Source organism: Ruminococcus sp. Marseille-P328 (assembly GCF_964249465.1).
Classification (GTDB): domain Bacteria; phylum Bacillota; class Clostridia; order Lachnospirales; family Lachnospiraceae; genus Blautia_A; species Blautia_A faecis.
This window is the reverse complement of sequence record NZ_CAXUBQ010000015.1, coordinates 57,672-115,342: the sequence shown is the minus strand read 5'-3', so window position 1 is coordinate 115,342 and position 57,671 is coordinate 57,672. Positions and strand designations below refer to the sequence as shown.

The window sequence follows — 57,671 nt, the reverse complement described above, 5'->3', positions numbered from 1 at the left end:
AAAACCTTCAATTTTATAATCTGTCTTGTAACTCATTTTTAATGTGTATGCAACAGCATATAAAACACTAATCGCTTGTTGATATGCACCGCCTTCTTCGTTTGGATTGCCTTTACCTCTGACTGCAATGTAATTAGCCTTCGGGACATTTACAATCTCTGGTTTTTTCTTCGGCATATAAAATTCTTTATATTCTTTCTTAAAATCAAAAGCCATAACTACCTCCGTCAAATTTCCAAAATCTATTAAATATTTTCTTAAAATCATATCAAATCTCACATGTTTTCGCAATCTATCTTCAATATCAAATATTTCATATGTTTAAATTCCTTCAATTTGACTATATACTTTTTCTTACCCATTATATATATAATAAAATTACATAGTGCATAACATTTGTATTTACATTTAGAAAGGAACAATTATGAATGCAGGATATGTCCGTCTCTCCAGAGATGATGAAAAGAAAAATTACGTTTCCATAGAAAATCAGAAGCTGATCATCAGTCAATATGCCGATGATCATGGTGTAAAAATTGACCGCTGGTATGAAGATGATGGAATTTCCGGTTATATCTTTGACAGACCGGGATTTCGTCAAATGATGGCAGATCTGGATAAAGAGATTGATACCGTATACGTCAAAGACTTCTCCCGTCTTGGCAGACATAACGCAAAGGTGCTTCTGCTTCTGGATGAGTTTCAGGAACGTGGCAAACACCTGATCGTCATTGATGATAATTATGATTCTATGGATTCCAGTGATGACACCATTGGTATCAAAACCTGGTTTAATGAAAGGTATGTGAAAGATACCAGTAAAAAGATCAAACGAGCCATCGGAGCAAGGCAAAAAGAAGGAACTTTGATCACCAGACCGCCTTTTGGATACCGGCGCAATGAAAAAGATAAGACGATTCTGGAAATCGTACCAAAAGAAGCAGAATATATTAAGCAAATTTACGACTTATATCTTTCCGGTTCCGGCTATCGAAAAATCGCCACGTATCTGACAGAACATGGTGCACCTACACCTTCTATGATCCAGCGGGAACGCGAAATCGAAGAGGGAAGATTATCCAAAAGGCTGGTCGCTTCCAAATGGTCGGATGCCATGATAAAAGAAATCCTGGACAATGATTTTTATATTGGAACGTTCCGGCTGAAAAAGCGTGCAAGGAATACCGTTCATGGAAAGGACAAACGTGTCCCAAAGGAAGAACAATGTATTTTTGAAAATCATCATCCGGCGATTATTGATAAAGCAACCTTTTCACTGATGCAGGAATTAAAAGAAAAGCGTAACTGCACGAATTATCGTGGAAGCCGGGGACAATGGCTTGGTTCAGAGATTCCCCATCCCTTCGGAAGCTGTCTGTATTGTAAGGACTGCGGAAGTCGTCTTACACCAATTAAGCGCCAGACATCCAGCAGGGAACGGAAATATTATATCTGTACGACATATAATACCAAAGGCAGACGTTATTGCTCCAAGGCTCATCTGATTGAAGAAGATAATTTGATGGAGGATGTTCTGACTTATATCAAAATGTGCAGAAATGCACTCTGTGAAGTCATTGCTACCTACGATTTAAAAGATTTTGAAGCTGAAAAGAAAACAGTAGAGGAAAAACGAAAGGAACTGCATGGAGAAATATCTGACCGAAAAAATCAGTTAAAAGTTTTACTCACACAAAAAGTAAAAGACCTGGCTACCTCTTCCGGAAATGAGGATTTGATTCATGAGACTTATGATTCCATGCAAAAAGATTTACTGGCTCAGATTCATGGTCTTGAAATGCAGTTAAAAGAGCTAGCCGAAACTGCAATCGAAACACCGGATGTAAAAGATACATTACGGAATGCTCTTGATGTCGTAGATAAGATTATTGACGGGGGAACACTTGACCGCAGGGATATTGAACTACTCATAGAAAAAATTGTGGTAGACGAAGATGGAATGCCGGAAATAACTTTAAAATATGGATTATCTAATCTGATCAGCTACAGCCCTGCCAATGAAATGAACCGCAGGGAAAATACGATCATTGCCATTGTGCTGATGTTGATTGCCGAAGATACGCGTGGCTACACATCCGCCAAATATCTGTCCGAACATATCACAGACCTGGGATTCAAAAAGACAAAGCAGAGTATTCTGCCATATATTGAACTGGCGAAAAGCCTTGGCATTCTGGAGCCTACCGAAAACTCGCTGAAACCATACAGAATCGTAAAAGCAAAAAAAGAAATCACATTGCTTGCCAGTGACTATCTGCCAGAAACGTTTAATTTATCTGCAGAAATGACTGCAAAACAGCTATCGAACGGATATTTACATTGTGTTACAGACGACAGGTGGCATGCCGGAAATGGTATTTGAGTATATTTTAAAGAATCATAATATTGATCCGGCGTCGGATCTGGAAATCGACCAGAGTATTGATTTTGGTTCCACTGCAGCTGCATTTACCGGTGACATGTCGGCAGATTTTACTGTTGAATTTGAGCCTTCTGCAACCGCCCTGGAAAAAGAAGGAAAAGGCTATGTAGTGGCTTCTCTGGGCGTGGATTCCGGCTATGTCCCCTATACCTCTTACAGTGCAAAGACCAGCTTTCTTAACGAAAACCCACAGATTATCCAGAGCTTCACAAACGCCCTTCAAAAAGGCATGGACTATGTACAAAGCCATTCCCCTGAGGAAATTGCGCAGGTGATTTCCCCTCAATTCCCGGAAACAGATATGGATACCCTTACCAAAATTGTCAAGCGTTATTATGAGCAGGATACCTGGAAAGAGAATCTGATATTCGAAAAAGATAGTTTTGAACTTTTGCAGGATATTCTGGAGAGTGCAGGAGAATTATCTGACAGGGCAGATTGTGAAAACCTGGTTACAACTGCATTCGCTGAAGCTGCGATTTCTTAAAAAAGTTGCTATTTAATGTGCTGGTCGTTATTCCGGACGCATTTGGACAATGCGTCCCTCCTGAAGAATTTTTCAACACATTAAATAGCAAATACCGTTCTCTATGCCTCCACCGCATTCACCGACTCCCGAATACAAGGAATACACTCCACAAAGCAATTTCCATTATCCAACTCCACTTCTTCTTTTGTCAGAATCCCAATAATGATCTGACAGGCTTTATAGCCAATATCATGAAGAGGAAGAGCCATGGTAGTAAGCGGCGGCTTTTCATAGCATGCCATTTCACGGTTATCATAGCCAGCCACAGCCACATCTTTCCCAGCATGAAGCCCAAGCTCTTCCAAACGGTCATAGGTTCCACCAGCCATGAAATCATTCATACAGAAAATAGCTGTTGCACCCTTTTCCAAAAGAATATCCGTGTTCTCATAGCCACTCTGCCGATCCCAGTCCCCATAAGTAACCATATCCGGATCATAGAGAATCCCTCCTTCGAACAAAGCCTTCTGGTAGCCCTCCAGACGGGACTGGGTATGAATACTCTCCTTCTTACCTGCGATAACACCAATTTTCCTGTGTCCTCTGGAAACAATATAACTGACCAGATCATGGGCACCTTTGATATCCTTCACCACTACAGATGGGATTTTCCCACTGCCAGTAAAGCCATAAGCAACTACCGTTGGAATGGGCAGATCCTCTGGGATAATATCGATCAGGCGCTCATGGGCAGCCACATAAATAATTCCTTCGACCTGCTTTGCCAGAAGCTTCTGGAACTCCTGACGTACAATTTCTTTGTGACGGTTATCACGGTAATAATTATCCTGGAATTTCTTATAAAGACGGAGATTTACAAGAAGAATCTGGTAATCAGCTTCCTCACAGTATTCCGTAATGCCGTCGATAATATCAGGAAGAGCAAAAACTGTCATATCTTCTGCAATAACACCGATACTTCTGGTGTTTTTGGTTTTCAGATTTTTGGCAACATAATTAGGCGTATAATTCATCTCGCGAATCACCTTCTCTACACGCTCCCTGGTGGCATCACCAACGCTGCCTTTATGATTTATAATATTGGAAACAGTCGCAACTGATACGTTACAGGCTTTTGCAATTTCTTTTATGGTCGGCATGGAACTTCTCCCTCCGGTTTTTTTATTAATTCTTTCTATCACAATCTTATCATATTTTATTCACAGCCACAATCGCCATCTCTACTCCCCTGCTCTTCTACTTTGTAATTTTTCAAAGGGCTGCAGCACCCTTCGCTCCACGGCCCTGTCCACACAGGCATATATCACCATCTGCGGAAAAGAAACGCCGATCGTAAGCAGCAGAAACAGAGAATATGGTGCCAGTGCCAGCAAAATTCCGCCGGCAATTACCACAGTGATTACGATCACCATACTCAGCTTCCATTCCAATACCATAATGAGAAATGTATTTTTCAGCAATACCCCCACGCCAAGGTCTAACATAGCGGACATTACAAAATAATATCCACCAATAAGTATGGCAAAGATCATTACACCAATCCCACACCCAATCAGCACATCATGGGTAGTTCCCTTGCCGAAATTTCCAGCAAGACTGAGCAGATAACAGGAATAGAATCCCAGAGCGCCGGTGAGCACTCCCGCCGGAAGATTTTTCAGAATATCAGACTTAAATTCTTTCCAGTAATCCTCCAGGGAAAAACCATATCCTACCCGGTAAATCGCCGAAAGATAACGGTTCAGTGCTGACAGAGCTGCCGGAATCGTCACGATTGGAATACAGCACAAAAGGAACAGCACATTTGCCCCAACCAGTCTGCCGGCGTAATTCCAGAGTACATAACCAACTCTCTTCACACCGCCCTTTGGCGTCTCTTTCTCCTTATCATTATTTCCCTGATACCAGTCCATGAATCTTTTTGTCAGTCTCATATGCTTTTCCTCAAAATTACTGCCTGATTACAGCCTCTTCATACACCCCACAAAGCATTGTCTTAGAGCGTGTTTGAAAAAGAGGCTTTTTACATCCTCATTTTAAATTTCGTACAGGCAGGACCACCGCCCTGCCTGAAAATGTTAATATTGTTATAATTTAATTTTTCATACCAGTCAGCACAATTCCTTCCACAAAGCTCTTCTGCCCGAAGATATAAATCACAATACCAGGAAGGATTGTCATAAACGTGGCTGCCAGTGCCACCGGCCAGTTAGTTCCGAATGAGCCGGTAAAGTTGGTCAGCGCAATGGCAAAGGTAAATTTGCTCATGCTGTTAATGTAAATGATCTGCTGAAGCAGGTCGTTCCATATCTGGATGAACAGCATCATTCCAACTACAACTACCGCCGGTTTAATTGAAGGAACAAGAATTGTCCATAGGATTCTCATTCTTCCAGCCCCGTCAATGGAAGCCGCCTCATCAAGTTCCTTTGGAATCGTCATCAGAAACTGCCGGATCAGGAAAATGTTGAAAAAGCCACCACCTGTTAAGAACGGCAAGATCAACGGCCAATATGTATCACCCAGTCCCATTCCCTTTGTCCAGAAAATATACAGAGGAATCAAGGTTACCATTCCCGGAAGAAGAATCGTGCCAACACAGATGTTGAAGATCAGCTTTTTCCCGCGGAAACGAAGTCTTGCAAAGGCATATCCGCAAAAAATCGCAGTGATGGTACCAAAGGTAACTGCCGGAATGATAATGGTGAATGTGTTCTTAAAATAAGTCCAGTACTCAAAAGTCTCCAGCGCTTTGGAATAGTTTGACCAGAGCCACTCATGAGGAATAAAGGAAGGCGGATATTCATTCAATGCTGCCGTGCTCATCAGGGAAGAACGGAAAATCCACCAGATGGGAAGAAGTACCAATGCAGCCAGAATCAGTACAATGAAAAACGCCAGAACATTAAAGGCTTTTTCTTTTTTCTTTCTGCTTGCCATTTTTCCAGCCATTTCTCATTCCCCCTCTCCGAAAATCTGTTCTTTCTGCGTCTTAAAGAGTACTGCCGTAAAAATTCCAACCAGGATAAAGAAGATCACAGAATAAGCAGCTGCATATCCCAGTTTGTTTTTCTTAAATGCATAAAGATAAATAACATAGGACATAAACATGGACTTTTTTCCTGGGCCGCCATCTGTAAGAGCCAGCGCCGGGTTAATAACCTGCAGGTGTGTGATCAGGGCAGTCAGCACGTTGTAAAAAATAATCGGGGAAATGCTTGGAATGGTAACGTTCCAGAAGCGCTGCCATGCATTTGCACCATCAATTTCCGCTGCTTCCATGTAAACCCGCGGTACATTCTGAAGTCCTGCAAGGAAAACCACGATCAGGTTGCCGCTTGTCCAGATTGCAATTACTACCAGGGAAGGTACTACCTGACTCGGACTGTCCAGGAATCTCTGAGGTTTCAGTCCCACCATTCGAAGGACAAAGTTAAAAAGTCCGAAGTTACCTTCATATAACCATTGCCATCCTTTGTAAACACCGATTGCAGGCAAAAGGTATGGAATGAAGAAAACAGAACGGAATAATGTCCGTCCCCATATTTTCATATTCAAAAGCAGGGCTACCAGAAGAGAATAGATAATAGCGCCTACCACAGCCAGAAGAGCGTACAAAATTGTCGCTTTTATAGAATCTGCGAAATAAATATCTTTTGTAAAAATACGCTGGAAGTTCTCCAGACCTACAAACTCCGGTGAGGAAAGACCATTCCACTTAAATACGCTTAAAACAAATACTGCCAGTGTCGGCAGATAACTGATCAGACTTACTCCAAGGAATGCCGGTATCAGACAGAGATAAGCGGTCCTTTCTTCTTTTCTACCGGCCCTTGATGTCACTTTTATTTTGTTTTTCTTATTTGCTTTCATGCCCGCACCTCTTAAAAGGGAGCTGACCGGTATCTGTCAGTAATATGAAATAATATCCTTGGACAGTAACCGGTCAGTCCAGTTGCTTTTCCTATTTTTCAGCAGATTTTCACTGCTGCTTCATGTTACCTATTATCAGTAACTGTTTCGTTCACTATTTTGCTATAAAATAACCAGCTCTAGAGCCTGTATGAACAGCTCCGATCAGCCATTGTTCTCAGCAAAGATATCCTGAAGCTCTTCCAGGTTCTCGTTAATCGCTTCTTCCATGGTCTCCTCACCAGCCCATACGCTGGAGAATACAGAATCAAGTGTGGCGTTGAACTCTTCAGTTCCGTTTACATAATACCAGGAGGTAGATTGTGCGTTGTTCATAGCATAATCCACAACTGCGCTCTTGTACATGTCTTTATCCGGATAGTTCGGGTTGTTGATCCATTTATCTGTTTTCTCAGGATCTGTGTACCAGGAATCCAGGATCGGCATCCATGTTCCAGCCTCGATCAGGGACCAGGAATTCTCTTCCTGATAATACCATTTCAGCCATTCCATAGCTTCTTCCGGGTGCTCTGTTGTGGAGAATACCACGTTTGGTCCACCAGTACAGATAGTAACTTTTTCTTTCATGTAAGGCAGAACACCTACACCGTAATCAAAATCAGCGCTTGGTCCAAGGAAGGTGCCGACGTTCCATGCACCGTCTGTTGCCATAACCACCTTTTTGCTTCCAAGGGAGGATTCCAGAGCATTAGCAGCACTTGTTACAGGAGGTGCGCAGTGGTAAACGTCTGACAGATCTGCGATTCTCTGAAGTGCTTCTACCGTTTCCGGAGAGTCAATGGTGCATTCAGAGCCATCTTCGCTGTAATATCCGCCGCCATTGGATTTTGCCCATACTTCCAGCTGCCATGGCAGTGTGTTAATGGTACATCCGTAAATATCTACATTGTCCGGATCAAAATCAGGATCCAAAGCATTCTTTCCATTGATATCCAGAGTCAGCTTCTGTGCTGTCTGGACAAAAGTATCCCAATCCCATGCATCCTCAGCATCTGCCGGAGGAGTCACCTCTGAAGGATCGATTCCCTGCTTCTCACAAACCTCTTTCAGAAGATCGTTGTTGTACCAAAGGTTCAGAACTTCGTTTGCTGCAGAATATGCAACTGGTGTGCCGTCGTAACGGAATGTCAGACAATCCAGAGGTTTGGCATCGCCTTCACCATACATAGAGCTGATGTCTGCAAGAAGTCCGTTCTCTGCAAATTTCAGCACGCCGGCCTCACTCATAATACCGGTATCCGGAAGCTCACCAGCTGTAGCCATGGCATTCAGCTTGGTAACGTAGGTATCGTGATCGATCTTCACTACTTCTACTTCGATCTTGTCCTGTTCGCTGTTGAACTTATCAGCAACTGCCTGTGTAGCTGCTGTCTCAGTTTCATTTCCCCACTGTGCATATGTGATCTTTACTCTGTCACCATCTGCTGCAAAAACCGGAACTGCTGCTCCAACCATCATTGTACCTGCAAGTAAAATCCCCAATAACTGTTTTTTCTTCATACTACTTCTCCTTTTCTTAATCTTATTATAACGGCTTTGCCTGGCCGCTGTAAACATTTACTGTTTTAAAGTTAATCTGTAATACTGTCATATCCGCAGCTTGTGCCATACAAGCATTTCCCCCTGTCCCCGGTTGTTCCACATACAATACGGAACGGCCCGCAGAGAAACTTCTTCTTTTTCCAGCTCTACACTTCCGTACAACTGATTTTCGCCGTCTGCACCTTTGTTTCTTACACGTATTCCTTTATAGGAAAGAGTTGGAACATTTCCTACCAGTTCTTCTGCGGGAGCGTTTTCTTCTATCGAAGTGTTCTCTTCTACAAAAATCTCTGAAAGGAATCTGCCGTTTTCTTTTTCCTCCAGGCAATACACCAGCGGACCTTTCATCAGGGCTGTTTTTCCTGCATCTGCCCTCACCTGGTCATTGGCTCCCATCCATCTGGGAACCACATGGAAATCAATACTGATCCGTGTGTCTCCCGGTGAAATGCAAAGCCTCTGATAGCCTTTGTCAGGCTGCGTTTTTATGGAAATTCCATTCTGCACACATTCCCATTTCTCACTGTACCAGGGAATGCGGATGTTCAGGATTCCTGGTCCGGACGACTGCACCTGGAGCTGAACCTTTCCATCCTGCAAAAGCGTGGAATCCATTTTTATCTTCATACGGCTCTCTTTGATTTCTGTATCTGCTGTAGAGGAGATAAACTGGTTAATATAAACCCCTTCCTCATCTTCTGCGTATATGTACTGTCCCAAAGAAGCAAGGGTTCTTCCCACATTTGGCGGGCAACAGGCAACTCCAAACCATTTCTGCCTTACCGGTTTCACATGCTCCATGTAAGTGTGCTCTGTGCAAAATTCCGGAACCACCTCAAGTGGGTTTACATAAAAGTACCGGTCTCCTGCAATATTGATTCCTGCAATCACAGTGTTATACAACGCTTTCTCTACATAGTCATAATAAGAAGCATCTCCTGTGATGGCTGCCATTCTCTGCCCGAACATCATCACACCGATAGATGCGCAGGTTTCAGAATAGTTGGTACTGTTTGGAAGATCGTAATCTGTAGTAAACCGCTCGCGGAAGCCGCTGCTTCCGATTCCTCCTGTAATGTACATCCGCCGTGTCGTCATGTTCTCCCAAATTCTGCTGCAAGCTTCCATAAGCCCTGAATCGGCATCTTCTCCGGCCAGATCAGCCATTGCGGAGCACATATACATTTCCCTTACTGCATGTCCAACTGCCTCATCCTGCTCTACAGGAGGCTTGTGAGCCTGGGAATATTCCAGATCGTACCTCTCGAACTCCGGAAAAAATTCCGGATGTCCTCTTCCCGCAATTTCTGCCTGCAAATAATTAGGATTCCTGCCCCTCTCCTGGATAAAATACCTGGCCTGCTGAAGATAAATCTTCTTTCCGGTCTCCCGGTAAAGCTTCACCAGGGCCAGTTCAATTTCCTGATGTCCCGGATAACCTCGTTTCTGGCCTTTTCCTGTACCAAACACCCTGCATATGAGATCTGCATTTTTCTTTGCAATATTAAGGATTTTCTCCTTACCTGTAGCCTGGTAATAAGCAACAGCAGCTTCGATCATATGTCCGGCTGTGTACAATTCGTGGCCCTCCACCAGATTGGTCCACTTCTTCGCAGGGGCATTTACGGAAAAATAAGTATTCAGATATCCATCTGGTTCCTGTGCTTTCCCTATCAGATCAATAACCTGATCTGCCAGCTCTTCCAGATGCTCCCCACGGCCACCTGCTATGGTGTAGGCAACCGCTTCCAGCCATTTGTAAAGATCTGTGTCCTGGAAAACAACTCCTTTTCTCTCTCCCTTTTCTTCACCTGCGGCAATACGGAAATTATGGATACAATAGGTAGGCTCTGAATCTTCCAGCTGGTCATTGAGAATTTTCCACTGATGGGGAATGATCTTCTCGCTTACTTTATTCACATATTCCCCAAACAGACTGTCTGTGATCCGGATTCTCTTCAGATCCAACTGTTTCAAGTGTTTTTTCATATTTGCACCTGCCTTTGCCGATTTTAATTAATCGTTTAATCTTCTTTGTAAAAAATAAAAAACCGGATTAATTCCATGTTTTTCTTTTAGTTTACTGGTTTCTCGTTAATCGTTTTACTTATCTTTAAACTGATAGTAGCACGTCAAATGGATTTTGTAAATACTATTTATTTTTTTCAGCTTTTTTTATAGATTATATACTTAATTTTTATGGATTATCACTATATTTTTCGTCTAATTAAACGTTTTTCTATATTATTTTCTCTCTATAATACATTTTATGACATACAACCTTTCAAATAACGTACAAGTTTATTTTGTTACTGTTCGCTCCGTTCGCAGTAACGCGCTTTGCGAAGCACAGAAAGACGAACCTTCTTGTGACAAGCACAAGAAGTAGCGTTTGCTGCGCAAACTTAATTCTCGGGTTTTCTGTGAACTTTGTTCACAAAAAACGCCTCGCGGAACGTTACCAGTGAACAGTGACTTTATTTTTCAAACATTCTCTGGTTCTGTCAGACAATTTCTGCTATAATGTAAGTAATTATGATACCAGTGTCAACAGGTCAAAAAGCTGTTCGTGCTTGCACAATAAGGCTTTTGAACTTGGATGAGAAAGCAGCGATTTACGCAGTAAATCAGCGGATTTCGAATATTTGAAGGATTGCGGGAGCAGCGCAGCTGCGTAGCAATCCGGGTATCAAATGAGTGCCAAAAGACCTTTTGACACTCATTTCATTAATTATAGTTTCTTTCAATGATGTGAATGTCAAAATATCTTTTGCCCTGGCATCTTTCAATAATGTTATTGAAAAATTAGCCAGCAACTTATTTTCAGGAGGTACGAATGAAATTAAATTCAAAATGTATGGCCTGTCAGATACGCAAACAGGAAGCAAAAATTCGTCATTTTAACGACGAAGACAGAAAAAAACAATATATGGAAGCAATCCGCCAGCGTTTTGAACATCCAAAGGATGACGACTGCGTTCCAAGCATCTCCACAGAACTGAAGAAATTCTACTGTTCCTTCTGGGGCGTTCCTATGGAAGATTTCACCCGGATCAACAAAGAATATGACCAGCTTATGCTGGATTTGGAAGCTGAGCTTCGTTCCACTATCCGTTATTCAGAAGATCCCTTAAAAGCCGCACTTATTTATGCCCGCACCGGCAACTATATCGACTTTGCGGCGCTTCCGGAAGTCAGCAAGGAAACTGCACTTTCTCTTATTAAAAGTGAAAACAAGGATGATCTTGACGAACAGGAATATCGTCAATTCTGCCAGGATATGAAAAAGGCAGAGAATGTTGTATATATTACCGATAACTGCGGTGAGATCGTTCTGGACAAAATTGCCATCCAGATTCTGAAAAAGATATTTCCAAATATACGGATCACAGCATTAGTACGCGGACTGCCCGCTGGAAATGACGCAACCATGGAGGACGCTGAATTTTGCGGTCTTACTGATGTTGTGCCTGTACTTGGAAACGGAAACGACGTAGGCGGTACCTGGCTTCACGGGATCAGTACCCACGCCAGAGAACTTCTATATAATGCTGACGTGATCATTGCCAAAGGTCAGGGAAATTACGAGACTATGCATGGCTGCGGACTGAACATCTACTACCTGTTTTTATGCAAATGTGACTGGTTTCAACAGCTTTTTCATGCAAAATTACTACAAGGAATGTTCATAAATGAGAAGCGAGCGCCAAAGGCTACTGCTTTTTCGTCAGATTGACAAGAAACTGTTTAAAAGTTTGTACGATTCTGCCCTAGCCCTTTTGGATGGTTTTCGCTATACTAACATCAGATGAAAAAAGCATCGAAACAATTTTGATTATAATAATTAATTTAGAAATTTGGAGGAAAAATCATGGCAAGCTTATCATTACAGCACATTAACAAAACTTACCCGAATGGTTTCCAGGCAGTTAAAGATTTCAACCTTGAAATCGAAGACAAAGAGTTCATCATCTTCGTTGGACCATCTGGATGTGGAAAATCTACAACACTTCGTATGATCGCAGGTCTTGAGGAGATCAGCGGTGGTACATTAAAAATCGGTGACAAGGTTATGAACGATGTAGAGCCGAAAGACCGTGATATCGCAATGGTTTTCCAGAACTACGCTCTGTATCCTCATATGACAGTATATGATAACATGGCATTTGGTCTGAAACTTCGTAAAGTTCCGAAAGATCAGATTGACAAAGCTGTTAGAGAAGCAGCCAGAATCCTTGACCTTGAGAAACTTCTTGATCGTAAACCTAAGGCTCTTTCCGGTGGACAGAGACAGCGTGTTGCTATGGGACGTGCTATCGTTCGTAATCCTAAGGTATTCCTTATGGATGAGCCTCTTTCCAACCTGGATGCTAAACTTCGTGTTCAGATGCGTATCGAGATTTCCAAGATCCATCAGAGACTGGGCGCAACAATCATCTATGTAACACATGACCAGACAGAGGCTATGACCCTTGGTACCAGAATCGTTGTTATGAAAGATGGTGTTGTTCAGCAGGTTGATACACCACAGCACCTTTATGAGCAGCCAGGCAACCTGTTCGTTGCAGGATTCATGGGATCCCCGCAGATGAACTTCCTTGACGCTCAGATTGCTGAAAAAGGCGGCGACCTTATTGCTAAAGTTGGTGAGTATGACATTGTTATCCCAGCAGCAAAAGCGAAAGTTCTGAAAGACGGCGGTTATGTTGGCAAGACAGTTGTTCTTGGTATCCGTCCAGAGGATATTCATGATTCTCAGATGTTCATCGAAGCTTCTCCAAGCGTTCCAATGACATCTACAGTTAAAGTTTATGAGCTTCTTGGTGCTGAAGTATTCCTGTACTTCGATGTAAACGGAACTCAGGTTACAGCACGAGTTGATCCTCGTACAAACTCCAAGACAGGCGATACAATCAAATTCGCATTCGATATGGAGAAATCTCACTTCTTTGATAAAGAGACAGAGCTTACTATCTGCAACTAATATTTAGAAGAATGAATTTAGTTAGGCCTCAGGGGTTTTCCCCTGGGGCTTTTTTGTGGTATACTATGAGCACTTAATGAGCGTAAGCCCACAGGTGCAGTGCGAATTTAGTGCGAATGCACACCCGGACACTTAGCAAGTCCAAGCCACAGACGCCGGACGCGCTTCGTGTGTACGCACACCTTGAGCAAACTTTATTACTTTTCTACTAAAGGAGCACACCTATGAAATTACTTCAGATTCTCCAGAAATGTCTGGAAGACTGGAAGAATATCAGTCATCTGGATTTCTGCCTTGTAAATTTAGATAACACCATTTATATCAGCACCTGCGATAGAGCCCTTCCTTCCGAAGAGAAACTGGAAGAATTTAAGGAAGATGAGGTGCTGTGTATTTCCAATATGAACTGCCGGCTGTATAAAGTGACAGAGAGTCACCAGCTTCAATATGTCCTGATCGTATGGGGAAATGCGGAGGCCGCTTCCACTATCGGGGAACTGGCAGTCTGCCAGATTGAGAGCCTGCTTACCGCTTACATGGAAAAGAGCGACAAAAACGTATTTATGCAGAATCTTCTCCTTGGCTCCTACTCTGAGGTAGACGCTTTTAACCGTGCGAAAAAGCTTCATATCACAACCACTGTACGGCGTGCTGTTTTCCTGGTGGAGACCAAACAGAGCAAGGACGAAAATGCCCTGGCTACCATCCGTAATATTTTTGCAGCTAAGACAAGAGATTTTATTACTGCTATAGACGATTCCGGAATTATTATTCTCCGTGAACTCCAGCCTTCTGAGGATTATTCCGATCTGGATGATATTGCCCATATGCTGGTGGACATGCTGAATACAGAGGCCATGACTTCCGCCTGGGTTTCCTACAGCAATATTGCAGATGACCTGAAGCAGCTCCCGGATGCTTACAAGGAAGCACGTACTGCCTTAGAAGTGGGCAAGATTTTCTATACTGGCAAGAATGTGTTTGGATATAACCGTCTTGGAATCGGTCGCCTGATCTATCAGCTGCCGGTGGAGATCTGCGAGATGTTTATCGATGAGTTTTTCAAAGAAGAAACTCTGGATTCTATTGATGACGAAACACTCGCTACCATCCGCACCTTCTTCGAAAACAACCTGAATCTTTCCGAAACCTCCAGACAGCTTTACGTACACCGAAATACACTGGTGTACCGCTTCGAAAAGCTGCAGAAAAAATTCGGGCTGGATATCCGAACCTTTGAGGATGCGTTAACGTTTAAGTTAGCGATGATGGTGGTGAATTATATTAAGTATAAGAAAGCAGAATAAAATTCCCCCTCTTAAACAATCATTTTTAACTTAACAATTTCTCTTTTAGTGGCTTTTTCAATTTGCCGACTCTGTTCTTCTGTCAGCTGCTGATTCCTATTCAAAGTAACTGTCTTGATCAAAGTAAATGCTACTTTCTTGAAAGACTGTCCATAGAGCAGAAAGGAGATTCTGGGAAACCTGAAATTGCTCTATGGTCAGATCTATTTTCTTTATTATACATGTTAAAGTGGATTTTAAATCACACGTTTATTGTAAAGTGTAAAAATAAATTCCTGATTATGTGGCATTTTTTACTTATATTCTTCTTCATCCTTCGCCCACTCAAACGTACACTTCACAGCCTTCTTCCACCCTTTCAGCTTCTTCTTACGCTCCTCTTCTGTCATCTGTGGGGTGAACTGACGGCCGATCTGCCAGTTGCTTTTTACTTCGGAGGCGTCTTTCCAGAAACCGGTGGCGAGCCCTGCAAGATAAGAGGCGCCAAGGGCGGTGGTTTCGATGCAGCTAGGGCGGACTACCTGAGTGTCGAGAAGGTCAGCCTGGAACTGCATGAGGAAGTTATTGGCGCTGGCGCCACCGTCTACGCGGAGGGCGCTGAGATCAATGCCAGAATCCTTCTCCATGGCTTCCAGAACGTCGTGTACCTGATAGGCCAGGGACTCTACCGTGGCACGCACCAGATGAGATTTTCCTGCGCCTCTGGTAAGACCAAGGATAGCGCCTCTTGCATACTGATCCCAGTATGGTGCACCGAGACCTGTGAACGCAGGAACCACGTATACGCCGTTTGTGTCCGGCACTGACAGACAATATTTCTCAGAATCCGGGGAACTCTCCAGAATTCCCACTTCGTCTCTCAGCCACTGAATAGCAGCACCTGCCACGAAAACACTTCCCTCCAGGGCATATCCCGGTGTTCCGTCTGCTTTCACTGCAATGGTGGTAAGAAGTCCGTTCTTTGACTCTACTGCCTTATCTCCTGTATGCATAAGCATAAAGCAGCCGGTACCATATGTATTCTTTACATCACCTGACTCAAAGCAACACTGTCCGAAAAGAGCTGCCTGCTGGTCTCCTGCCGCCCCGGCAATTGGGATTCTGCCCCCAATCAGGTTCTCATTGGTATAACCATAAATACAACTGCTTGGCTTCACTTCCGGCAGCATGCACTCTGGGATATCCAGGTATTCCAGAATCTCTTTATCCCATTTTCTCTCATGGATGTCAAAAAGCATGGTTCTGGAAGCGTTGGTGTAATCCGTCACATGAACTTTCCCTTTTGTCAATTTCCAGATCAGCCAGGTATCTACTGTTCCAAAGAGAAGTTCCCCATTCTTCGCACGCTCTCTGGCACCTTCTACATGATCCAGGATCCATTTCAGTTTCGTTCCGGAAAAATAGGCGTCCGGAATCAGACCGGTTTTCTTTCGAACCAACTCTGACATGCCGTCTTTTTCCATCTTCTCAATCATATCAGCTGTTCTGCGGCACTGCCATACAATTGCCGGATAAACCGGCTCTCCTGTCTTCTTATCCCACACAATCGTAGTCTCTCGCTGATTCGTGATTCCGATAGCGTGAATATCCTCTGCATCTACACTGATCTTACTCATGGCTTCTGTAGCCACTGAAATCTGGGAGGACCAGATTTCCTTCGGATCATGTTCCACCCAGCCTGGCTTCGGGTAATACTGTTTGTACTCTTTCTGTGCTACGCTGCACATATTTCCCTTTTTATCAAATAAAATACATCTGGAACTGGTAGTTCCCTGGTCCAATGCCATTATATATTTTCCCATAGTACACCTCGTTTACTTTGCTTGAATTATTTATATTATAGCCTATTTTCACATACAAGAAAATACCTTAACTTGTTATTTAATGTGTTGAAAAGTTCTTCAGTAGGGACGCATTTGGACAATGTGTATTACTCACTCGCCGGCGCAACGCTCCAGCGAACTAATCGCTAACTGCGACTAATGCGTTCGGGAGAGCCCTCACGCATAAGTCTTCGTAAGCGCTGGATTTCGCTTACGCTAAGAGCGCGCCTGAAATGGCTCGCTGGAGTAATACACATTGCCCAAATGCTGTGTACTGGCTGGGACTTGCTGGTTAGTAAGAACTTTTAACGAAGGGGGAGGGGGAGTGATTGGTTTCCCTATACTTTCTTGACAACGATAGATTAGAAAAAACAATATAGTTGCGGGATACCAACTACTTCCCCCCACCCCCGTTGTTGTCGTTACTGTTTCTTTCTTCCCTTTCCAGTAACCAGCGATTTTGCAATGTATATTCGCAAGCCGCGCATTTCAGGAGCGGTTTTAGTGGAGGCGAGATCCATGACTTACGGAGACTTAGGCGCGAAGGCTCTCCTGAGCGTCTTAGTCGTAGTTAGTCATTAGCTTGCCGGAACGTTGCGACGCGCGGCGGTGAATATACATTGTGAAATCGCGTCCGGGATAACGACCAACACATTAAATAGCAAAAACGCCAACCTGCAAATTTTCCCCTGCAGGCTGACGCCGAAATTTCTTATATGTAATTTATGCCAGTAAAGTCTTACCAATAAAGTAAACCAAAACCAGCGCACCAAGTACGATTCTGTACCATCCAAATGCCTTGAAATCATGTTTCTTGATATAGCCCATCAGGAACTTGATTGCCAGGATAGAAACTACAAACGCTACCACCATACCGATCACCAGGATCAGCACCTCTGTACCGGTAAATCCAAAACCGAATTTCACAATCTTCAGAAGGCTGGCTCCGAACATAACCGGGATTCCAAGGAAGAAGGTGAACTCAGCTGCAACGGTACGGGAAGTACCAACCAGGATTCCTCCAATGATGGTAGAACCAGATCTGGATGTTCCTGGAATAACGGAAAGCACCTGAAAACAGCCGATGAGAAACGCCGTCTTGAAAGATAAATCTTCCAGACTTGTGCACTGCGGCTCTCTGCCTTTATTATAGTTTTCCACAATAATAAACAGAACACCGTAGACGATCAGTGCAATGGCAACAACCACATAGTTATTAAAATGTTCTTCAATGAAATCATCAAACGGAAGTGCGATCACAATGGTCGGCAGACATGCTACCACAATCTTAAACCACAGCATCCATTTCTCTTTATCGCAGAAGCGCTCCACAAAATTCAGGATCACCTGTGCCCATTTGGGCTTCTTCGCAATAGCCATCTGGGTTCTTCTTGGAAGCTTCTTTATGTAAAAAGGCCACAGCTTATTCCAATACAAAACAACAACTGCAAGGATGGCTCCAAGCTGGATCACAACCAGAAATACGTCCATAAAATCCTGTGAAACATTCAGATGAATAAATTCATCAACCAGGATCATATGCCCGGTGCTGCTGATAGGGAGCCACTCAGTAATTCCCTCAACAATACCCAGGAAAATTACCTTTAAAAGTTCGATAATATCCATTTCTACCCCTTTCTAACTTCAACAAAATGAGGACGGAGACCTGAACTTCTCCGTCCTCTTTAGTATATTACACAACTTTGCTTTCGTAAACTTGTATTTTGCATTTTTCGCAAAATTTAGCCTTTGTTTGTTACTGTTCACTGGTAACGTTCCGCGAGGCGTTTTTTGTGAACAAAGTTCACAGAAAACCCGAGAATTGCGGCGCGAAATCATGCGAATGCATGATTTCTGTGCATCGCGAAGCGCGTTACTGTGAACGGAGTGAACAGTAACCTTTGTTTAATATCTTAGAGCGTGTTTATTACCTTCTTGCAATAGTCGCAATATCAATCAGGCTCAGCTTGTTAGCATCTGTGTTTTCCAGACTTGTTACCAGAGCCTCTGCAGTATCGAGGCTGGTAAGAACGTTTACTCCCGTCTCAATAGCATTACGTCTGATCACGAAACCATCCTTCTGATGCTCAACACCCTGAGATGGGATATCAATAACCACATCAATCTTATGACCAAGAATCAAGTCCATAAGGTTCGGTGCAGGCTGCTCCAGCTTGTTGGTACGGATCACCTTAACACCATGCTCTTTCAGAGTATTGGCTGTTCCTCTTGTGGCATAGATACGGTATCCAAGTGCCTCAAATCTCTTAGCGATCGGTACAGCGTCCTCCTGCTCTTCCGGTCTTACAGTCATAATCATGTTCTTATACTTCGGCAGACGGATTCCAGCTCCAAGGAATGCTTTGTAAAGAGCCTCATTGAAGGTCTCTGCAATACCAAGGCACTCACCGGTAGATTTCATCTCCGGTCCAAGGCTGATATCAGCGCCGCGGATCTTCTCGAAGGAGAATACCGGCATCTTGATGGCAATGTGTTTTGCCTCTGGCTGAAGACCAGGCTCATAGCCCATATCTTTCAGTTTGTATCCAAGGATTACCTTGGTTGCCAGCGGTACGATCGGGATTCCGGTAACTTTGCTGATGTAAGGTACGGTACGGCTGGAACGTGGATTAACCTCGATTACATATACATCATCCCCAAGAACGATGAACTGGATATTGATCATACCCACTACATGAAGTGCTCTTGCAAGACGTCTGGTGTACTCTGCAATAGTCTCTTTGGCTTTCTCGCTGATGGTTCTTGCCGGATATACGGAAATACTGTCACCAGAGTGGATTCCGGCACGCTCAATGTGCTCCATAATACCAGGAATCAGAATGTCCTCGCCATCGCAAACGGCATCAACCTCGATTTCTTTTCCCATCAGGTATTTATCAACAAGGATCGGATGCTCCTGTGCGATCTGGTTGATCACACCAATGTACTCTTCCACATCCTCATCGCTTACAGCAATTCTCATACCCTGTCCACCAAGTACGTAGGAAGGACGAACCAGAACCGGATAGCCCAGCTCATTTGCTGCTTTCTTCGCCTCTTCCGCGGTAAATACAGTGTGTCCCTTCGGTCTCGGAATCTGACATTTCTCCAGGATTTCGTCGAACAGCTCACGGTCCTCTGCAGCATCTACATTCTCAGCAGATGTTCCAAGGATCTTCACGCCCATCTTGGTAAGGGCTTCTGTCAGCTTGATGGCGGTCTGTCCACCGAACTGTACAACAGCTCCGTCCGGTTTCTCAATATTTACAATATTCTCAACATCTTCCGGTGTAAGAGGCTCGAAATACAGCTTGTCTGCAATATCGAAGTCTGTACTAACTGTCTCTGGGTTGTTGTTGATAATGATAGTTTCATATCCTTCTTTTGCAAAAGCCCAGGTACAGTGTACAGAGCAGAAGTCAAACTCAATACCCTGTCCAATACGGATCGGGCCGGAGCCAAGTACCAGGATCTTTTTCTTATCCGGTGTGGCAATTGCTTCATTCTCTGTTCCTTCATCGCCATATACAGAATAGTAATACGGAGTGGCAGCAGCAAACTCTGCTGCACAGGTATCTACCATTTTATAAGCAGCCTTGATACCATAATCTGCACGAAGATCTTTGATTTCTTCTTCTGTTTTGCCTGTAAGACGGGCAATGATGTAGTCCGGGAACTCCATGCGTTTTGCTTCCAGAAGAAGCTCTTTGGTAAGTTTTCTGTTCTTCAGGGCATTTTCCATTCCAACCAGGATTGCCAGCTTATCAATGAACCAGATATCAATCTGAGTAATGTCATGAAGCATGGACTGCGGCATACCACGGCGGATTGCCTCTGCAATCTTCCAGATTCTGCGGTCATCTACGATTGCCAGCTCTGCAAGTAGCTCCTCGTCTGTAAGCTGGGTAAAATCATAGGACATAAGGCTGTCCACATGCTGCTCCAGGGAACGGATTGCTTTCATAAGAGCACCCTCAAAGTTATGGCAGATACTCATAACCTCACCAGTAGCTTTCATCTGAGTGGTAAGGGTTCTCTTAGCTGTGATAAATTTATCAAATGGAAGTCTCGGGATCTTAACGACACAGTAGTCAAGCATCGGCTCGAAACTTGCGTATGTTTTTCCAGTGATAGCATTCGGGATCTCATCCAGTGTATATCCAAGTGCGATCTTCGCTGCAACCTTCGCGATCGGGTAACCAGTTGCCTTACTTGCAAGTGCAGAGGAACGGCTTACACGAGGGTTAACCTCAATAACACAGTATTCGAAGCTGTCTGGTTTCAGTGCGTACTGAACGTTACATCCGCCTGTGATTCCAAGCTCTGTGATAATGTTCAGGGCAGAGGTACGAAGCATCTGGTACTCTTTGTCTCCAAGAGTCTGGGACGGAGCAACTACGATGGAGTCTCCTGTGTGGACACCAACCGGGTCAATGTTCTCCATGTTGCAGACAGTGATGCAGTTTCCTGTACTGTCACGCATTACCTCATACTCGATTTCTTTCCAGCCTGCGATACAGCGCTCTACCAGAACCTCTCCAACACGGGAAAGACGAAGACCATTCTCCAGGATCTCACGAAGCTCGTATTCATTGTGGGCAATTCCGCCGCCGCTTCCGCCAAGGGTGTAAGCAGGACGAAGAACAACCGGATAGCCAATGGTATTGGTAAATGCAAGACCATCCTCCACCGTGGTAACAACCTTGGAAGCTGCAACCGGCTCGCCGATTTTCTCCATGGTATCCTTAAATTCCTGACGATCTTCAGCTTTCTTAATGGTCTGGGCTGTAGTACCGATCAGTCTTACATTATGTTCTTTCAGGAAGCCTTTCTCATCCAGCTCCATGGCAAGGTTCAGACCTGCCTGACCGCCCAGGGTAGGAAGAACGCTGTCTGGCTTCTCTTTCAGGATCAGCTGCTCTACCACTTCTACGGTAAGAGGCTCAATGTAAACACGGTCTGCAATATCTTTATCTGTCATGATTGTAGCCGGATTGGAGTTCAGAAGAACAACCTCCAGACCTTCTTCTTTCAGGGAACGGCAGGCCTGTGTTCCTGCGTAGTCAAACTCTGCTGCCTGGCCGATGATGATCGGACCTGAACCAATAACAAGTACTTTTTTAATGTCTTTATTTCTTGGCATTATTTATTTCCTCCCATCATATCCATAAATCTGTCAAACAGGTAACTGGAATCCTGCGGTCCCGGGCATGCCTCCGGATGGAACTGTACAGTGAAAATATTCTTTCCAACGTATGCCATTCCTTCGTTTGTTCCGTCATTTACGTTCACAAATGCAGGATGAGCAATATTTTTCTCCTCAAGGTCCTTGGCATCTACTACGTAGCCATGATTCTGGGAAGAGATGTAAACTCTGCCTGTTGTAAGGTCTTTTACCGGATGGTTTCCACCGCGGTGACCATATTTCATCTTATAGGTATCTCCGCCTGTTGCAAGTGCCATCAGCTGATGTCCAAGACAGATTGCAAAAATCGGAACATCGGAATCGTAAAGTTTCTTTACTTCTTTAATAATAGAAGTGCATTCTTTCGGGTCTCCAGGGCCATTGCTGAGCATGATTCCGTCCGGATGATCTCCAAGGATCTCCTCGGCCGGTGTAAGAGCCGGGTAAATAGTTACCTGACATCCGCGCTTATTCAGGGAACGGGCAATATTACGTTTCGCACCAAAATCCATGAGGGCTACCTTCGGACCATTTCCAGGAAGGATTTCTTTCTCACGGCAGGTTACTTTTTCCACTACTTTACCAGTTGTATATGCTTTTAACTTGGGGAGAATTGCGTTTAAGTCATAATTTTCATCCACTGTGATCATACCGTTCATGGTACCTTTCTCACGGAGGATCTTGGTAAGAGCTCTGGTGTCGATTCCTGCGATTCCAGGAATATCATGCTTGGTCAAGAAATGCTGAATGGTGTCAACGCTTCTGAAATTGCTTGGAACACGGGATAATTCACGTACGATAAATGCGTCGATCCACGGTCTGGTGGATTCCTGGTCATCATAACAGATTCCGTAATTTCCTATTAATGGATAGGTCATGCATACCGCCTGTCCTGCGTAAGACGGGTCTGTCATTACTTCCAGATAACCGGTCATGGAAGTATTAAAAACAATCTCGCTGATGACTTCCCTTGCAGAACCAATGCTGGTTCCTGTAAATACATGGCCATCTTCTAATATCAGAAATGCTTTCATACAATCTCCCTTTCTTATATCATTTTCTTTCTTATTTTATCCTAAATCTTCAAGATTGTATCATAGCAAAATGCTTTTTTCAACAAAATATGAGCAAAAAAAAATTCTGTTGTGCTTAAAAAAATTGCACAACAGAAAAAAGCTACTGGATCCGAGTCTGAATTAAAAGAGACATCCTGCGCCTCACAGCCAACCTTATACGCAACTCTGGTATTCGTAACAAAAGAAAAAAATAATGCAGGAGATGGGACTTGAACCCACACGATCTTGCGACCACAGGCACCTGAAGCCTGCGCGTCTGCCAATTCCGCCACTCCTGCATTTCTTATGTTTCAATCGCTCTCTCGCGACTGCTTGATTATAATACAACACATTCAATCAAATGTCAACACTAATTTTCAAAAAAATTTGAAAAATTTAAAAAATATATTTTTGTATCTTTTAGGATTCCGGCATAGATTTGTTCTTAGTCCATTTTGGTCTTTTTAACTATTCCAAGGGAACCGCAATTTATAATGAAATCAACCGTTATCCACCTGTGGCTGGCGGCTGATACTATTTATACTTTTACACCAGAGAAATGAAATATGACGTACAAAAGAATCAGAGAGCTGCGGGAAGATCATGATCTGACACAGAAATACATGGCTCACTATCTCAATGTGATCCAGCGTACCTACTCGCGTTATGAACGAGGGGAAAGAATCATCCCTCCTGATGTCTTATGCAAAATTGCAGACTTCTATAATGTAAGTGTAGATTATCTGCTGGAACGCACAGATACAAAGCAGCCTTATCCTCCCTCACTGCTCTCCAGAAAAACAAAAGACACCTAGCGCACTGTGCCAGGTGTCTTTTGTTTTCTGTCTCAGATTATTTTTTCCTATATGAAAATAAATTTCCTGCTGCCCACAGAATGGTACCTGCAGCAATACATACGTCAGACAGATTAAATACGATCTTACGAATTTCTTTTTTCTTCACATTCAGGCTCACATAATCTGTAACATATCCTTTATTTCGACGGTCTGTGTAGTTGGACATTCCACCACCCAGGATCATGGCAAGACCGACTCTGCTAAGCTTATTTCCGCCGTGGAGAAGCTGGTGCCAGTATTCCCCTGCCACACAGCCCATACCGGCTGCTGCAAGCTCCTGGCAATTCTCCCTGCCGATTTTTACCTTACCAAGAATCTTATCTTTATTGTGACAGTTCCGAAGGAGCAGTCTGCCTCCCAGTACTTCTTCTTTGCTTCCCTGAAGGCGGGTACTGTCAATATGTTCTTTTATCTTATAATCCAACAGAAAAATTCCGCCGGCAATTGTTAGCGAAAGCATAAATGCAGCCTCCTTATTTACCTGGAAAATCCTGACCACTTTTCTCAGTTTCTGTTGAGACCTTTTCTTCCTCTGTACCTGCCTCATTCTCTGCCTGCTTCTCTTCTGTCTCTTCTACAGGTTCTGCAGTCTCAGTGTCCACCACATCACCCTCAGCTTTCTCCGGTTCCGGAGTCGGGCATACAGAGCCACAATATGGACAAAAGGAGACACTTCTGTCTACAGATTTTCCACATGCCGGACAGATTTTCCGTCCCTTCATCTCCGCTGCTGCATTCTTATATCCGTCAATAATATCCAGATGCTGCTCAATCTCTTCGCAGAACCCTTTAAGAGCTTCTTCTACTTCTGCACCTTCTTTGTACTTTTCAAAGATCACATTTCCAATGTCTGCTTTCAGTTTCTGTACCATCTGCTCTTCACTGGAAATCTTGCTTCTGATCTTCTGCGCCTCATAAAGCTGACCGGCTTTTTTTCCAAGATCCTTGGTTGTCCTTGTAATTGTGTCACTTAACTCGTCAAAAAAATCGCGTGCCATAATACCATCTCCTTTACATATAAAAAGTGTTGTAACTATTCAGTACTTTTACGGCTAAAAGCTGTCTCCTGAACAGCTGCAAAGTGATGAAACACCTGTTTCCCTGTCTACTGAGCCATCCCGATCAGGGGAATTTCCTGTCCGCGAAGCAGGATTCTCGGACCGCCTGTACCTTCAATATATTCTCTGGTAATGATCACCTGTCCAATACTGTCATCTTTCGGAATCTCATACATGATATCCAGCATATATTCCTCCAGAATGGCGCGAAGACCTCTGGCTCCAGTATGCTTCTCCAGTGCCTTGGCCGCAATCGCGTGAAGCGCATCCTCCTCATAATCCAGCTTCACCTCATCCAGGGCAAGGAGCTTCTGATACTGTTTCAAAATTGCATTCTTCGGTTCCTTCAGGATCTGCACTAACATATCCTCATTCAGTCCGTCCAGTGTATATATAATCGGCAGACGTCCTATAAATTCCGGAATCATGCCAAATGCACGGATATCATCTACTGTTACCTTCTCCAGAATATGTGGATCATTGTCATATTTGTCCTTCAGGTCTGCGTAAAAGCCGATAGATGCCTGCTTATTCAGTCTCTCCTTGATAATATTCTCCAGATCCGGGAATGCCCCTCCACAGATAAACAGAATATTTCTGGTATTTACCGTTACCATAGGAACCATGGCATTTTTGCTGTTGGCTCCGACCGGCACCTCTACCTCGCTTCCCTCCAGAAGCTTCAAAAGTCCCTGCTGAACCGCTTCACCGCTTACATCACGCTGATTGGTGTTCTTTTTCTTGGCCAGCTTGTCAATCTCATCAATAAAGACAATTCCATGCTCTGCTTTCTCCACATCATTATCTGCTGCAGCAAGAAGCTTGGAGATCACACTCTCAATATCGTCACCAATATAGCCTGCCTCTGTAAGAGAAGTAGCATCTGCAATAGCCAGCGGCACGTCCAGAAGTCTGGCAAGAGTTTTTACCAGGTAGGTCTTTCCGCATCCGGTAGGTCCGATCATCAGCATATTGGACTTCTCTATCTCAATCTCATCCATAGTGTCTGTAGCCACACGCTTATAATGATTATAGACAGCAACAGACATTACTTTCTTGGCTCTCTCCTGACCAATTACATATTCGTCAAGGCTTGCCTTGATCTTATGTGGTGCCGGGATCTTCTTAAGATCAATCTCTGGCCTGGCATCTTCTTTTTTCTTCTTTACTTTCTTCGGACGAGGAATTGCATCCTGAATACTGCCAAGATTAATCATACTCACATTAGGCATATTAAGAAGATCGTTCAGATTCAGTCCGTTATTCATCTGCTGGGTCATGGTGTCAAAGCTTTTCTGCATACAATCATTACAGATATGTATATTGTTAGGAAGCTCGATCATTTTGCCTGCCTGGCTCTCCGGACGATGACAGAGAAAACAGAATTTCTCATAATCGCTGTCATCTTCGTGATCATCGTTCTTCTCTGTTATATCGCCATCGATGATTTCGTCTTTTTCATCGTCAAAATGTTCAGTCATATAATTATTTCCTTTCCTGCTGCTGTTATCAGGCTAACCAGCAGTCTTTCCTATCTTATGTAAAAATCATTTTTGTTTTCTTATTGTACCATACTTTTCTCTGATTTAGAAATTAACTTTTTATAAAATGTGAAAAGGGGAGCCTTATCAGCTCCCCTTGCATATTACTGATTACCATCCGGTCTTGCACTCAATGTAACAGTTACTGTCGATTCCTCATACTCTCCGTTATTTAACCGTGCCACCTCAATTTCGATTTCTTCACCAGCTGAATAATACTGAAGCTTATCGTTGATATCAGCCTTACTTGAAACCTTCTGGCCATCCAGCTTGGTAATAATATCACTTTTCTGGATTCCGGCATTATCTGCTGCCTCTCCCGGATACACATCCATAACAAATGCACCAGATGGCATATTATACATCTGGATTGCTTCTCTGGAAAGATCGGCGAATTTAACTCCCAGATAGCCAATCTGTGACTCATCTGAAACTTTATCCCTTGTCTTACGATTCATAAGTTCTTCCAGAATGGGCTGTGCCTTGGAAATCGGAATGGCATATCCGGTTCCCTCTATACTGCTTGATGCAATTTTGGCACAGTTAATTCCAATCAATTCTCCCTGCATATTTAAAAGGGCACCACCACTGTTGCCAGGATTGATTGCTGCATCTGTTTGGATCAGCTCCTCATAAGTATTGGAATCGGACTGAACAGTGCGATCCAGGGCACTTACCCAGCCAGATGTTACAGTCTGACCATAACCAAGTGCATTACCAATGGCAACCACCTGCTCACCAACAGCAAGATCATCCGAATTGCCAAGCTGGGCAATTTTGATCTGACTCATGGTTTCTTCCGGAATGTCACTTTTTTCAACTGCAATCACTGCAAGGTCTGTATCCTCGTCAGTTCCTTTTATCTTTGCGGAAACTGCACCATCAATATTCAAGTCTCCATTTCCATTTACATAATTCTCAGTTTCCTGTTCTGCACTTACCACATCACTTCCGATAAAGCAGACACTCAGTGTAGTGGCGCCCTCCACTACATGATTGTTGGTAGCAATGAGAAGTTCGTCATCATTCTCTCCGACAATAATACCAGAACCGCTTCCTGTGCTGGGATATTCCATTCCATAGCCGAAAAAGCTGCGAATTTCCTGCATACTTACTGAAGTGATTGCCACGACTGAGGGCATTGCAGCCTGGGCAACCCCTGCAACGGGACCTTTTTCATTTGCTACGATTTCTGCATTGATGCCTTCGCCTGCATCTGTGCTTTCTTCTGCCGTGGTACTGGCAGATGCTGAAGAAGTAAGTGTCTCTGCAGACCCTACTGCAGTCTGAGTTTCTTTCTTAAAATATTTATCCGACACCATATTCACTGCCTGAAATACCAGACCTGCCACCAGACCAAAAATCACAGCCAGCGTAATAGTATTTCCTGCTTTCCTTCCAAAACCGGAAGATGCTGCCTTATCATTATGAAGTCTGTGATGTCTTCCTTTCTTTTTTTCCTCAGGCTTCTTCTCCTGTTCATCAACCTGATAATGCGCATATCTGGGTTCCGAAGATTGGGACTCAAAACCGCTGTCTTTGGATGAATTTCCGGAAGTATCTGAATTGTTGCTGGAAGCGTAATAATTTCCATTGTCTGTGCTTCCTGCACCATCTGAATTTCTGCTGCTGGTATATTTGTAATGATAAGTTACATTTTCATTCAATTCATCTTCGGGGGCCGCTGTCTGATCCGATGCAGCCGATCCGGATTCATCTGTATTCTCTGGCTGTTGGAAGCTGCCATCCGTTTTCTCTGGCTCCTGTCCCCAATTCCATTCATCACTCATTTTCTGCTCCCTTCTATGTTCATAAACAGTGCTGCTGTTCACGTTGGAATTTGCAGCATTCTGTAACATTTTCTTTTATTTATGATACAAGTTTAGCAAGCAATTGTGTTGAAAATGTGATAGATTCATTAAGAAAAGGTGACACGAAAAAAAGTGTCACCTTTCATAGCCACAGTCCCTGTTCACGAAGTGCATAACTGTAAAAACACTGAACAGTTACTCGTTTTTCCAATATTCACGGTTCATAGTACAAAACAGAATCACCTTTTTCGGCAGCTTTTTATATCTTTTCCCAAGAAAATATCCCATATATTTGAAGCCACTTTGCCCTGCCAGCTTTGGAACCAGCCATATATGCCCTGTTTTTATAAGATAAGCCAGGCTCTTTTTTACAAGGCGAAGTCCCTCTCCCTCTGACGGTACTCCCTCAAAAATCTCCGGATGATCTGCCTGGGAAACACCCAGATCAAAATTTCGGTGAAATTGCTGTCTGCATGAATAATTGTGTGAATGGATCACACAGGCATCTGCGGCATAGGCAATTCCATATCCCCGCTTTGCCATAGTTCCTGCATAGATCATATCTTCATTAAAGATAGCTTTTTTTACAAAACCGCCAATTTCCTCATAAATACTTTTCTTATAAGCTGCACACACATTGGAGCAAAAATAAGTTTTTATTCCATATGTGCCAGTATCTTTTTCCCATTTTATAGAAGAAGTTTCCGGATAATTAAATCTTCTGGTGTATTTTTCCAGATAAGCACAGTCCTCCCGCGCCAGCTGTCTTGCGTAGGCCGCTCCAACTTTGGAATTTGCCTGCAGTGGACGGATCAGATTTCCTATCAGATTTCTGTCTGCCGGAACTGCATCCTGAGTCATAAATACCATAATATCTGAATCAGACAGTCTTGCTCCCCGGCATCTGGTTCCACCGTGGTCAAAATCCGCCTTTTTTAAATGTACCACGTTCACTTTTGGAAATTTTTTCTCCCAGGCCGTGTTCCAGAATTTCTCTTCTGTATTCATAACAAGAATTTTTTCCACTGGATAATTCTGTGTGGAAAGAGAATCCAACAACTTCTCAAATTCTTTTCCCGGACGGTATGCAGGAATAATTACGTCAACTGTTTCCATAGTATCTCTCCTCTTTCAGGCTCTGCACGAATAAATATACTTTCGCAATATGGTAACACTGCTGGCAGAGCGCACATCCTTTTCGCGAAAAAGGGACCACTTCCTTTCGGATGGTCCCTTTAAATTTTCAATCATGGAATATTTATCTACTGATCAATATCCGCTTCCATCTTCGAAACCGCCATCGCCGGAGCTGTCTCCACTATAATCTCCGCCGCTGTAGTCTCCTCCATTATCGTAACTGCTGCCAGAATCACTTCCACTGTCATAACTGCCATCGCTATAATCGCCGCTATCGTCTCCACTATAGTCGTTTCCGCTGTCATAGCTATTGTCGTAGCTGTTATCATAGCTGTTGTCGTAGCTGTTGTCGTAATCACTTCCACCATAATCATTGTAATCATAGTTTCCGCTTCCGTCACCCTGCCATACAATATCAGAAGAATTTCCTGCTTCATTACTTGCAATCGGAGACTGATCAACCAAGGTATCTGCACCGCCTACAAGCTCAATGATCCGGGCATTCGCCTCCACGATATTCTGTGACGGCTGGTAATTCTCGTCAGCACCATACAGAAACTTATGAAGTTCCTTTACATTATCCTCCAGCGTGTCTGCAACAACCATGCTGGCCTTCTTCACATCCGCAAATTTGTACTTGGCTGGGAAACCGGTAGTATCCGCAATGTTATACCCCATCAGCGTCGGAATCAGGTTCAGAATCTCAGTCTTCGTGATGGATGTGGAAATCATAGGAAATACCTCGTCCATAATATTGAAAATGGTGGTAATTCCTGCTGCCTTTGCTTTGTCAACCATCATTCCGATCACACGGCGCTGACGCTCAGTACGTCCCATATCCATGCTTGCAGTGTAACGGATACGACAGTAAGAAACTGACTGTACACCATTCAGATGGTATGTTCCAAGGATTTCCTCCTCGTTCTCCGGCTTGGGATCCGGCAGTTCTACTGGCGTGTAGCTTTTGCCGGTCTCCTGGGAAGTTTCTATACAATAGTCATTCATAAACACCATTTCCGCATAGGAAAGAGGAATATCAAGACCGCCAAGTGCATCTATTGCAGCTACCATTGCATTAAAATTAACAGTTACGTAATCCGTAATTTTCAGGTCAAGCATGGTATTCAGCATGGAAATGGCCTGTTCCGGACCGCCATATGCGTAAGCAGCATTTGCCTTGGTATAAGTATCATTTCCAATATCCAGAAGAGTATCACGATATACGGAAGCAAGTTTCACCTCTTTGGTATCATTATTAATACTTGCAATGATAATGGTATCACTGTTCTGTGCATCAAGCGCAGCATTCTTGAAGCGCTGGTCGATTCCGAAAAGTGCATAAGTTGTATAGCCAGACATCTGTGGTGCTGTCACATTCGTAACAATCTTGCTCTCATCCAGCTGAGGTGTCTCAATCTTGTTCAATCTGGAATCAATCTGTCCATATACATACAATCCGCCAATAAACAGCAAAAGACAGATAATTTCCACAATAAACAAAGCAGTCCTCTTTTTTCTACCAGGTCTTGCCATTTTTCTTTCCTTTCTCAATACGCATTCTTATTAATGAATCCTTTAAAGATCGTCATAAACATTATCTTGATATCAAGCCCTACAGTCCAGTTCTCGATATAGTAAAGATCACACTCAATCCTCTTGCGGATGGAAGTGTCACCTCTGTATCCGTTTACCTGTGCCCATCCGGTCAGCCCGGGTCTTACCTGGTGCTTCACCATATATCTCGGAATCTCTTCACGGAACTTTTCCACAAAAAATGGTCTCTCAGGTCTTGGCCCTACCAGACTCATATCTCCCTTAAAAATATTAAAAAGCTGGGGAAGTTCATCAAGGCTGGTTCTTCGCATAAATCTGCCGATTGCTGTAACCCTAGGATCATTTTTTACTGTCCAGGCTTTCTTCTCCTCTGCCTCCGGCTGAATCTCCATAGAACGGAATTTATACATCCAGAAAGTCTGATTATGGAGACCCACACGTTCCTGACGGTAGATCAGCGGTCCAGGAGAAGTGAGCTTTATCAGCGCACATAGTACCAGCATGATCGGCGACGCCACAATAATTCCAATAATGGAGCCACAGATATCCATTATTCTTTTTATCATGGCATTAAAAGTATTACTAAGAGGAACATACCGGATATTGATCACCGGAAGTCCCAGAATATCCTCTGTATATGGTTTCGTAGGAATAATCTTATTATAATCCGGAATAAATTTTGTATGCACTCCTGATTTCTCACAAAGCGCTACAATCTCCTCCAGTCGGTAATATTCACTTAATCCCAGTGTAATCGCAATCTCGTCAAGCCTGTTCTCCGGCAGGATCACGTTTAGATTGGCAATTCTTCCGATCACCTTGACGCCTTTATACATGGTACCTGCAGTAATATTGTCATCCAGAATGCCTCTTACCACATATCCCCACTGAGGGTTCTGCTGAATGCGGTCAATATACTCTTCTGCTGCCCGGCTGTACCCAACCAGCACTACCTGTTTCTGGTTCAGTCCTTTCTTTCGCATTTTGCGCAGGCTGTAGAAAATGAACATTCTTGCTCCCCAGCTTGCCACAATGCAGATTCCATAAAACATATACAGTACAGAACGGGAAATATCGCCTTCTTCAATGGTATACAAAATAAATGTAGTGATCAGAATACCAAGAGAATTGGCTTTTACAATATTAGACAGCACAAGACGTCTTCCCTGCATCCGCATTGGTTCATACAGTGAAAACGCATGATACAGCAGAATATATGCCGGCAGGATAAATACCAGTGCAGACATATACTGCTGGAAGCTTCTGGCCCGGACAGCATTTGCTGCAAAAGGTCCGATAAATCTCAGCGCCCAGGCAAACATATAAGATAACGTAATTACACAGGCATCTATAACGACATGGAGCCGACTGAAGTTCTTCTGATTATCTTTAATCAATCTCTGCCACCTCTGCCCTTCTTCGCATGTTGCTGGTTCTGTCACTCACAGCAACCTTCACAAACCTGTTCCTGCTGCGCGTTTCATCCACATCTCACGCTTTAAGCACTATCCGGTCTGTGACTTCCTCTATCTTATAATAGATAAAACAGAATTGCAATAAATTCTTCATACATTAACACGAAAAATAGTTACGAAATAATAACGAATCACTTCTGCACAAACTTTTTATACCATAAATCTGTAAATTATATTCCACCACAGTTCCAGCTGGATTCTGGCGTATCTTCCAAGATTTCTCATGTGGAACTTCACTTTTTTATTTCTATGACTGATCTGGAACCCATTTTTGATTCCTGCCACATACTCCCTGCCCATTCCCTTCTGGGAAAAAAACAGGATCTTCATGCCAAAGCCCGGCACCAGAAAAGGAAGATTCAAAATAATCTGAAGAACCGGCATATTTTTGTAGATCAGATAAATATTATTTCTTGAAGAATATCTGGTCTTAAACTGATTGTATCTGGATCCGCTTGTTCCGCTGCCTACATGATAGACCAGTGCAGCTGGCACATACCAGTTCTCATATCCAAAGATCCTGGCACGATAGCCCACATCAATATCTTCCAGATATGCAAAATGCTCTTCATCAAAATATCCGATTTTCTCAAAAACCTTCTTACGGTAAATAGCTGCGCCAGCGCATGAAGCAAATATCCGCCCTTCCTTCTCAAAGGAATGAATATCCTTTCCTTTGCCCCGGGCATATGCCCAGCCAAGAGCAGAATAATAATTTCCTGCATCATCCAGTTTATTCCGGTCATGATAACAGATCATCCTTGCACTGCAGGAGAAGGCCTTCTTATGACGCTTTATAGCTGCCAGCATTTCCCCCACAAAATTCTTATCTACTTCTGTATCGTTATTCAAAAGGAGCACATAAGGTGTCCGTGATGCATAAATCCCCTCATTTACAGCTCTTGAAAAGCCGAAATTATCTGGCAGCTCCACAATGTGTACCCAGGGAAAGTTCCCCATTACAAAGGCAACGCTTCCATCTGAGGATCCATTGTCCACCAGAATGGTCTCAAAATTCTGAAACGCCTGCTGCTCCAGGCTTGAAAGCACACCCTCCAGATATGCCATCCCATTATAATTGGGAATAATGACTGATACTTCCTGCATAATGTCTTCTTAGTCTTCCTCCTTTTTGCCGGTCATGCCCGGAAGTGGTCTTAAAGAATAATTCCACTTGGTCAGGGAAAGATTCTTATTATAATTGGGATCACCGTTCTTCAGAATATCGATCCAGTTACATCTCATATATTCGATTTCCCGCTGGAAACGTCTGACTTTCACCTCATTGTTCTCTGCTCCGCGGGTCTTGGATTCCATATGGTAAAGCCTTGCATAAGGATCATAAACCACCAGATAACCTGCTTTCGTAGTCTTCAGGCACAGATCCACATCGTTAAAGGCGACTGCAAGTTCTTCTGTGAAGCCGCCCACTTTGTCAAAAGCACTGCGCTTCATCATCATACAGGCTGCAGTTACAGCGCTCATATCCTGTAAAATAGACGCCTTGTGGAGATATCCGGTACGATCCGCAGGCATATCCACAAACATATGACCTGCAATTCCACCAATTCCGATCACACAGCCTGCGTGCTGGATGGTATTGTCCGGATAGATCAGTTTCACACCTACCGCTCCCACTTCTCTTCGCTGACACACCCCCAGCATTTCTCCCATCCAGTCCTCTGTAATGACCGTTACATCATTATTCAGAAAAAGGAGATATTCACCTCTGGCATTTTTAACCCCAAAGTTGTTGATCGCGGAATAGTTGAATTCCTTTTTCCAGCAGATCAGATGGATCCTGGGATCCTCTGAAATCTTCCTGTAATAATCAAAAATCTCATCTGTAGTGCTGTTATTCTCCACGATAATGATCTCATAATTGTCGTAGAGTGTGTTCTTCTTAATAGATTCCAGGCATTTCTCCAGAGTTTCCTTCTCGTCTTTATTGGGAATGATAATGGAAACAAGCGGATGTCCCTGTACCGGGTATTTCACTCTGTAAAATCCAAGATCCGGAGTATGGCTTACAGTGCCTTTTACTCCAGTCCTCTCAAGATGTGCCTCGATAGCACGTTTGCCTGCTTCAAAAGCGTACATCTTACTTGCAGGATTATCAGCAGTAGATGCCTTGTGGGTACGCCAATGGTACAAAATCTCCGGTACATGCACCACTTCCCTGGCTTTTTCCACACAACGGAAAATAAAATCATAGTCCTGTGCTCCGTCAAATTCCCTGCGGAATCCGCCCACTTCTTCTACAAGCTGCCGCCGCACAACAAAAAAGTGACAGATATAGTTATTGGAACGAAGCAGATCAATATTAAAATCTGGCTTCAGGTGCGGCTGAAAATGCTCATCCAGTTCAGCAGTCACCTTATCCTCATCTGTGTATACTGCATCCCCGTGCTCATGCTGGTTCAGTGCATTCACAACCTCGTAAAGAGCATTTGGCGCAAGAAGATCATCATGATCCAGAAGCCCCACAAATTCTCCCTTTGCCATGGCAAATGCAGCATTGGTGTTCTCTGCAATCCCTTTATTCTCAGTGAGTTCCTGCCAGCGTACTCTCCTGTCCCTGCTGCTGTATTCTTCCAGCACTTTTCTCATGGACTGATCTTCCGGACTTCCATTGGCAATGCAAAGCTCCCAGTCCTCATAGGTCTGTGCTTCCAGTGAATCGATCATCTGCCGCAAAAATAATTCCGGAGTACGATAAGCCGGAACTACCACGCTGATAAGAGGTGCGTAAGCAAATTTTTTCTTTCTTTGTTTGTCAAGGACCGTCTGGTCCGGCACATATGCCGCGTACCAGGGACCATAAGGGATCTCCTCTGGCTCAAAGCGCTCGTGCAGCCGTATCCAGAACTCCCTTGGACCATAATGCTTCAGATACAAAAGTCCCTTCTGGATCATGTAAGGAGATAATTTTTTGAAGAAACGAGACCACTGGATCCGTCCCTCTGATCCGTTTTTATCGCTCATATTAAAATCCTTTGCTTTTATAATGACCCTATTTTAACATTGAAGAAACAATTTTGCAAGGAAGCTGTAAAAGAAAGGTTGAATTGAACCACATTTTAGGATATGATTATATTTGTATTATATTTTTCTATTTTACAGGAAAAATATACTATATGTTATACTTGCAGCAGAATTGTATCTGCACTGTCAGAAAGAGTGTTACCATGTTGTTCACAGACAGCACTGCAGATACCCTTATTTTAATACAGGAGTTCATTATACTATGAAAAAGCGAAAGATAACCTCAGTTTTTCTGGCTCTTGGTCTTTTTGCATCTCTTCTTTTCCAGGTTCCCATATCTGCAGAAGAGGCAGACCAGAGTGCAGCAGTTGAAGCATCAGGTACCATATCTACCAATTCCATTTCCGGATGGCCACAGGCTTCCGATATTTCTTCTGAAGCGGCTGTAGTCATGGAGAATACCACCAATACCATTCTCTATTCCAAGAATGCAGACGAAGTACTTTTCCCTGGAAGTACAGTCAAGATCATGACCTGTCTTCTGGCTCTTGAGAATACACAGCTCACAGATGAGGTTACCATGACCGCCACCGGAGTTTCCGGTGTCACAGACGGTGGTGCCAGTATTTCCTCACAGGTTGACGAGGTCTTCACTGTAGAGCAGTGCCTGTATGCCATTATGGTTGCCTCTGCCAATGATATTGCACTGCAGATTGCAGAGCATGTAGGCGGTTCTGTAGACGGCTTTGTCCAGCAGATGAATACCCGGGCACAGGAGCTTGGATGTACCAATACCGTATTCACGAATCCCACCGGACTTCCGGATGACAACCAGCACACTACAGCCCACGACATGGCGCTGATCATGCAGGCCGCCATCCAGAATGAGTCTTTCAGAACCATCGCAGCAGCCACCAGCTACACGATCCCTGCCACCAATAAAGCGGCAGCCCGTAACCTGACCAGCAAATTCACCATGACAGATACTGGCAGCACCGAATTTTATGAAGGATGTATCGGCGGTAAGGAAGGTTATACGGAAGCCTCCGGAAGTACACTGGTATGTGCAGCCCAGCGAAATGGCATGACTCTGATCAGCGTAGTCCTGAAAGGTGCTTCCGGTCAGACAGCTCCTGATGCAGCCTCTATTCTCAATTATGGATTCGATCAGTTTGTAACTTTATCCCTTGGAGACAGCGATTTCAGCATTATCTCCGGCGGTGATGTAGTAGTTCCAGCCGGCACCGGTGCCGATAGCCTTACCACAGAAGATTCCCAGAACGGCGACCAGATTGACCGCACCTACCTTTTTAACGGCACTTCTGTGGGATCTGCAGTCCTTGAAGTTGTTCAGTCTGATGATACTGCCTCCGTCCAGGAAGGTCAGCAACACATGCAGGCGGCCAAGGACTACTCCGATAATCACACTGAAATTCCGTATTTTGTAATTGCCGGTGTATTCTTACTTCTTCTGATTCTTTTGATCTGGAGGATCGTGAAAATTGTAAAATCCTAATAAAAAACCCAGTCGGGACAGGGTATCTTCCTCTCCCGACTGGGTTTTTATGTTAGTTCTGCATCAAACTATTTCATCCTTCTTCTCATACGCCATCCTGAATGCACAATCTCCTCTCACAATACTCAGATTCGGATTGTAATACGGATCACCCTTTTTCAGAAAATCTCTGTAACGTTCCCGGAAATGATCCACCTCTTTCTGAAGACGCGCCTTCTTCTCCGGCGTATTCTCCAGTCCGCGTGACTTAGATTCATAATGGTACAGGCAGGCCTCCGGAGTAAATACAACCAATTTACCAAGTGCCCTTGCCCTAAGACAGAAGTCAATATCATTCAGTCCCACTGCAAAGCTTTCATCCAGCCCATGAAGTTCCTCAAAAACGCTTCGCTTCACCATCAGACAGGCGCCTGTTACTGCGCTCTCATCCTGTGTAGTTGCCAGTCTCCACAAATATCCTGTGGCATATCTGTCATATCCGGTAAGAATATGTCCTGCAAAACCTGCGATTCCTACCACGACACCAGCATGCTGAACCGTATTATCCGGGTAAAGGAGCTTGGCTCCTACAATGCCCACATCCTCTCTCTGGCAATAGCCCATCATGTTCTCCAGCCACTCTGGAGTAATAACCTCTGTATCATTATTCAACAGAAGTAAATAATCTCCATCCGCATATTTTGCACCAAAATTGTTGATTGCTGAATAGTTGAAGGGACCATCCCATGTAACCACTTTTGCCTGAGGATACCGCTTCTCAAGTTCCTCATAATAGTGGAAGGTCTCTTCCTTCTCACTGTTATTCTCAATTACTATAATCTGGATATTTTTCCAGGTGCTCCTCTCCAGAATGGAAGTCACACATTTATTCAGATCCTCTGTATGATCCTTATTCGGAATCAGAATTGATACCTTCGGGTCACCCTCTATAACAAAATGGGTTCTGAAAACGACCGGGCATCCAGTGTATTCCACCTCTGCCTTAATTCCCATGCGCTCATAATGCCCTGCAAGAGCCTTTTCTCCTGCGATCACTGCATATGGCTTGTCATCCGGATTGCCCGCTGTGGAACCCTCATGGCTTCTCCAGTGATACAGAATTTTGGGAATATGGCGGATCTTCTCACTGTCTGTATGCTCCGTGCAGCGAAGCAGAAAATCAAAGTCCTGGGAACCGTCATATTCTGGCCGCAAAAGTCCTGTTCGGTCGAGAAGTGTTCTCTTTACAACCACCAGATGGCAGATATAATTTACGCAGCACAGATAATCAGGGTTAAAATCCGGCTTAAAATGAGGGAAAAGCCGATTTCCTCTTATATCAATAATATCCTCATCAGAATAAATAAGATCCGCCTCCGGATGCTGTGAGATTTCCTTTGCCATCTGATAAAAAGCTTCCTCTGCCAGGGTATCATCATGATCTGCAAATGCAATATAATTTCCAGTGGCAATTCCAATAGCAGCATTTGTATTGTCTGAAATCTGCAGCTGTTTCTCATTGAAAACAACTTTGATCCTTGGATCCTTTTTCTGATACTCTTCCAGAATACTGCGGATCGGAGAATCTGCTCCACTTCCATCTGAAAGGCAAAGTTCCCAGTTGCTGTATGTCTGCGCCAGCACAGAATCCACAAGAGCCTTCAAAAGGTACTTATCCGTCTTATAGAGAGGAACCACAAGGCTAAACTTAATGTTCTCCCGAAAAACAGTCTTTCTCTGCTGATTCAGTTCTTTCTTAGTAACCCTGTTCTCCTTCAGCCAGGTCTGGTAAAGACCGTCTCCCTTGCTCAATGCTTCCAGCTTGATCAGAGATTTACGAATTACAGTATGAATACCATTGGAACGATAATTCTCCATTGCCTTTTTCGAATAAAGGCTGGCTTTTGCCTTAAAGCGTTCGCCCTTTGAAATACCAATCTGGTAGACTGCCTTTTTTCCGTTCTCATCCTTTGCAACAAGATAAGCCTTCTTTCCAGATACATTTTCTGCCTGGATATGGAATCCGCAATCCTTATTCACTTCGCATTCCCGAAACATTTCAGCCACGTCCATTCGGGTATTCCGCTTCAGGGTTATTTTCACAGGCTTTTTATTTTCATCATATACCTGCAGGGAAACCGGTGTGGTTCCTACTGCCCAGCCGGCAAGGATAACCTTCTTCTGTTCTCTGACTATAGATTCCCCATCAACAAAAAGCTGAGGTTTTCCCTGTTTTCTCATAAGATCCGGGGTTTTCATCTTATACCAGAGGAAACGCTCCTTTCCGTTAACAGCGTATACCTCAAGTTTTTTGTAATTCTGCAGATTTTCAGGCAGGGTAACCAGTACCTCCACCCATTTGCCTCCTGGATTTTTCGTCTCCACAGCCCTCATAAATCCGGTCATCACAGTAATCAGGTTTGCCTCAGAAAGAAGGCGGATACCATCCAGATAACACTCTATATCTGCTTCCTTTGAAACCCTTCCTGTGATCATATATTTGCAATTATCATTCAAAAGAAACCGTTCTTTTTCAACCAGCATTACCTTTTGATTCATTCTACTTTCCTTTCTTTGCAGAAGATTCCCGACCATTTTTCAGACGGTCCACTGCTTCTCTCGCCCGCTCTCCAAGCACTCCTTTAAGACTGTGGCTTCTCACCTCAAGGGCACGGATCTCATTCAGCATATCTTCTTTTGCCTCATCAATCTCCAGGTTCAGTGTAAGATTCTTAGCACCTTCCGGAACTTCTATATCTACAATGCAGGGATCAAACCGTGAAAGGAAGGCCCAGCTGCCGCAGATTGTTCCATCGGGTGTCAGAACCCCATCCATGGAAGCAGGCATCCTGTCAAAGCGGATTGCTGCAAGATGTACCGTACACGGATGATCACCTGGATCAATTCTAATAAACCTGCAGCTTTTCGGCAGATTCAAGGTGCATTTTACCTTTCCGGCCATAATAGGTCTTTTTACAGAACTTGCTTCGGAATACATACCTCTTTGTTCTGCGAAATATACCTGCAGCGGTCCTAGATTACTCAGGGACAAATATTCCACCCCTGGAGTCATTGTGGCATACATCTCCCTCATAGGAACATGCATGCCTGTAATATATACCTGAAAACCGCTTTCCATTCTGGAAAAACTGGTTCTCATCACTTCTGAAATACCAAATTTCTCATAAAATCCGGCTGCATTCAGCACTTCACGCACTTTATGCGTCTGTATATAGTAATGGATGATCCGATACAGTACAAATTCACAGGGAACAGGAAACTCAAATGTCCATTCATAGTCCAGAAGCGTATATGGACTGGTCATTACAACATTGTCACAGATCATATCAATATTTGTAACATCTGTACATGTCAGTCCGCCAGGCATAGGCACATCACCGAAAACATTTTTGAATTCCTCAGTTATTGTGAACGGCTTCTTGCTGTGAAGCTTCTGTATGTTTTCCAGATATTCTGTGAAAATTTTCTCAGCTTTTTCCTTTTCTCCCTTTCCCAGCAGATCATCCAGATATTCTGCAAGATTCTCCTGTTCCAGATACTCAAAATAAGCACAGTCTTCGCCTATCTCGCACTTGTTGCTCAGAAACGGAACTTCCCCATACATCTGATCAAGCTTCTGATTCCATTTTTTCATACGAAGAACATGTTCTTTTCCTTCCGGATACAGCCATTTTTTCTCCAGCCATCTTTTCCCATCTTCTTCCACAATGTCAGTGCGAATTGCGAAGGAACGGCTTCTTTCATTGGAATATTTACTGAAAATAATCTCTTTCATTTGTTTTCCTTCCTTTCCACAATCACCAGGAATGAATTGGAAAATTCCTGAAAAAGTCCTGCATCAGTGAGGGAATCGTATACTTTCCCCTCATTGAACAATTGTATTCTGTTACGGTCAAAATTGCAGAAATTATCCCGAAGCTCGCCTTTCTTCGGCAGACGCTTGTCTGAATAAATAGTCATCGGGAATTTGTAATCCGGATATGGATAATAGAAAGTAGTCTTAAATTCACCAGCCTGGTCAATAATATCAGACAGTTCCTTTCTGGAAAAAGTCCGCACACTTCTGGTATCCGGATAGTTCTCCAGTCCTTCAAAATATTTTCCCACATGATCTTCGGTGCAGCCGGCCCAGTATTTCAGACCAAGCCGGTTCTCAATCGCGATCACGATTCTACCTCCCGGTGCCAGATGGCGGGCAATGCGTCGGAGCATTTCCACATAAGGCTGTGCTGTCCCGATATAGCCCTGGGAATATTCAAACACACCGATCAGGGTAATGTAATCATATTTCTCAGTAAGGCTACTCTCCACATCCTGAAAATTACCTACCATAATTTTCACATTATCGCATTCGCGATTTCGATATGCATTGATGGTGCTGCGCATTTTTGACAGATCGATACAGGTGACACTTTTGGCTTTTCGCGCGAGAACCCCTGTGATCGGTCCACATCCGGACCCGATTTCCAAAACTTTCTGTTCTTTTGTGATAGGAAGCCACTCCAGAATATTCTGGCGAATATGTGAAAAATGATAAAGGACCGGCCAGCTGTTTCGTTCATAGATCAACTGGTTTAATTCCTTCTCCTGATAATTTTTCGCAATTTCCAGAAGTTCTTCTTCCACAGGACCATCGCTGTACAGATCCTCGCCTGGGTAATACTCATAATCTAATGTTACGTTTCCGATTTTTTCCTGCATATTTTATTATTCCTCTATCCACACTTTGGAATTCATATCGTAGAATCCAACTGTATTTTTGGAAGAAACCACAGTTATGTTGCATGCATCATATAAACGATGGAATACGGTAAAATCTCCATTCCGATAGCCGGTACAGCCAAAGGAGAGAAGATATTCCCCACCCTGCATATCCATTTTCTGCTCAAAAACCACTACACACTCATCCCCTGCGTCTGTGTGTTCCACATTCACACCTTCATACATAGTGTTGGTTCCTGTGATCTCAGTTCCCTGAATATTCTTGAATGTGAAAGCCATAATAGGCTGCTGAATGCTTTCATGAAAATGAATGCGCATTTTAATCTGAAATTTAGACCCCTTCTCGATCGTGTTGGTCTGAAGGCTCTTGGAATCCATTACAACGAAGTCTGTGATCTCAGCCTGTTTTTCCCCATACTCCAATGTGTTCGGGTTCACAAGGAATCCCTGTTTCCAGTCTTCTTTCTTTGTCTCTGAGCCTTCTGCCTGTTTCACCGGATCCTGATGTACCAAAAGCTGCTTATACATGTCTACCATAGCTTTAGGCGTACCCTCGTCCAGCATAACACCCTGATTCAAAAGAATAACACGATCGCAGTATTTGGAAATGCTTCCCAGGTCGTGACTTACAAACAAAATAGTTTTGCCCTGTTTCTTAAATTCCTCAAACTTATGATAGCATTTCGCCTGAAAAAATACATCACCTACAGAAAGTGCTTCATCCACTACCAGGATCTCCGGATCTATGTTGATAGCCACAGCAAAGGCCAGGCGTACAAACATACCACTGGAGTAGGTCTTTACCGGCTGATGGATAAAGTCACCAATATCTGCAAAACTGAGGATTTCATCCAGCCTTGCGTTGATTTCTTCTTCGGAAAAGCCTAACATGGTACCATTCAGGAAAATATTTTCCATACCAGAATATTCCGGATTAAATCCGGCTCCCAGTTCCAGAAGAGCCGAAATTCTTCCATTTACGGTTACGGTTCCGGCTGTAGGAGCCAGTACACCGGTAATAATTTTCAGAATGGTGGATTTTCCGGAGCCGTTTGTTCCAATAATACCAACGCATTCTCCTTCTCCAATATCAAAACTAACATCCTTAAGTGCATAATGCTCTTTATACAGCTTCTTATGACTAAGCCCCAGAGAATCCTTCAGGCGGTCCAGTGGTCTGTTATAGAGCTTATACATCTTGGACAAATTTCTTATTTCAATGGCGTTTTTACTTTCCACGTTGTTTCCTTTCTTTTCTATCCGCTTTGTAACTGCTCAGTTCCTCTACAGTTCTGTACTTCATCGAACATGCCTTCTTCGCTGAATACATTTCGATTCATAACTGCTTTTCTCCTATTTACAGAACATCTGCAAAATGAACCCGAAGCCGCTTAAAGATCCAGTTTCCAAACAGGAAGCAGCAAATGGCAAATATCCAGAAATATAATGTCCAGACTGGTCTTTCGAAGAACCAGCGCTTGATAATAAATGCGTCACGATATCCTGATACAATATAAAATACAGGATTCAGCTGAAGAATTTTGTATAGAAGGCTGTTGGTACCGATCATGCTCTCTGACACCCACATAATAGGAGTCAGCCATACTCCAACCTGTAATCCGATACCAATAATCTGGTTCAGATCGCGGAAAAGGACTGCTATTGCACTGGTAGCATAGCAAAGTCCCAGAACAAGGAAAAAGACACATGCACTATAATACAATATCTGAAGGTAGTACCAGTCAGGAAATCTTCCGTTACATATATAAAGAATAATTGCCAGAAGTACAAAAAAGCCATGTACAAATAAAGCGGAAATTATTTTTACTACCGGAAGGACGCTGATGTTGAACACTACCTTTTTTACAAGGTAATTGTATTCCAGAAGCGAATTGGTACCTCCGGAAAGCGCATCAGAAAAGAAAAACCAGGGCACAATACCAGCTACCAGATAAAGCACAAAAGGGACTCCCAGTTCATCTGTGTTGGACCGGAACCCCACTGAAAATACAAACCAGTATACCAGAATTGTTACCACCGGCTGAACGAAAGCCCAGAAGGTTCCAAAATAAGAACCTGCATATCGGGTCTTGAAATCATTTTTTGCCAGTTTCATAACCAGCCGGCGGTTTTTATATAAATCCGCCGGCAGGGAAAAAATAGACTTAAGCATTTACAGTCTCCTATCTGTTAAGTTCCTTAAAGCTGCCCCATTTCTGATCCTTGTCAGAGAAGATCAGCTCCATACCTTCCGGAATCGGCCACTGTACATTGATGTCCGGATCATTCCAGATCAGACCGCCCTCATCGTTTGGATGATAAAAATCGGAGCATTTATAAGTAAACTCCGCATTCTCAGAAAGAACCAGGAAGCCATGTGCAAATCCTTTCGGAATAAAAAACTGTTTCTTATTCTCTGCTGAAAGAACAACTCCGTACCATTTTCCATAAGTTTTGGAGCCCTCTCTTAAATCTACAGCCACATCAAACACTTCTCCGTTTACTACGCGGACAAGTTTGTCCTGTGGATAATGAAGCTGGAAATGGAGACCGCGAAGAACACCATAACGTGAGCTGGACTGATTATCCTGTACGAATTCTACGTCAATTCCTGCCTCTTTGAAGTCATTGTAATTGTAAGTCTCCATAAAATAACCTCTGGAATCTCCAAATACGGTTGGCTCGATTACTTTTAATCCTTCAATATCATCACAATTTGTTACTTTAATTTTTCCCATTTTCTTTTCTCCTTATTTATCTTTCATTTTATATTCAGTCAAATTTACAGTCTTATCGACTTCTTGGAACGTGTTTAAAAAGGTTTTCTGCAAGATGTGCGTCACAATTTGTGGGAGATCTTTCAAACACGCTCTAATATACATGATTCCGTCTGATAAATCAAGATTATTGGTTACTGTTACTGGTCATCCTATCTGTATTGTTTGGTACATACACCATTTTTGTTAAATACGGAAACGAGTCCATCTGCACTGGTCAGGCTCACGTTCTGCGCACGTACTCCTGCGCCAGCACCCGTTCCGCGGTAGAAATAATATTTTTTTCCTTTGATAGTGTACCAGCCCTTATAAGCCTTTCCATTTTTTCCAAAATAATAAGTATTCTTCCTGCCATTCTCTGTGAGGGTGATAAACTTGTTCTTTGCACGGTAACCTTTACTTCCAAAATAGTAAATGCTGCCGTTGGCTGCTACATATTTGTAATTCTTTTCCATGGCAAAGGATGTAGTGCTGAAATAATAATATTTCCTGCCCACCTTGCGCATACCTGTCAGGGCTTTGCCATCTGCTCCGAAATAGTAGGTCTTGCCTTTCTTTGTCACAACTTTATTTTCTACACGTACACCGTTTTTGTCCACGTAATAAGCAGTGCCGTCTTTCTTGATCAGCTTGCTTTTATATAAGTGTCCGTCTACGGAACTAAAGCAGTAATACTTGCCATCAATTTCCAGCCAGCCTTTGGCCTTTTTATCATTTGTGTAGTAATATTTTCTGCCTTTAACAGTGGTCCAGCCATTCTTGTGAAGCTTGGGATCTGAATATAAAGGCTGTTTTGCAGGGGTATAGCCTTCCTGAGAATTCCATCTGGGAACAACCTTGGTTGTATAATCTACATAGCCAAAGTTCAGATCCACATTGTTCTCTTTGGGAACTCCACTGATCAGCTTCTTGGTACTGATCATACCTGAAACTTCATCACCAGCTGTGCACTGCCAGATGGTGTATTTGTATTTGCTGGCGCTCGGTGCAAGAATTGTATCTCCGTAGCTTGCAATCCAGACATCCAGACCGGAGCCTTCCAGAACGTTCCAGTCTACAAAATTATTATACCAATTCAGATTCATGTAGAGAATTGGTGTATATCCTGCCTTGCGGATCTCATCACAGAATGTGAGAGCAATCTGGGAAATTTCCTTTCTGGTCAAGGTTCCCAATGTAGCTTCATCTTCCAGGTCAAAAGCTACCGGATAGGAAACCTTATGTCCCTGCATCTGACGAATAGCCAGCTGCGCTTCAGCAAGTGCTTCTTTGTTTGTCTTGGCAAGACTGTATACATAAGTTCCCACCGGCACATCTGCTGCTTCTGCCTCAGTCATATTATAGGCATAATAATCATCCAGATGTCTGGTTCCATAGGAAATACGCACAAAGGCAAAATCCAGATCTTTCTTGGCTTCCTTCCAATTGATCTTTCCCTGCCATTCTGAGACATCCATACCTCTGGTAATGGCTCCTTCTACTTTCTTTCCACTTCCATTGTAGCAGACTCCGTCAATTTTGTGCCATGCCTTTGAGCTTGTCTTGGAAGAGGAATCTCCTACACTTGGTGCCAGATGCGCATCTGGTGAAACATTTTCAATATTATATGGCTTATTTCCTGCATTGGCACTTACATCTGCAGTTGGTCCTGCAATTATTGCAGTTCCAAGCATAGCTGTAAATAAACCGGCAGACAGCCATTTTTTCCATTTTCCCATATCTCCTCCTGATAAACAGTTTCAGGTTACGTTCCTTACCGGACCAGTAGTGTTTACCGTTTTCCCTTATTCGCTTGTTTCTTACAAGATGTTAAAAATGTGTTACTTTGTTATTATACAGTTTCCATTTTCAAATTTCAATGTTATTCTCCAAAACAGTAAAAAGGTGCCTTAAAATCATCAAATCTGATAATTTTAAGACACTCTTTTTGGCTTTTTATGTCGTTTTTTTATCAACAAATATCTTTCAGAGTAAGCTATTAAGCTGCTGGATCGGTCGGATCGTAGTATCCGCCATTCTTAATTCCCTTCAGCGGTGTAATTGCGCGACGTCCCAGCGGTCCTTTGAATACTTCGTCAGACTTATAGGTTCCATCGAAAATATAAATGGTGGAACCATTGCAGTTCTCATATACCCATTTTGCATCGGCAACACAGGTACGGATACAGCCATGGGAAGCCGGGCTTCCAAGCTTAAGATATGCACTAACCGGCAAATTATAGCTGTTTGCTGAGCCGCATGCAATAGAGTGGACGAAAATTCCGCCCTGACCAGCACCATCTACATGAGTACCATACTGTCCCCAGGACGGTCCCATAAGCGCCTGCCATCTGCTGTATCTTGTCAGTTTATATCTGCCTGTCGGAGTATCTGTTCCAGGATTGCCTACTGAAACACGAATGGTCTTAACCGGAATTGTACGGTTCGCATCTGCATAAATTGTCATAACACCATTTACACGATCCACTTCAACTGTATATCCTGATTTGTAAATATTTGTCACGTCATTGATTCTGTAACCATTCTTATCAAAGTAATACAGCTTGCCATCAATCCACTTGGATTCATTTTGCACAAAGCCCTTCTTATCCGGGTTAATGTAACGAACCAGATTCTGGGAATTGTCTACAACCACCCAGCCTGTAGTGAACTTACCAGTAGCATCTACATATCCATATTTTTTGCCTTTCTTCACGAATGCATTCTTCACAAGACTCATATTCTTGAAGTAATACCAGTTTCCATCAATCTTCTGCCATCCGCTCTTGCGAAGTACACCTTTAGAGTCTGCAAAATATGTTTTTTTCTTGTAAACAAACATTTCATTCTTAACCATCTGGCCATTTCTTGTATTAGATGTAGATGGTTTAAAGAAATAACTCTTGCCATTGATCACGGTAACTCCGCTGGCAAGTCTTCCGTCAGCTTTGAAATAATATCCGTTTCTCAGTGTATTGGCATAATGCTTTCCTTTTTTATTGAACAGGAACCAGCCATAGAATTTCCCCTTAGAGGTGGTTACTTTCTGCCATCCGGTTTTCTTCACGATCCGGCCAGCAGTAGAACCAAAATAGTACATTCTGTTTCCAGCCCCAGGACAGCGATGCCATACCTTTTTCCAGGTTGCTCTTGCACCAGTTTCTGTTACATAATATTGTTTCTTTTTATAAGTGACAATACGATTCTTATAAATACAGCCATTCTTATCTGTCAGATAATATTTGCCATCTGTGGCTTTCTTCATAGTCTTCTTAAGAAGATAGCCATTCTTATCGATCAGATAGGAATTTTCCGCATCTTTACGTCCGTCAAGCTCTGTTACAATAACGCCATGAACCATAAGCTGTCCAATCTTACTGCTGTCCAGCTCACCGGAATCATAATATTTCCATTGCTCACCGGCTGTTCCTGCAAAACTCTTCCATCCATCACGGTACATCTTTCCTGGAATTTCCTGATCTGTTTCTGCTGGCTGGAAGTAGTACTGTGCGGCTACTCCGTTTACGGTCAGAGTAACATTCCCAGTACGTGGTGTTCCATTCTCATCCAGACAATAATACTCATCATTAATCTTATAATATCCTGTATATGTATTATTTGCCTTGGCGGCTTCATCTAACTGTGCAGTGGTTAGTGCCTTACCATCTGCGCCATAATAATGGAAGTTTCTGCTTTCTTTGTTCCACAGCCAGTAATCCTTCTTCATCTGACCAAGTGTGGTCTTCCACGGAACCAGTGCAGCACCCTGTCCATTATATTCTGTATATGCCTGTGCACTATCGGAAGCTGTAAAATAGAATTCACCAACAGCCCCATTTGCACTCTCCGTTCCAACTAAAGTCTTAATGCCGGTAACCAAAAATCCATTGGCATCAAACAAATAACTTCCTGTATGAACTGCTCCAGCCTCGTTTCTTGTAGTAATCTCTACAATGCCATCTGCTGCGGTATAATATTCAGTCTGGACAGTTGTTCCTTCAGCCTCTGCACTTTCCGTACCTGCTGCTTCGCCATTCTCCTGTACTTCATCAAACGCCTGAATCTCATCAGAACCAGCCACATTCTGAGCCTCAGCAGCTGGACTTACAGTTGATTTTTTCTTACGAAGCTTAAAACCATCAGCTGTCTGCTCCCATTCCTTCCAGTCAAATACTCCATCTGAATTATCTGCCTGTACTTCCTGAGTCCCATCGAATGTGCCTTCCGGAACAGCTTCAAATCCATCTACCGGAGCAGTGCTTCCTTTCTCCTCCACTGTTTCATCTGAAGTAAAGCCATCGAAAAAACCATCTGTACTTTCTCCTGAATTTTCGCTGTCTGTATTTTCTTCATTGTCCTGGCTTTCCTGTACCTGCTGCTCCCCAGCTGCTGCCGTATCTGCAGGCACCTCTGTATCCTCAGACGGCTGTACTGCTTCGGTTCCGTCTTCTGTTTGCACATCTGCTGCCTGTTCAGATGTAAATCCAGATTCAAATCCGCTATCCAAAGCTGCGGCTGGAACTTCCAGACCCATGGACACACTTAACATAATCCCTAAAACTGCGGCTGCTACTCTCTTTTTCACTTTTATGCCTCCCTATTGTAACGTTGTAAATCTTATTCTCCTAAACCATTATTGATAACAGTTACAAGATTTCTTAAAGCCTCTGTCTCGTCCTCGCCTTCGCAAAATATAGTGATCTCATCACCACATTTCACACACGCCCCCAGAACACTAAGCACGCTTTTGGCATTGGCAGACCCCTGACCATACTGAAATGTTATAAGAGATTTATATTTCATAGCTTCCTTACAAAGAATGCCTGCCGGTCGTAAATGAAGGCCGGAAGGATTGTTCACCCTTACTTTCTCACTTACCATAGTTTCTCTCCCTTATTGCTGCTGTTCTCTGGATCCATGGCAATATATTTCGCCAAACGTTATCCGTAAACAACAGCTCATTCATTATTAGTATCTGAATTGGAAACTTCTGATATAGTCACATCTGCAACCACATCATCCAGAAGTTCAAATCCCTTAGGCAGCTTCACAGTCACAGGGATCTGATAGCTTCCTACTTCCATATCCTTCAGATCAACAGAAGCTTTCACTTCGTCAAGATTAAAGTCATCAAGCTCTCCAGCTGTTGCTTTCACGCGGATTTCAATCTTATCTGTTCCAAATGTTACCAGAAGATTATCAGCAAGGTTATCTACCGTAACCTGATTGGAGGGAAGACCATATGAATGACTTCCAATAGGTAAAATACTTACCTTCACCCAAACGTCCTCACTGGTTCCGCTTGTCAGCTTCACATCCTCAGGAAGCACATCTTTCAGACTGACTTTCTTCTCAATATCAGTTGTCTCTCCTGTAATATCAATATCAGTACCGCCTATCCATATCGTGTTGTCATTCTGCTTCAGAGTCTCCAATGCCTCATCTGTTCCCGCAATACTTACAGTATCCGGAACAGTAGTCACACTCTCCACCTGATAGCCATCTGCCGGCACACCTACATAGTCCGCACCAATATTAACGCCTGTGCGAATCTTCCAAAATTTAGTTGTAACAACAACTTTGGTATTATCTATGGTGAGATAAGCCATTCTTCCGGCAAGACTGTCCTGATTCTTATCAATAATATTCAGTTCTGCCTCTTCGGAAAAATCCTTTGTTCGGCCATCAACATCAACGGTCGCATTTACTTTATCAATTTTATTCACAAGAGATTTCGGACCTGTAATTTTAACTTTCTCCGGACTTGCAGTCTGGGAACCAACCTCGTAGCCCTTGCCCGGCTGGCTGGAACCGTAATTTACATTAACCAGAAACTCCTGTGTTACTTTTTCTTCCAGTCTGACACTGAGATACTGTGGTGTCACTTTAATATTCTCGGGGCTGATTCCCGGACAGGAGGCAGTGATCGGAACCATAACCGGATCTGTATCAAGGCTTCCTGCCTGCTGCAGATCTGCCGTCAAGGTTATATTGGTCTGAGTAATCCTGGAAAGAAGTCTTCTCTCTCCTGTGATTGTAACCCTTATAGGATCCGGATCATCATCCTGCATACACATCATGTTTGCACTATCCACATAAGCCGTATTCTGGAGTTCTACATTTTCTCCGGCAATGGTGATACTTTTACTGGATACCGGATTGTCCACATTTACCACAATAAACCAGATCAGAAATCCGATGAAAACAGACATGATCTTCAAGGTAAAATTCCTAGTCAGCTTTGTCTTCTTCATGTCTCATTCTTCCTTTCAACAGATGACGCAGTTTACTGTTAGTTACAACCTTTTTATTCTGAGCCTTGATCAATGCAGATCTCAGTTCAGCACTGGTAAGACCTCTGCTGAGCTGTCCGTTCTGGGCCATAGACACCTGCCCGGTTTCTTCTGAAACAATAATTGTCAGGGAATCACTTACTTCACTAATTCCCACACCAGCTCTGTGTCTGGTTCCAAGCTGTTTGCTCAGCTCCATATTATCGGAAAGAGGCAGATAACAGGTAGCTGCTACAATTCGATTGCCACGCACCAGGACAGCGCCATCATGGAGTGGTGTATTATGTTCAAAAATATTGATCAGGAGCTGACTTGTAAGAACTGCATCCACATTGATTCCTGTGCGCTCATATTCACTTAAGCGGATATTCTGCTCAATGACGATCAATGCGCCAGTTCTTACTTCTCCCATGTCAAAACATGCCTTCACAAGCTCATTGATTGTTTTATCTGTAAACCTTTCCTGTACCTCTTTGCCGGCATCCAAAGGGAAAATAGAAGCCATAAACTTCTTCTGTCCCAGCTGCTCCAGCATTTTCCGAAGTTCTGGCTGGAAAATAACAACAACACTGGTAAGAAGTATAGTAGAAAGATTCTTAATGATCCAGAGGATCGTATTCATTTTCAACACATATGCAAATAAAATAAAAAGGAGTACTATCAGAATTCCCTTCAACAGAGTATAAGCGCGGGTAAACTTGATCCACACCATAAACTGATAGATAAAGAAGGAAATCAGGGCAATCTCCAGTATGTCTGTTACTCCCAGACTGGGCAGGGAGAGTTTTGACAAATATCCTGATAATCTGACTGCCATATCCTGCATAGTGTACTCCTTTCTTTGTTACCATTCACTGCCAAGCAGTAACCTTAAAGATCTTTAAGAGATTCTTCAAGTTTTTTTTCAAAATCAATATCCTTAGCAGCAGGTTTCTCTGCCTGTCTTGGCTTTCTGTCTGCTGCTGGAGAAGCTTTCTTTCTTTTAGGCTTCTCATCCTGTCGGAAGATTGGATTGGCATAAGTACCAGAGTTGTCCTCTGCCTTGCGCTCTTCACGAACAGGTTCTGCATTTATTTTCTTAATACTTCTCTCGGAAGTTGCAACAGAAGCCTTGGGAACTGCTTTTACATAATAGAAGTACTCATCATCCTCATACTCCAGACGCTCTGCACGGCTGTAATCTCCTCCAAATGCAAAGAACTCAAGCACAAGTGCCAGGAGAACAGCTGCAATCGTACAGATCAGAAGCGGAACCATTGCAACAGTTGCATTCAGGTTCATTCCAAAACTTCCAACAAGCATTATAAACACATAGGCAACACCGCCTGTAATAATAGATATCCTCCATGCATGATCAAAAGAGCGGGTACGGATCAGATGTACCAGAAGGATAACTGCTACAAAAGCAACAACTGCAATCCACATTCCCCAGTTCTGTACCAGACCGTCAGCCATGATCTGCAGCTTATCTGTCATCTCCAGATCCGGATTCACAAGAATTGTTGACTGTGATCTTAAAAAACGGATAAAATAATACATAACCACACCGCAGCCAGCCGGAATTGCAGATAAACTGCTCTCCATAAGTCCGCTTCCAATAGGAAGTAATGCCGGAAGGCTGAATGCAAAGGAAAGCGGTGTAAATACAAATGTTACATTCTGTTCACCACTGAACCTCAAGAAAAAGATCATCATCAGAAGGATCAGAACAAGCATAAATGCCGCAATTTCAATTCCAAGTGCATAACTGTGAACAAGGATCAGCACAAAACCAATATACATCATAGCGGAAGACGGCAAAATGGAACAGATCAATGCCAGGATCAGTACTAAAAATACATTATTCAGGCGAGACATATATCCCATATTCGCATTGATCCACAGGAAATAAACCAGTGCAAGAACAAACTTCATTACAGGCAGGATATACATTTCATACTGTCCGTATATTTCTTTTATTTTCTGCTTTAACTCAAGTAATGCTGTCATTTTCTATATCCTCCTGACATTTCACGTCCTGCGAATTTCTTTTCTTCACGAGTATAGATTTTCTCTAATTTCGTCAGCTGAGTGTAATACTGTTTTACACTCTTCTTCGCCTTATGGTACTTCACAGTGTACTGGATATATGTCAGCACAGAATATAATACCAATATCCCTATATATCCCCCCAGGACTACAACTCCAAGAGAGATCAGATCCATCTTGTGCACATTATCCAGCAGATATTCCAAATTATACGCTGCAATCACAGCCAGTATCAATCCATATCCAATTGTTACAAGAAAGAAATTCTTAATCAGCGCCAGACCAATATAGTCACTCCTGTAGTACTTGCTTACTGGAAGATACTTTCTGCCTTCCTGTTTCTCATATACAGCAAGCCGGTCCATTATCTTTACTTTTTCTTCGTTTATCATAAATGGCTCCTTATGCGTTTCTTTTAAAGCTGAAAAGCTATACTCATACAGGATGATTGTATCATATATCCCATGCCATGAAAAGCATTTTTTTACCTGTTGTTTCCAATACACAGCGTGAGAAAATATACATGGGATGCTCCCTTTTCCAGCAGAAGCTTTGCCAGCACATCCATGGTACTTCCAGTAGTATATACATCATCAATAAGCAAGATACGCATTCCTGCAGGATTTCCTACAACCTGAAAAGCTTTTTGAAGATTCTTCTTTCTTTCAGCCGCATCCAGTTTTTTCTGTGATCGGGTAGCATGGCACTTTTTTAGAATAGCAGTATCTACAGGAATCCCAGCATAACGGGACAGTTCTTTCGCCAGAAGTTCAGCTTGATTAAACCCTCTTATGCGCTGCTTTCTTCTATGAAGCGGAACCGGAATGATTATCTGCGGCTTCCATAATGCAAGCATATCTTTTCCGTAGATATACAATGCTTTTCCATAAAAGCGGCTGTATTCCTGACAACCAAAATATTTATATTTCATTATAGAGTATCTCATCCGGTCATCATAGAGAAAAATCCCGCGTCCCTGGTCAAAAGCGCCTGGATGGGCGCCGCAGTCCCTGCAGTATTCTTCATCTCCATTTACCGGTTTTCCGCATTTGTAACACCGTGGCCCCGATACAGGTCTTAAATCTCCGGCACAGTCCAGACAGATCAACTGATGGCTGTTCCTAAGAATCCTGTGACACAGAGGACACCGTCTTGGATACAACAGATCCAGAAAGTTCCTGTATCCTTGCCCAAAGAGAGCTGTAACGTTTCTGCTGCTTCTCATTGCGGATCATCTCCCCGAAAGTCTCCTCACTTCCAACTACAGTAACACATTTCCGTGCTCTTGTAACACCTGTATACAAAAGATTGCGGTTCATCAGCATCTTGGGGCCGGAAAGGAGCGGCAGAATAACTGCCGGATATTCTGAGCCCTGGGATTTATGTATGGTTATAGCATAGGCAAGTTCCAATTCTTCCAGCTGCTTAAAAGAATAGTCAGCGAAACGGCCATCCTCAAATTCCACAGTGGCAGTCTCTGCAAATTCATTGATTTCCTTCAGAATGCCAGTATCTCCATTAAATACGCCCACCCCTTCTTCTACAGGAATTCCGTATTTCCCCCGGACTTCCCATTCCAGCTGATAGTTGTTCCGAATCTGCATAACCTTGTCTCCCTCACGGAAAAGCCGGTCTCCAATTTCTTTCTCTTTTTTACCTGATTCTGGTGGATTCAGGTATCTCTGTAAGATCTGGTTCATCCTCTCTACGCCCAGAAGCCCCTTTCGCATTGGAGTCAGAACCTGTATTTCAAAAGGTCTTGCATCCACATACTTCGGCAGTTTCTCCTGAATCAGTGCGATGACCACGCGGATAATAATATCGGCATCATATCTCTTCAGGAAAAAGAAATCGCGGCTTTTGTTATCAAGGGAAACCTGCTCTCCGTTATGGATCTTGTGTGCATTTACTACAATATCACTGTGAGAGGCCTGCCTGAAAATTTTCTTCAGTTCTACTACTGGAAAAACGCCGCTTTGAATAATATCCCGCAGCACATTTCCAGGACCTACACTTGGCAGCTGGTTCTCATCTCCTACCAGAATGATCCTGGTTCCCGCAGTCACCGCAAGAAGCAGTGAATGCATAAGAAAAATATCCACCATAGACATCTCATCAATAATGATTACATCTGTATCCAGCGGATTCTCTGCATTCCGTTCAAAATGAACACCCTGAGACTCTCTGCCATCCTCATCCGGCACACCGTTCAATTCCAGAAGCCGATGTATTGTCTGTGCTTCATAACCTGTAGCTTCTGTCATTCGCTTGGCTGCTCGTCCTGTAGGTGCTGCCAGACGAAGAGTTGCGCCTTCGCCCTCGAAAAAACGAATAATTGCATTGATCGTGGTAGTTTTACCGGTACCTGGTCCTCCTGTAAGTACAAAAAGGCCATTTCCAGCAGCCTCTACAACAGCCTTCTTCTGCATTTCCTCCAAAACAGTACCTGTTTCTTTCTCAATCTGGGCAATTCTTCGCTCCATCATCTGCTCATTCTGTGGATAACGGATATTTAATTCAGTGAGCATTCTTGCTGTATTCAGTTCCAAGCGGTAATACTGGCTTGGATAAACCAGTACCTCTCTGTCATTCTCTTTTAAAACAACTTTCCGGTCAATTGCCATATCCATCAGATGTTTCTCCATATAAGAAACATCTACCTGAAGCAGCTGGGAAGCTCTGTCAAACAGTTCGTCCTTCGGAAGATATACATGTCCTTCCCCTGAAGCCTGGAGAAGAGTATACATCATACCGCTGCGGATCCTGTAATCTGAATCTGCATGTATACCAATACGTGACGCAATGGTGTCTGCAATTTTAAAGCCAACTCCCGAGATATCATCTGCCAGACGATAGGGATTCTCCTGAAGCACACTGTATACGGACTGACCATATTTCTGATATATCTTTGCTCCAAGATTCAGGGAAATGCCATATTTCTGCAGAAACATCATGGCTTTTCGCATATCTGCCTTCTCAGTCACCTGTACTGCAATCTCTCTGGCTTTCTTCTCACTGATTCCCTTGACTTCCGCCAGCCTTTCCGGTTCTTCTTCCACTATTCTAAGGGTATCCTCGCCAAAACACTGCACAATTCTGGCAGCAAGTGCTGCACCTACCCCTTTAATCGCTCCGGAACCCAGATAACGTTCCATAGCCTGGGTGTCCTCTGGTGCCTTTTCCGCATAAGACTGGATATTAAATTGTCTGCCGTATATATGGTGCTGGGAAAACTGTCCCTCAGCTTCAATGGTCACACCCTGTGTAACGTCAGGAAATGTTCCTACACAAGTCAGCTCTTCCTCTGAATCCGCGGTCTTAAGAACCATAACTGTATATCCATTTTCATCATTGCGGAATATGACATGATCTATATAGCCTGTAACTTTCTCACTCATTTGTTCTTCTCCTGCCGCCAGCACTAACCAAAGGGCACTGCTAGAATGTGTTTGAAAAAGTATTCCCGCAATCTGCACGCCCCACTTTGCAGAAAGCCTTTTTCAAACACGCTCTAGAACGCAGTACCCTTTTCATTATAGTTTACATAATATTTTATCTTTTGCAAAACAGAATAGCCCAATTATATGTTACTGTTTACGCTTTTCAAAGCAATCAGATTATTCTTCCATCCTGGTAATTACTTCCGCATATTTACCGGTTCCCACCACAACCGCAGACATAGCATCCTGCACAGTAAGAGTGCTTACGCCGGTCTTCTGCTCAATGAGGGTGTCCATTCCATGGAGCAATGCTCCGCCACCTGTGAGAACAATTCCTCTGTCTACAATATCTGCAGCCAGTTCCGGCGGAGTTTTCTCAAGCACTCCGTGCACAGTCTCCACAATCTGATTGGTAGCATCCCTCAATGCAATACGGATTTCTTCTGAAGTCAGAGTTACAACCTTGGGAAGTCCGGTGATCACATTTCTGCCTTTTACCTCCAGCATCCGCGGAGATGCTTCCTGGCAGGCAGTTCCGATTTTTATTTTTATGTTCTCAGCGGCCTCTTCCCCAATAAAAAGGCTGTGATTTTTTCTCACATAGCTCATGATTGCCTGGTCGAAATTATCTCCGGCAACCTTTACGGAAGCAGACACAACAGAGCCAGCCATGGAAATCACGGCAACATCAGTGGTTCCGCCTCCTATATCCACGATCAGATTACCAAAAGGCTTCGTCACATCTACTCCGGCACCAATTGCAGCTGCAATCGGCTCTTCCACAAGAAACACTTCCCTTGCTCCGGCCTGATAAGTAGCTTCCTCTACTGCCTTTCTTTCAATCTCTGTGGTTCCGCTGGGGATACAGATACTGATTCTAGGCTTTCGAAAGGCATGGCGACCCATTGCCTTGGAAATGAAATACTTCAGCATCTTCTCCATAACCGTATAATCTACGATCACTCCCTGGCGGATTGGCCGGATTACTTCCATATTTGATGAAACATGTCCGGTCATCTGTCTGGCTTCCTCACCGATTGCTTTTATTTTCTCTGAGTTCTTATCATAAACCACTACAGACGGCTCACTGACTACCAGCCCCCGTCCAGTGGAATATACCTGACTGTTTCTGGTTCCCAGGTCAATTCCAATATCACTGGCAGGCATTAAATTCCCCTTTCTCTCAAAACACTTTGTCACACTTTCTCTGCAAGAATTGTGCAATAAATGATTACCATTCATATTCCGAACTGTAATCATAAACATCACATTCTGCAGATGTGACTTTATAATTGTCTCATAGATTTTTCATAATTAATAGTCTTCGTACCATTATAAACAAAAATGCTTCAATTGGAAAGAGGTTTATTATCAGAATCACTTCAAATATTTCGCAACATAACGTCCTGTATAAGAAGCTGGATTCTTCGCCACTTCTTCAGGTGTTCCCTTGGCAACAACTGTTCCCCCGCCATCTCCGCCTTCCGGTCCGATGTCAATTATATAATCAGCGGTCTTGATCACGTCCAGATTGTGTTCAATTACAACAACCGTATTTCCACCATCCGAAAGTCGACGCAAAATCTCCACCAGTTTCTGAACATCTGCAAAATGCAATCCAGTGGTAGGCTCATCCAGAATATAAATAGTCTTACCTGTACTGCGCTTACTCAGCTCTGCAGCCAGCTTAATACGCTGTGCTTCTCCGCCGGAAAGAGTGGTGGAAGGCTGTCCGA

At 43.3% G+C, this 57,671-nt stretch carries 43 protein-coding genes, 1 tRNA gene and 2 pseudogenes (2 of these 46 cut by a window edge); 7 read left to right on the top strand and 39 right to left on the bottom strand.

Annotation, left to right across the window (positions count from 1 at the left end; translation table 11 throughout):
- A protein-coding gene (locus ACESTK_RS12100) for a GyrI-like domain-containing protein (RefSeq protein WP_227200930.1) crosses the window boundary here: on the bottom strand, window positions 1-216 show its 5' end (the start). It extends 417 nt beyond the left edge of the window; only the first 216 of its 633 coding nucleotides appear in the window; it begins with the start codon at window positions 214-216; its stop codon lies off the left edge, out of view.
- 208 nt (window positions 217-424) lie between these two features.
- Here ACESTK_RS12100 and ACESTK_RS12095 point away from each other — a divergent pair, with 208 nt between their 5' ends.
- Together ACESTK_RS12095 and ACESTK_RS12090 are read left to right on the top strand one after the other, a co-directional pair.
- Window positions 425-2,383 carry a recombinase family protein gene (locus tag ACESTK_RS12095; RefSeq protein WP_227200929.1) on the top strand — a complete coding sequence of 653 codons (1,959 nt, stop codon included), beginning with the start codon at window positions 425-427 and terminating at the stop codon, window positions 2,381-2,383.
- Window positions 2,358-2,930, top strand: a pseudogene (locus ACESTK_RS12090) (ABC transporter substrate-binding protein); the annotation flags it as partial. The gene ACESTK_RS12095 and the pseudogene ACESTK_RS12090, both read left to right, overlap by 26 nt.
- Before the next feature lie 101 nt (window positions 2,931-3,031).
- Here ACESTK_RS12090 and ACESTK_RS12085 read toward each other — a convergent pair.
- The 6 genes from ACESTK_RS12085 to ACESTK_RS12060 form a co-directional block, all read right to left on the bottom strand.
- Entirely contained in the window at window positions 3,032-4,072 is a 1,041-nt protein-coding gene (locus tag ACESTK_RS12085) for a LacI family DNA-binding transcriptional regulator (RefSeq protein WP_118582645.1), read from the bottom strand.
- Window positions 4,073-4,153: 81 nt separating this feature from the next.
- A complete protein-coding gene (locus ACESTK_RS12080; protein WP_118582642.1) occupies window positions 4,154-4,867 on the bottom strand; it encodes a hypothetical protein in 714 nt (237 codons plus the stop codon).
- A gap of 160 nt (window positions 4,868-5,027) precedes the next feature.
- Window positions 5,028-5,885 carry a carbohydrate ABC transporter permease gene (locus tag ACESTK_RS12075; RefSeq protein ID WP_226815327.1) on the bottom strand — a complete coding sequence of 286 codons (858 nt, stop codon included), beginning with the start codon at window positions 5,883-5,885 and terminating at the stop codon, window positions 5,028-5,030.
- A gap of 3 nt (window positions 5,886-5,888) precedes the next feature.
- Window positions 5,889-6,806 (bottom strand): carbohydrate ABC transporter permease, encoded by a 918-nt coding sequence (locus tag ACESTK_RS12070; RefSeq protein ID WP_118582639.1) that lies wholly within the window; start codon window positions 6,804-6,806, stop codon window positions 5,889-5,891.
- A 204-nt stretch (window positions 6,807-7,010) separates the two neighbouring features.
- Entirely contained in the window at window positions 7,011-8,366 is a 1,356-nt protein-coding gene (locus ACESTK_RS12065; protein WP_204453968.1) for a sugar ABC transporter substrate-binding protein, read from the bottom strand.
- A gap of 87 nt (window positions 8,367-8,453) precedes the next feature.
- Window positions 8,454-10,397 carry a glycoside hydrolase family 127 protein gene (locus tag ACESTK_RS12060; protein ID WP_118582633.1) on the bottom strand — a complete coding sequence of 648 codons (1,944 nt, stop codon included), beginning with the start codon at window positions 10,395-10,397 and terminating at the stop codon, window positions 8,454-8,456.
- An 847-nt stretch (window positions 10,398-11,244) separates the two neighbouring features.
- On the opposite strand from ACESTK_RS12060, the gene ACESTK_RS12055 reads away from it, so the two are divergent.
- From ACESTK_RS12055 to ACESTK_RS12045, 3 genes are all read left to right on the top strand, one after another.
- Window positions 11,245-12,144, top strand: coding sequence for a DUF89 domain-containing protein (locus tag ACESTK_RS12055; RefSeq protein WP_118582630.1), 900 nt, complete (start codon window positions 11,245-11,247; stop codon window positions 12,142-12,144).
- Window positions 12,145-12,279: 135 nt separating this feature from the next.
- Window positions 12,280-13,392: an ABC transporter ATP-binding protein gene (locus tag ACESTK_RS12050; protein ID WP_118582627.1), complete on the top strand. Its 1,113-nt coding sequence runs from the start codon at window positions 12,280-12,282 to the stop codon at window positions 13,390-13,392.
- A 224-nt stretch (window positions 13,393-13,616) separates the two neighbouring features.
- On the top strand, window positions 13,617-14,699 hold the full coding sequence (locus ACESTK_RS12045; protein ID WP_173735058.1) for a CdaR family transcriptional regulator: 1,083 nt from the start codon (window positions 13,617-13,619) through the stop codon (window positions 14,697-14,699).
- 293 nt (window positions 14,700-14,992) lie between these two features.
- Here ACESTK_RS12045 and glpK read toward each other — a convergent pair whose 3' ends face one another.
- From glpK to ACESTK_RS12020, 5 genes are all read right to left on the bottom strand, one after another.
- A complete protein-coding gene (glpK, locus tag ACESTK_RS12040) occupies window positions 14,993-16,501 on the bottom strand; it encodes a glycerol kinase GlpK (protein ID WP_373119838.1) in 1,509 nt (502 codons plus the stop codon).
- Between the two features lie 744 nt (window positions 16,502-17,245).
- On the bottom strand, window positions 17,246-18,148 hold the full coding sequence (locus ACESTK_RS12035; protein WP_373119836.1) for an undecaprenyl-diphosphate phosphatase: 903 nt from the start codon (window positions 18,146-18,148) through the stop codon (window positions 17,246-17,248).
- Between the two features lie 301 nt (window positions 18,149-18,449).
- Window positions 18,450-21,665, bottom strand: a complete 3,216-nt coding sequence (gene carB, locus ACESTK_RS12030) for a carbamoyl-phosphate synthase large subunit (protein ID WP_373119835.1) — start codon at window positions 21,663-21,665, stop codon at window positions 18,450-18,452.
- Window positions 21,665-22,741 carry a carbamoyl phosphate synthase small subunit gene (locus tag ACESTK_RS12025; RefSeq protein WP_118584285.1) on the bottom strand — a complete coding sequence of 359 codons (1,077 nt, stop codon included), beginning with the start codon at window positions 22,739-22,741 and terminating at the stop codon, window positions 21,665-21,667. Before ACESTK_RS12025 ends, carB begins: the two co-directional genes overlap by 1 nt.
- Before the next feature lie 236 nt (window positions 22,742-22,977).
- Window positions 22,978-23,061: transfer RNA gene (locus ACESTK_RS12020), tRNA-Leu, on the bottom strand.
- Window positions 23,062-23,328: 267 nt separating this feature from the next.
- Here ACESTK_RS12020 and ACESTK_RS12015 point away from each other — a divergent pair.
- Entirely contained in the window at window positions 23,329-23,577 is a 249-nt protein-coding gene (locus ACESTK_RS12015; RefSeq protein ID WP_118579639.1) for a helix-turn-helix domain-containing protein, read from the top strand.
- 37 nt (window positions 23,578-23,614) lie between these two features.
- Here ACESTK_RS12015 and ACESTK_RS12010 read toward each other — a convergent pair whose 3' ends face one another.
- The 9 genes from ACESTK_RS12010 to ACESTK_RS11970 form a co-directional block, all read right to left on the bottom strand.
- Entirely contained in the window at window positions 23,615-24,079 is a 465-nt protein-coding gene (locus ACESTK_RS12010; protein ID WP_195590138.1) for a signal peptidase II, read from the bottom strand.
- A 13-nt stretch (window positions 24,080-24,092) separates the two neighbouring features.
- Window positions 24,093-24,617, bottom strand: a complete 525-nt coding sequence (locus ACESTK_RS12005; protein ID WP_373119834.1) for a zinc ribbon domain-containing protein — start codon at window positions 24,615-24,617, stop codon at window positions 24,093-24,095.
- 107 nt (window positions 24,618-24,724) lie between these two features.
- On the bottom strand, window positions 24,725-26,158 hold the full coding sequence (gene clpX / locus ACESTK_RS12000; protein WP_118579648.1) for an ATP-dependent Clp protease ATP-binding subunit ClpX: 1,434 nt from the start codon (window positions 26,156-26,158) through the stop codon (window positions 24,725-24,727).
- A gap of 164 nt (window positions 26,159-26,322) precedes the next feature.
- Window positions 26,323-28,008 (bottom strand): S1C family serine protease, encoded by a 1,686-nt coding sequence (locus ACESTK_RS11995; protein WP_373119833.1) that lies wholly within the window; start codon window positions 28,006-28,008, stop codon window positions 26,323-26,325.
- 216 nt (window positions 28,009-28,224) lie between these two features.
- Window positions 28,225-29,145 (bottom strand): glycosyltransferase family 2 protein, encoded by a 921-nt coding sequence (locus ACESTK_RS11990; RefSeq protein WP_373119831.1) that lies wholly within the window; start codon window positions 29,143-29,145, stop codon window positions 28,225-28,227.
- Between the two features lie 153 nt (window positions 29,146-29,298).
- The gene (locus ACESTK_RS11985) at window positions 29,299-30,699 is read right to left on the bottom strand and encodes an LCP family protein (RefSeq protein WP_373119830.1); all 1,401 of its coding nucleotides are present in this window, start codon (window positions 30,697-30,699) and stop codon (window positions 29,299-29,301) included.
- A gap of 14 nt (window positions 30,700-30,713) precedes the next feature.
- Entirely contained in the window at window positions 30,714-32,117 is a 1,404-nt protein-coding gene (locus ACESTK_RS11980; protein WP_173716146.1) for an undecaprenyl-phosphate glucose phosphotransferase, read from the bottom strand.
- A gap of 228 nt (window positions 32,118-32,345) precedes the next feature.
- Entirely contained in the window at window positions 32,346-33,302 is a 957-nt protein-coding gene (locus tag ACESTK_RS11975) for a glycosyltransferase family 2 protein (protein ID WP_148461724.1), read from the bottom strand.
- A gap of 9 nt (window positions 33,303-33,311) precedes the next feature.
- Entirely contained in the window at window positions 33,312-35,180 is a 1,869-nt protein-coding gene (locus ACESTK_RS11970) for a glycosyltransferase (protein ID WP_187566224.1), read from the bottom strand.
- Between the two features lie 262 nt (window positions 35,181-35,442).
- Between ACESTK_RS11970 and ACESTK_RS11965 the strand changes: the two genes are divergently transcribed.
- Window positions 35,443-36,696 (top strand): D-alanyl-D-alanine carboxypeptidase family protein, encoded by a 1,254-nt coding sequence (locus ACESTK_RS11965; RefSeq protein WP_373119828.1) that lies wholly within the window; start codon window positions 35,443-35,445, stop codon window positions 36,694-36,696.
- 63 nt (window positions 36,697-36,759) lie between these two features.
- On the opposite strand, the gene ACESTK_RS11960 is transcribed toward ACESTK_RS11965, so the two are convergent.
- The 18 genes and pseudogenes from ACESTK_RS11960 to uvrA all read right to left on the bottom strand — a co-directional run.
- Window positions 36,760-39,234: a glycosyltransferase gene (locus ACESTK_RS11960; RefSeq protein ID WP_373119827.1), complete on the bottom strand. Its 2,475-nt coding sequence runs from the start codon at window positions 39,232-39,234 to the stop codon at window positions 36,760-36,762.
- Between the two features lies 1 nt (window position 39,235).
- Window positions 39,236-40,471 (bottom strand): hypothetical protein, encoded by a 1,236-nt coding sequence (locus tag ACESTK_RS11955; protein WP_373119825.1) that lies wholly within the window; start codon window positions 40,469-40,471, stop codon window positions 39,236-39,238.
- Complete coding sequence (locus tag ACESTK_RS11950; protein WP_118579662.1) at window positions 40,468-41,397, bottom strand: class I SAM-dependent methyltransferase; 930 nt, start codon at window positions 41,395-41,397, stop codon at window positions 40,468-40,470. The genes ACESTK_RS11955 and ACESTK_RS11950 overlap by 4 nt, the downstream gene beginning before the upstream one ends.
- Window positions 41,398-41,403: 6 nt before the next feature.
- Complete coding sequence (locus ACESTK_RS11945; protein ID WP_373119824.1) at window positions 41,404-42,657, bottom strand: ABC transporter ATP-binding protein; 1,254 nt, start codon at window positions 42,655-42,657, stop codon at window positions 41,404-41,406.
- Window positions 42,658-42,775: 118 nt separating this feature from the next.
- Window positions 42,776-43,591 (bottom strand): ABC transporter permease, encoded by an 816-nt coding sequence (locus ACESTK_RS11940; RefSeq protein WP_118579665.1) that lies wholly within the window; start codon window positions 43,589-43,591, stop codon window positions 42,776-42,778.
- 10 nt (window positions 43,592-43,601) lie between these two features.
- Window positions 43,602-44,156 (bottom strand): dTDP-4-dehydrorhamnose 3,5-epimerase, encoded by a 555-nt coding sequence (gene rfbC, locus ACESTK_RS11935; RefSeq protein ID WP_118579668.1) that lies wholly within the window; start codon window positions 44,154-44,156, stop codon window positions 43,602-43,604.
- Between the two features lie 191 nt (window positions 44,157-44,347).
- Complete coding sequence (locus ACESTK_RS11930; RefSeq protein WP_295260463.1) at window positions 44,348-45,913, bottom strand: GH25 family lysozyme; 1,566 nt, start codon at window positions 45,911-45,913, stop codon at window positions 44,348-44,350.
- A gap of 260 nt (window positions 45,914-46,173) precedes the next feature.
- A complete protein-coding gene (locus ACESTK_RS11925) occupies window positions 46,174-48,759 on the bottom strand; it encodes a L,D-transpeptidase family protein (RefSeq protein ID WP_373119822.1) in 2,586 nt (861 codons plus the stop codon).
- A gap of 32 nt (window positions 48,760-48,791) precedes the next feature.
- A complete protein-coding gene (locus ACESTK_RS11920; RefSeq protein WP_118579680.1) occupies window positions 48,792-49,055 on the bottom strand; it encodes an HPr family phosphocarrier protein in 264 nt (87 codons plus the stop codon).
- 77 nt (window positions 49,056-49,132) lie between these two features.
- A complete protein-coding gene (locus ACESTK_RS11915) occupies window positions 49,133-50,428 on the bottom strand; it encodes a YbbR-like domain-containing protein (RefSeq protein ID WP_148461731.1) in 1,296 nt (431 codons plus the stop codon).
- Window positions 50,406-51,293: a diadenylate cyclase CdaA gene (gene cdaA, locus ACESTK_RS11910; RefSeq protein ID WP_118579686.1), complete on the bottom strand. Its 888-nt coding sequence runs from the start codon at window positions 51,291-51,293 to the stop codon at window positions 50,406-50,408. Before cdaA ends, ACESTK_RS11915 begins: the two co-directional genes overlap by 23 nt.
- 44 nt (window positions 51,294-51,337) lie before the next feature.
- Window positions 51,338-52,456, bottom strand: coding sequence for a hypothetical protein (locus ACESTK_RS11905; protein ID WP_118579689.1), 1,119 nt, complete (start codon window positions 52,454-52,456; stop codon window positions 51,338-51,340).
- The gene (locus tag ACESTK_RS11900) at window positions 52,453-52,887 is read right to left on the bottom strand and encodes a hypothetical protein (RefSeq protein ID WP_118579692.1); all 435 of its coding nucleotides are present in this window, start codon (window positions 52,885-52,887) and stop codon (window positions 52,453-52,455) included. The genes ACESTK_RS11905 and ACESTK_RS11900 overlap by 4 nt, the downstream gene beginning before the upstream one ends.
- A 92-nt stretch (window positions 52,888-52,979) precedes the next feature.
- A complete protein-coding gene (locus tag ACESTK_RS11895; protein WP_118579695.1) occupies window positions 52,980-53,720 on the bottom strand; it encodes a ComF family protein in 741 nt (246 codons plus the stop codon).
- Complete coding sequence (locus tag ACESTK_RS11890) at window positions 53,617-55,893, bottom strand: ATP-dependent RecD-like DNA helicase (RefSeq protein ID WP_373119819.1); 2,277 nt, start codon at window positions 55,891-55,893, stop codon at window positions 53,617-53,619. The genes ACESTK_RS11895 and ACESTK_RS11890 overlap by 104 nt, the downstream gene beginning before the upstream one ends.
- 36 nt (window positions 55,894-55,929) lie before the next feature.
- A pseudogene (locus tag ACESTK_RS11885) lies at window positions 55,930-55,986 on the bottom strand (DUF6783 domain-containing protein); the annotation flags it as partial.
- Between the two features lie 126 nt (window positions 55,987-56,112).
- Window positions 56,113-57,102 (bottom strand): rod shape-determining protein, encoded by a 990-nt coding sequence (locus ACESTK_RS11880; protein ID WP_148461733.1) that lies wholly within the window; start codon window positions 57,100-57,102, stop codon window positions 56,113-56,115.
- A gap of 210 nt (window positions 57,103-57,312) precedes the next feature.
- On the bottom strand, window positions 57,313-57,671 hold the final stretch of the coding sequence (gene uvrA / locus ACESTK_RS11875; protein WP_373119817.1) for an excinuclease ABC subunit UvrA. The gene runs 2,479 nt beyond the window's last position; 359 of the gene's 2,838 nt are visible here — the last part of the coding sequence; its start codon lies beyond the right edge, outside the window — the gene reads right to left on this strand; it ends in the stop codon at window positions 57,313-57,315.

Excerpts from the sequence above, each read along its gene's own strand:
- ACESTK_RS12095 (WP_227200929.1), top strand. The coding sequence starts at position 425 with ATGAATGCAGGATATGTCCGTCTCTCCAGAGATGATGAAAAGAAAAAT.
- ACESTK_RS12085 (WP_118582645.1), bottom strand. The coding sequence starts at position 4,072 with ATGCCGACCATAAAAGAAATTGCAAAAGCCTGTAACGTATCAGTTGCG.
- ACESTK_RS12080 (WP_118582642.1), bottom strand. The coding sequence starts at position 4,867 with ATGAGACTGACAAAAAGATTCATGGACTGGTATCAGGGAAATAATGAT.
- ACESTK_RS12075 (WP_226815327.1), bottom strand. The coding sequence starts at position 5,885 with ATGGCTGGAAAAATGGCAAGCAGAAAGAAAAAAGAAAAAGCCTTTAAT.
- ACESTK_RS12070 (WP_118582639.1), bottom strand. The coding sequence starts at position 6,806 with ATGAAAGCAAATAAGAAAAACAAAATAAAAGTGACATCAAGGGCCGGT.
- ACESTK_RS12065 (WP_204453968.1), bottom strand. The coding sequence starts at position 8,366 with ATGAAGAAAAAACAGTTATTGGGGATTTTACTTGCAGGTACAATGATG.
- ACESTK_RS12060 (WP_118582633.1), bottom strand. The coding sequence starts at position 10,397 with ATGAAAAAACACTTGAAACAGTTGGATCTGAAGAGAATCCGGATCACA.
- ACESTK_RS12055 (WP_118582630.1), top strand. The coding sequence starts at position 11,245 with ATGAAATTAAATTCAAAATGTATGGCCTGTCAGATACGCAAACAGGAA.
- ACESTK_RS12050 (WP_118582627.1), top strand. The coding sequence starts at position 12,280 with ATGGCAAGCTTATCATTACAGCACATTAACAAAACTTACCCGAATGGT.
- ACESTK_RS12045 (WP_173735058.1), top strand. The coding sequence starts at position 13,617 with ATGAAATTACTTCAGATTCTCCAGAAATGTCTGGAAGACTGGAAGAAT.
- glpK (WP_373119838.1), bottom strand. The coding sequence starts at position 16,501 with ATGGGAAAATATATAATGGCATTGGACCAGGGAACTACCAGTTCCAGA.
- ACESTK_RS12035 (WP_373119836.1), bottom strand. The coding sequence starts at position 18,148 with ATGGATATTATCGAACTTTTAAAGGTAATTTTCCTGGGTATTGTTGAG.
- carB (WP_373119835.1), bottom strand. The coding sequence starts at position 21,665 with ATGCCAAGAAATAAAGACATTAAAAAAGTACTTGTTATTGGTTCAGGT.
- ACESTK_RS12025 (WP_118584285.1), bottom strand. The coding sequence starts at position 22,741 with ATGAAAGCATTTCTGATATTAGAAGATGGCCATGTATTTACAGGAACC.
- ACESTK_RS12015 (WP_118579639.1), top strand. The coding sequence starts at position 23,329 with ATGACGTACAAAAGAATCAGAGAGCTGCGGGAAGATCATGATCTGACA.
- ACESTK_RS12010 (WP_195590138.1), bottom strand. The coding sequence starts at position 24,079 with ATGCTTTCGCTAACAATTGCCGGCGGAATTTTTCTGTTGGATTATAAG.
- ACESTK_RS12005 (WP_373119834.1), bottom strand. The coding sequence starts at position 24,617 with ATGGCACGCGATTTTTTTGACGAGTTAAGTGACACAATTACAAGGACA.
- clpX (WP_118579648.1), bottom strand. The coding sequence starts at position 26,158 with ATGACTGAACATTTTGACGATGAAAAAGACGAAATCATCGATGGCGAT.
- ACESTK_RS11995 (WP_373119833.1), bottom strand. The coding sequence starts at position 28,008 with ATGAGTGATGAATGGAATTGGGGACAGGAGCCAGAGAAAACGGATGGC.
- ACESTK_RS11990 (WP_373119831.1), bottom strand. The coding sequence starts at position 29,145 with ATGGAAACAGTTGACGTAATTATTCCTGCATACCGTCCGGGAAAAGAA.
- ACESTK_RS11985 (WP_373119830.1), bottom strand. The coding sequence starts at position 30,699 with ATGGCAAGACCTGGTAGAAAAAAGAGGACTGCTTTGTTTATTGTGGAA.
- ACESTK_RS11975 (WP_148461724.1), bottom strand. The coding sequence starts at position 33,302 with ATGCAGGAAGTATCAGTCATTATTCCCAATTATAATGGGATGGCATAT.
- ACESTK_RS11970 (WP_187566224.1), bottom strand. The coding sequence starts at position 35,180 with ATGAGCGATAAAAACGGATCAGAGGGACGGATCCAGTGGTCTCGTTTC.
- ACESTK_RS11965 (WP_373119828.1), top strand. The coding sequence starts at position 35,443 with ATGAAAAAGCGAAAGATAACCTCAGTTTTTCTGGCTCTTGGTCTTTTT.
- ACESTK_RS11960 (WP_373119827.1), bottom strand. The coding sequence starts at position 39,234 with ATGAATCAAAAGGTAATGCTGGTTGAAAAAGAACGGTTTCTTTTGAAT.
- ACESTK_RS11955 (WP_373119825.1), bottom strand. The coding sequence starts at position 40,471 with ATGAAAGAGATTATTTTCAGTAAATATTCCAATGAAAGAAGCCGTTCC.
- ACESTK_RS11950 (WP_118579662.1), bottom strand. The coding sequence starts at position 41,397 with ATGCAGGAAAAAATCGGAAACGTAACATTAGATTATGAGTATTACCCA.
- ACESTK_RS11940 (WP_118579665.1), bottom strand. The coding sequence starts at position 43,591 with ATGCTTAAGTCTATTTTTTCCCTGCCGGCGGATTTATATAAAAACCGC.
- rfbC (WP_118579668.1), bottom strand. The coding sequence starts at position 44,156 with ATGGGAAAAATTAAAGTAACAAATTGTGATGATATTGAAGGATTAAAA.
- ACESTK_RS11930 (WP_295260463.1), bottom strand. The coding sequence starts at position 45,913 with ATGGGAAAATGGAAAAAATGGCTGTCTGCCGGTTTATTTACAGCTATG.
- ACESTK_RS11920 (WP_118579680.1), bottom strand. The coding sequence starts at position 49,055 with ATGGTAAGTGAGAAAGTAAGGGTGAACAATCCTTCCGGCCTTCATTTA.
- ACESTK_RS11915 (WP_148461731.1), bottom strand. The coding sequence starts at position 50,428 with ATGAAGAAGACAAAGCTGACTAGGAATTTTACCTTGAAGATCATGTCT.
- cdaA (WP_118579686.1), bottom strand. The coding sequence starts at position 51,293 with ATGCAGGATATGGCAGTCAGATTATCAGGATATTTGTCAAAACTCTCC.
- ACESTK_RS11905 (WP_118579689.1), bottom strand. The coding sequence starts at position 52,456 with ATGACAGCATTACTTGAGTTAAAGCAGAAAATAAAAGAAATATACGGA.
- ACESTK_RS11900 (WP_118579692.1), bottom strand. The coding sequence starts at position 52,887 with ATGATAAACGAAGAAAAAGTAAAGATAATGGACCGGCTTGCTGTATAT.
- ACESTK_RS11895 (WP_118579695.1), bottom strand. The coding sequence starts at position 53,720 with ATGAGAAGCAGCAGAAACGTTACAGCTCTCTTTGGGCAAGGATACAGG.
- ACESTK_RS11890 (WP_373119819.1), bottom strand. The coding sequence starts at position 55,893 with ATGAGTGAGAAAGTTACAGGCTATATAGATCATGTCATATTCCGCAAT.
- ACESTK_RS11880 (WP_148461733.1), bottom strand. The coding sequence starts at position 57,102 with ATGCCTGCCAGTGATATTGGAATTGACCTGGGAACCAGAAACAGTCAG.